This is a genomic window from Streptomyces sp. NPDC057939, assembly GCF_042887545.1.
Taxonomy (GTDB): domain Bacteria; phylum Actinomycetota; class Actinomycetes; order Streptomycetales; family Streptomycetaceae; genus Streptomyces.
On record NZ_JBHVPG010000008.1, the window covers coordinates 1 to 54480 of the forward strand.

Annotated in this window: 61 protein-coding genes (1 of these 61 only partly in view); 26 read left to right on the forward strand and 35 right to left on the reverse strand. The window is 71.5% G+C overall.

The genetic code is table 11. The features are described 5' to 3' along the window. Positions 1–260, forward strand: a 260-nt coding sequence (locus ACFVS6_RS11780) for a hypothetical protein (RefSeq protein ID WP_389702950.1), incomplete at its 5' end; no start/stop codon positions are given. A gap of 221 nt (positions 261–481) precedes the next feature. Here ACFVS6_RS11780 and ACFVS6_RS11785 read toward each other — a convergent pair. Further along, positions 482–1123, reverse strand: coding sequence for a DNA-3-methyladenine glycosylase (locus ACFVS6_RS11785; RefSeq protein WP_389702952.1), 642 nt, complete (start codon positions 1121–1123; stop codon positions 482–484). 119 nt (positions 1124–1242) lie between these two features. Between ACFVS6_RS11785 and ACFVS6_RS11790 the strand changes: the two genes are divergently transcribed. The 3 genes from ACFVS6_RS11790 (at position 1243) to ACFVS6_RS11800 (ending at position 3250) form a co-directional block, all read left to right on the forward strand. Continuing rightward, on the forward strand, positions 1243–2025 hold the full coding sequence (locus ACFVS6_RS11790; protein WP_389702954.1) for a sporulation protein: 783 nt from the start codon (positions 1243–1245) through the stop codon (positions 2023–2025). Positions 2026–2063: 38 nt separating this feature from the next. Then, positions 2064–2597 (forward strand): YbhB/YbcL family Raf kinase inhibitor-like protein, encoded by a 534-nt coding sequence (locus ACFVS6_RS11795; RefSeq protein ID WP_389702956.1) that lies wholly within the window; start codon positions 2064–2066, stop codon positions 2595–2597. Between the two features lie 149 nt (positions 2598–2746). Next, positions 2747–3250 (forward strand): HNH endonuclease, encoded by a 504-nt coding sequence (locus ACFVS6_RS11800; protein WP_389702958.1) that lies wholly within the window; start codon positions 2747–2749, stop codon positions 3248–3250. Between the two features lie 60 nt (positions 3251–3310). On the opposite strand, the gene ACFVS6_RS11805 is transcribed toward ACFVS6_RS11800, so the two are convergent. From ACFVS6_RS11805 to ACFVS6_RS11820, 4 genes are all read right to left on the reverse strand, one after another. Beyond that, entirely contained in the window at positions 3311–4081 is a 771-nt protein-coding gene (locus tag ACFVS6_RS11805; protein ID WP_389703244.1) for a sulfite exporter TauE/SafE family protein, read from the reverse strand. Positions 4082–4177: 96 nt separating this feature from the next. Beyond that, positions 4178–5155, reverse strand: coding sequence for an SPFH domain-containing protein (locus tag ACFVS6_RS11810; RefSeq protein ID WP_389702960.1), 978 nt, complete (start codon positions 5153–5155; stop codon positions 4178–4180). Positions 5156–5240: 85 nt separating this feature from the next. Further along, positions 5241–5669: an NfeD family protein gene (locus ACFVS6_RS11815; protein ID WP_389702961.1), complete on the reverse strand. Its 429-nt coding sequence runs from the start codon at positions 5667–5669 to the stop codon at positions 5241–5243. Positions 5670–5726: 57 nt separating this feature from the next. Then, entirely contained in the window at positions 5727–6527 is an 801-nt protein-coding gene (locus ACFVS6_RS11820; RefSeq protein ID WP_281208304.1) for an ABC transporter ATP-binding protein, read from the reverse strand. A gap of 134 nt (positions 6528–6661) precedes the next feature. On the opposite strand from ACFVS6_RS11820, the gene ACFVS6_RS11825 reads away from it, so the two are divergent. Further along, the gene (locus tag ACFVS6_RS11825) at positions 6662–7444 is read left to right on the forward strand and encodes a hypothetical protein (protein WP_389702962.1); all 783 of its coding nucleotides are present in this window, start codon (positions 6662–6664) and stop codon (positions 7442–7444) included. A 143-nt stretch (positions 7445–7587) separates the two neighbouring features. Here the strand turns inward: ACFVS6_RS11825 and ACFVS6_RS11830 are convergent, their stop codons facing one another. The 3 genes from ACFVS6_RS11830 to ACFVS6_RS11840 all read right to left on the reverse strand — a co-directional run bounded on the left by ACFVS6_RS11830 (position 7588) and on the right by ACFVS6_RS11840 (position 9793). Beyond that, the gene (locus ACFVS6_RS11830) at positions 7588–7833 is read right to left on the reverse strand and encodes a chaplin (RefSeq protein ID WP_388899878.1); all 246 of its coding nucleotides are present in this window, start codon (positions 7831–7833) and stop codon (positions 7588–7590) included. Between the two features lie 150 nt (positions 7834–7983). Then, a complete protein-coding gene (locus tag ACFVS6_RS11835) occupies positions 7984–8634 on the reverse strand; it encodes a response regulator (RefSeq protein ID WP_389702963.1) in 651 nt (216 codons plus the stop codon). Then, on the reverse strand, positions 8627–9793 hold the full coding sequence (locus ACFVS6_RS11840; RefSeq protein WP_389702965.1) for a GAF domain-containing sensor histidine kinase: 1167 nt from the start codon (positions 9791–9793) through the stop codon (positions 8627–8629). The genes ACFVS6_RS11835 and ACFVS6_RS11840 overlap by 8 nt, the downstream gene beginning before the upstream one ends. Before the next feature lie 483 nt (positions 9794–10276). Here ACFVS6_RS11840 and ACFVS6_RS11845 point away from each other — a divergent pair, with 483 nt between their 5' ends. Further along, positions 10277–10924, forward strand: a complete 648-nt coding sequence (locus ACFVS6_RS11845) for a transglycosylase SLT domain-containing protein (RefSeq protein ID WP_389702967.1) — start codon at positions 10277–10279, stop codon at positions 10922–10924. A 116-nt stretch (positions 10925–11040) separates the two neighbouring features. On the opposite strand, the gene ACFVS6_RS11850 is transcribed toward ACFVS6_RS11845, so the two are convergent. Further along, on the reverse strand, positions 11041–13569 hold the full coding sequence (locus ACFVS6_RS11850) for an FHA domain-containing protein (protein ID WP_389702968.1): 2529 nt from the start codon (positions 13567–13569) through the stop codon (positions 11041–11043). A gap of 316 nt (positions 13570–13885) precedes the next feature. On the opposite strand from ACFVS6_RS11850, the gene serB reads away from it, so the two are divergent. From serB to ACFVS6_RS11875, 5 genes are all read left to right on the forward strand, one after another. After that, positions 13886–15085 carry a phosphoserine phosphatase SerB gene (gene serB, locus ACFVS6_RS11855; protein WP_389702969.1) on the forward strand — a complete coding sequence of 400 codons (1200 nt, stop codon included), beginning with the start codon at positions 13886–13888 and terminating at the stop codon, positions 15083–15085. A 301-nt stretch (positions 15086–15386) separates the two neighbouring features. Further along, positions 15387–16199 (forward strand): SDR family NAD(P)-dependent oxidoreductase, encoded by an 813-nt coding sequence (locus ACFVS6_RS11860; RefSeq protein WP_389702971.1) that lies wholly within the window; start codon positions 15387–15389, stop codon positions 16197–16199. Continuing rightward, positions 16196–17494 (forward strand): aminotransferase class I/II-fold pyridoxal phosphate-dependent enzyme, encoded by a 1299-nt coding sequence (locus ACFVS6_RS11865; RefSeq protein ID WP_389702973.1) that lies wholly within the window; start codon positions 16196–16198, stop codon positions 17492–17494. Before ACFVS6_RS11860 ends, ACFVS6_RS11865 begins: the two co-directional genes overlap by 4 nt. Next, complete coding sequence (locus ACFVS6_RS11870) at positions 17491–18438, forward strand: diiron oxygenase (protein WP_389702975.1); 948 nt, start codon at positions 17491–17493, stop codon at positions 18436–18438. The genes ACFVS6_RS11865 and ACFVS6_RS11870 overlap by 4 nt, the downstream gene beginning before the upstream one ends. After that, positions 18431–19234 (forward strand): tryptophan 2,3-dioxygenase family protein, encoded by an 804-nt coding sequence (locus ACFVS6_RS11875; RefSeq protein WP_389702976.1) that lies wholly within the window; start codon positions 18431–18433, stop codon positions 19232–19234. The genes ACFVS6_RS11870 and ACFVS6_RS11875 overlap by 8 nt, the downstream gene beginning before the upstream one ends. Before the next feature lie 117 nt (positions 19235–19351). Here the strand turns inward: ACFVS6_RS11875 and ACFVS6_RS11880 are convergent, their stop codons facing one another. The 4 genes from ACFVS6_RS11880 to ACFVS6_RS11895 all read right to left on the reverse strand — a co-directional run bounded on the left by ACFVS6_RS11880 (position 19352) and on the right by ACFVS6_RS11895 (position 21756). Next, positions 19352–19873, reverse strand: a complete 522-nt coding sequence (locus tag ACFVS6_RS11880; RefSeq protein WP_389702978.1) for a SixA phosphatase family protein — start codon at positions 19871–19873, stop codon at positions 19352–19354. Positions 19874–19961: 88 nt separating this feature from the next. Beyond that, positions 19962–20192, reverse strand: coding sequence for a hypothetical protein (locus ACFVS6_RS11885; protein ID WP_389702980.1), 231 nt, complete (start codon positions 20190–20192; stop codon positions 19962–19964). A gap of 155 nt (positions 20193–20347) precedes the next feature. Then, a complete protein-coding gene (locus ACFVS6_RS11890) occupies positions 20348–20467 on the reverse strand; it encodes an SGM_5486 family transporter-associated protein (protein WP_281208317.1) in 120 nt (39 codons plus the stop codon). A gap of 5 nt (positions 20468–20472) precedes the next feature. Continuing rightward, a complete protein-coding gene (locus ACFVS6_RS11895; RefSeq protein ID WP_389702982.1) occupies positions 20473–21756 on the reverse strand; it encodes a CynX/NimT family MFS transporter in 1284 nt (427 codons plus the stop codon). A 102-nt stretch (positions 21757–21858) separates the two neighbouring features. Here ACFVS6_RS11895 and ACFVS6_RS11900 point away from each other — a divergent pair, with 102 nt between their 5' ends. Continuing rightward, on the forward strand, positions 21859–22527 hold the full coding sequence (locus ACFVS6_RS11900; protein WP_389702984.1) for a FadR/GntR family transcriptional regulator: 669 nt from the start codon (positions 21859–21861) through the stop codon (positions 22525–22527). An 84-nt stretch (positions 22528–22611) separates the two neighbouring features. On the opposite strand, the gene ACFVS6_RS11905 is transcribed toward ACFVS6_RS11900, so the two are convergent. The 3 genes from ACFVS6_RS11905 to fabG all read right to left on the reverse strand — a co-directional run bounded on the left by ACFVS6_RS11905 (position 22612) and on the right by fabG (position 24768). Further along, positions 22612–23052, reverse strand: a complete 441-nt coding sequence (locus tag ACFVS6_RS11905) for a hypothetical protein (RefSeq protein ID WP_389702985.1) — start codon at positions 23050–23052, stop codon at positions 22612–22614. Positions 23053–23273: 221 nt separating this feature from the next. Beyond that, complete coding sequence (gene fabI, locus ACFVS6_RS11910) at positions 23274–24044, reverse strand: enoyl-ACP reductase FabI (protein WP_281208321.1); 771 nt, start codon at positions 24042–24044, stop codon at positions 23274–23276. A gap of 4 nt (positions 24045–24048) precedes the next feature. Further along, the gene (gene fabG, locus ACFVS6_RS11915; RefSeq protein ID WP_281208322.1) at positions 24049–24768 is read right to left on the reverse strand and encodes a 3-oxoacyl-[acyl-carrier-protein] reductase; all 720 of its coding nucleotides are present in this window, start codon (positions 24766–24768) and stop codon (positions 24049–24051) included. A gap of 146 nt (positions 24769–24914) precedes the next feature. Between fabG and ACFVS6_RS11920 the strand changes: the two genes are divergently transcribed. The 3 genes from ACFVS6_RS11920 to tyrS all read left to right on the forward strand — a co-directional run bounded on the left by ACFVS6_RS11920 (position 24915) and on the right by tyrS (position 29277). Beyond that, positions 24915–26477 carry a TldD/PmbA family protein gene (locus ACFVS6_RS11920; protein ID WP_389702987.1) on the forward strand — a complete coding sequence of 521 codons (1563 nt, stop codon included), beginning with the start codon at positions 24915–24917 and terminating at the stop codon, positions 26475–26477. 91 nt (positions 26478–26568) lie between these two features. Further along, entirely contained in the window at positions 26569–27960 is a 1392-nt protein-coding gene (locus tag ACFVS6_RS11925; protein ID WP_389702989.1) for a metallopeptidase TldD-related protein, read from the forward strand. 51 nt (positions 27961–28011) lie between these two features. Beyond that, the gene (tyrS, locus tag ACFVS6_RS11930) at positions 28012–29277 is read left to right on the forward strand and encodes a tyrosine--tRNA ligase (protein ID WP_389702990.1); all 1266 of its coding nucleotides are present in this window, start codon (positions 28012–28014) and stop codon (positions 29275–29277) included. Positions 29278–29364: 87 nt separating this feature from the next. On the opposite strand, the gene ACFVS6_RS11935 is transcribed toward tyrS, so the two are convergent. After that, positions 29365–29640 carry a GlsB/YeaQ/YmgE family stress response membrane protein gene (locus ACFVS6_RS11935; RefSeq protein WP_389702992.1) on the reverse strand — a complete coding sequence of 92 codons (276 nt, stop codon included), beginning with the start codon at positions 29638–29640 and terminating at the stop codon, positions 29365–29367. A 183-nt stretch (positions 29641–29823) separates the two neighbouring features. On the opposite strand from ACFVS6_RS11935, the gene ACFVS6_RS11940 reads away from it, so the two are divergent. Together ACFVS6_RS11940 and ACFVS6_RS11945 are read left to right on the forward strand one after the other, a co-directional pair. Further along, positions 29824–30150, forward strand: coding sequence for a DUF3099 domain-containing protein (locus tag ACFVS6_RS11940; RefSeq protein WP_389702993.1), 327 nt, complete (start codon positions 29824–29826; stop codon positions 30148–30150). A gap of 157 nt (positions 30151–30307) precedes the next feature. Continuing rightward, a complete protein-coding gene (locus tag ACFVS6_RS11945) occupies positions 30308–30562 on the forward strand; it encodes a hypothetical protein (protein ID WP_389702995.1) in 255 nt (84 codons plus the stop codon). 73 nt (positions 30563–30635) lie between these two features. Here ACFVS6_RS11945 and moaA read toward each other — a convergent pair whose 3' ends face one another. From moaA to ACFVS6_RS11960, 3 genes are all read right to left on the reverse strand, one after another. After that, complete coding sequence (moaA, locus tag ACFVS6_RS11950; RefSeq protein WP_389702997.1) at positions 30636–31625, reverse strand: GTP 3',8-cyclase MoaA; 990 nt, start codon at positions 31623–31625, stop codon at positions 30636–30638. A gap of 177 nt (positions 31626–31802) precedes the next feature. Continuing rightward, complete coding sequence (locus tag ACFVS6_RS11955; RefSeq protein WP_389702999.1) at positions 31803–33428, reverse strand: cation acetate symporter; 1626 nt, start codon at positions 33426–33428, stop codon at positions 31803–31805. Continuing rightward, the gene (locus tag ACFVS6_RS11960) at positions 33425–33790 is read right to left on the reverse strand and encodes a DUF485 domain-containing protein (protein ID WP_389703001.1); all 366 of its coding nucleotides are present in this window, start codon (positions 33788–33790) and stop codon (positions 33425–33427) included. The genes ACFVS6_RS11955 and ACFVS6_RS11960 overlap by 4 nt, the downstream gene beginning before the upstream one ends. Before the next feature lie 258 nt (positions 33791–34048). On the opposite strand from ACFVS6_RS11960, the gene ACFVS6_RS11965 reads away from it, so the two are divergent. Then, positions 34049–35602: a S8 family serine peptidase gene (locus ACFVS6_RS11965; RefSeq protein ID WP_389703002.1), complete on the forward strand. Its 1554-nt coding sequence runs from the start codon at positions 34049–34051 to the stop codon at positions 35600–35602. 88 nt (positions 35603–35690) lie between these two features. Here the strand turns inward: ACFVS6_RS11965 and ACFVS6_RS11970 are convergent, their stop codons facing one another. From ACFVS6_RS11970 to ACFVS6_RS12000, 7 genes are all read right to left on the reverse strand, one after another. Then, positions 35691–36734 carry a zinc-dependent alcohol dehydrogenase family protein gene (locus ACFVS6_RS11970; protein WP_389703004.1) on the reverse strand — a complete coding sequence of 348 codons (1044 nt, stop codon included), beginning with the start codon at positions 36732–36734 and terminating at the stop codon, positions 35691–35693. 40 nt (positions 36735–36774) lie between these two features. After that, complete coding sequence (locus ACFVS6_RS11975; protein WP_389703006.1) at positions 36775–37476, reverse strand: lysoplasmalogenase; 702 nt, start codon at positions 37474–37476, stop codon at positions 36775–36777. Continuing rightward, positions 37473–38420 (reverse strand): sterol desaturase family protein, encoded by a 948-nt coding sequence (locus tag ACFVS6_RS11980; protein ID WP_389703007.1) that lies wholly within the window; start codon positions 38418–38420, stop codon positions 37473–37475. Before ACFVS6_RS11980 ends, ACFVS6_RS11975 begins: the two co-directional genes overlap by 4 nt. Before the next feature lie 161 nt (positions 38421–38581). Continuing rightward, the gene (locus tag ACFVS6_RS11985) at positions 38582–39808 is read right to left on the reverse strand and encodes an amidohydrolase family protein (protein ID WP_389703008.1); all 1227 of its coding nucleotides are present in this window, start codon (positions 39806–39808) and stop codon (positions 38582–38584) included. Beyond that, entirely contained in the window at positions 39805–41145 is a 1341-nt protein-coding gene (locus ACFVS6_RS11990; RefSeq protein ID WP_389703010.1) for an amidohydrolase family protein, read from the reverse strand. The genes ACFVS6_RS11985 and ACFVS6_RS11990 overlap by 4 nt, the downstream gene beginning before the upstream one ends. A gap of 10 nt (positions 41146–41155) precedes the next feature. Further along, positions 41156–42040, reverse strand: coding sequence for an SDR family NAD(P)-dependent oxidoreductase (locus ACFVS6_RS11995; protein ID WP_389703012.1), 885 nt, complete (start codon positions 42038–42040; stop codon positions 41156–41158). A gap of 1 nt (position 42041) precedes the next feature. Continuing rightward, positions 42042–42839, reverse strand: coding sequence for an acetoacetate decarboxylase family protein (locus tag ACFVS6_RS12000; protein ID WP_389703014.1), 798 nt, complete (start codon positions 42837–42839; stop codon positions 42042–42044). A 111-nt stretch (positions 42840–42950) separates the two neighbouring features. Here ACFVS6_RS12000 and ACFVS6_RS12005 point away from each other — a divergent pair, with 111 nt between their 5' ends. From ACFVS6_RS12005 to ACFVS6_RS12030, 6 genes are all read left to right on the forward strand, one after another. Next, complete coding sequence (locus tag ACFVS6_RS12005; RefSeq protein WP_389703016.1) at positions 42951–43610, forward strand: TetR/AcrR family transcriptional regulator; 660 nt, start codon at positions 42951–42953, stop codon at positions 43608–43610. Positions 43611–44055: 445 nt separating this feature from the next. Continuing rightward, a complete protein-coding gene (locus ACFVS6_RS12010) occupies positions 44056–44328 on the forward strand; it encodes a hypothetical protein (RefSeq protein ID WP_389703018.1) in 273 nt (90 codons plus the stop codon). A gap of 49 nt (positions 44329–44377) precedes the next feature. Continuing rightward, on the forward strand, positions 44378–45346 hold the full coding sequence (locus ACFVS6_RS12015; protein ID WP_389703019.1) for a DEDDh family exonuclease: 969 nt from the start codon (positions 44378–44380) through the stop codon (positions 45344–45346). Between the two features lie 119 nt (positions 45347–45465). Continuing rightward, on the forward strand, positions 45466–45726 hold the full coding sequence (locus ACFVS6_RS12020) for a hypothetical protein (protein WP_281210320.1): 261 nt from the start codon (positions 45466–45468) through the stop codon (positions 45724–45726). A gap of 115 nt (positions 45727–45841) precedes the next feature. Continuing rightward, positions 45842–46645 carry an SURF1 family protein gene (locus ACFVS6_RS12025; protein WP_389703021.1) on the forward strand — a complete coding sequence of 268 codons (804 nt, stop codon included), beginning with the start codon at positions 45842–45844 and terminating at the stop codon, positions 46643–46645. Positions 46646–46655: 10 nt separating this feature from the next. Further along, positions 46656–47411, forward strand: coding sequence for an SDR family oxidoreductase (locus tag ACFVS6_RS12030; RefSeq protein ID WP_389703022.1), 756 nt, complete (start codon positions 46656–46658; stop codon positions 47409–47411). 43 nt (positions 47412–47454) lie between these two features. Here ACFVS6_RS12030 and amaP read toward each other — a convergent pair whose 3' ends face one another. The 8 genes from amaP to ACFVS6_RS12070 all read right to left on the reverse strand — a co-directional run bounded on the left by amaP (position 47455) and on the right by ACFVS6_RS12070 (position 53090). Beyond that, complete coding sequence (gene amaP / locus ACFVS6_RS12035; protein WP_389703023.1) at positions 47455–48012, reverse strand: alkaline shock response membrane anchor protein AmaP; 558 nt, start codon at positions 48010–48012, stop codon at positions 47455–47457. 5 nt (positions 48013–48017) lie between these two features. Next, positions 48018–48605, reverse strand: a complete 588-nt coding sequence (locus tag ACFVS6_RS12040) for a DUF6286 domain-containing protein (RefSeq protein ID WP_389703025.1) — start codon at positions 48603–48605, stop codon at positions 48018–48020. Beyond that, the gene (locus ACFVS6_RS12045) at positions 48602–48946 is read right to left on the reverse strand and encodes a hypothetical protein (RefSeq protein WP_389703246.1); all 345 of its coding nucleotides are present in this window, start codon (positions 48944–48946) and stop codon (positions 48602–48604) included. Before ACFVS6_RS12045 ends, ACFVS6_RS12040 begins: the two co-directional genes overlap by 4 nt. A gap of 94 nt (positions 48947–49040) precedes the next feature. Continuing rightward, on the reverse strand, positions 49041–49244 hold the full coding sequence (locus ACFVS6_RS12050) for a hypothetical protein (RefSeq protein ID WP_281210326.1): 204 nt from the start codon (positions 49242–49244) through the stop codon (positions 49041–49043). Between the two features lie 18 nt (positions 49245–49262). Continuing rightward, positions 49263–49694 (reverse strand): Asp23/Gls24 family envelope stress response protein, encoded by a 432-nt coding sequence (locus ACFVS6_RS12055; protein WP_389703027.1) that lies wholly within the window; start codon positions 49692–49694, stop codon positions 49263–49265. A 260-nt stretch (positions 49695–49954) separates the two neighbouring features. Then, entirely contained in the window at positions 49955–50734 is a 780-nt protein-coding gene (locus ACFVS6_RS12060) for an enoyl-CoA hydratase/isomerase family protein (protein WP_389703029.1), read from the reverse strand. Between the two features lie 183 nt (positions 50735–50917). After that, positions 50918–51139 (reverse strand): helix-turn-helix domain-containing protein, encoded by a 222-nt coding sequence (locus tag ACFVS6_RS12065; RefSeq protein WP_007263382.1) that lies wholly within the window; start codon positions 51137–51139, stop codon positions 50918–50920. 352 nt (positions 51140–51491) lie between these two features. Beyond that, positions 51492–53090: an ABC-F family ATP-binding cassette domain-containing protein gene (locus ACFVS6_RS12070; protein ID WP_385580514.1), complete on the reverse strand. Its 1599-nt coding sequence runs from the start codon at positions 53088–53090 to the stop codon at positions 51492–51494. Between the two features lie 291 nt (positions 53091–53381). Between ACFVS6_RS12070 and ACFVS6_RS12075 the strand changes: the two genes are divergently transcribed. Together ACFVS6_RS12075 and ACFVS6_RS12080 are read left to right on the forward strand one after the other, a co-directional pair. Then, positions 53382–54272: a neutral zinc metallopeptidase gene (locus tag ACFVS6_RS12075; protein ID WP_389703031.1), complete on the forward strand. Its 891-nt coding sequence runs from the start codon at positions 53382–53384 to the stop codon at positions 54270–54272. Between the two features lie 76 nt (positions 54273–54348). Beyond that, positions 54349–54480, forward strand: partial view of a VOC family protein gene (locus ACFVS6_RS12080; RefSeq protein WP_389703033.1) — the 5' portion only. 264 nt of this gene lie beyond the right edge of the window; the window shows 132 of its 396 coding nt (coding positions 1–132); the start codon lies at positions 54349–54351; its stop codon lies beyond the right edge, outside the window.

Consider the following 54480-nt stretch of genomic DNA (forward strand, 5'->3'; position numbering starts at 1 on the left):
TATCAACTTTTGGCGTTGATTTTTGGCACGCTGTTGAGTTCTCAAGGAACGGACGCTTCCTTTGTACTCACCCTCTCGGGCTTTCCTCCGGGCTTCTGTTCTGTGTTCTTGCGTTTCCGACTCTATCAGACTCTCTCGGGCCCGATTTCCTCGGTGCTTTCCAGGTCCTGCGCTTTCGCGCTTTTCCTTTCCGGCGATTCCAACTCTACCAGATCATTTCCGCGCTCTGCTTCTCGGAAGTCGCAGTTGCTCGAATTTGAATTCGGTGACCGTTGGGGGTTTTTGGCCTTTCGGCGCTCCGCTACGTTAGCGCTTTCCCCTTGCGACTCATAATCGAGCCAGCCGGCGAGTAATTCGGGCATGCCGAAAGGGACCCCGCCAGGGGTAAGTCGTAGGTAGTGGTTTGGCCGTTCTGGGGGTCTGCTGAGGCAGTGCCCCGTTCAAGCGGCTCGGGCTACGTTAGGCGTCCGGAAGGGCTGAGTCAAGTTGCGCGGCGGCGTGGTGCGTGTGCCCGGTAGGGGCTGACCGTGGGGTCGTTCGTGATCCAGAAGCGGTACGGGTGGGCCGCGCCGGCGCCGCCCACTCCCGTGCGCGGCCCGTTGCTCACCAGGTCGGCCGGGGTGGCCGTGCCTGTGAGGAGGGACAGGGGGGATTCGGGGTCGTCGCAGAGGTCGGTCCCGTCGAGCGAGCGGTCCACGTCCAGGGCCGTGGCCAGGCGGGCCGGACCCTTGGCGAGTTCACGCGGGTTTCTGGCCGAGAGTCGACGTTTGGCTGCCAGGTCCGCTCCGACGATGACCTCGCCGGCCCGCAGCAGTACGCCGCTCGCCCGGCCGGGCGGGCCGCAGACCAGGTTGAGGCTGAACCACATGCCGTAGATGAAGTAGACGTATGCGTGTCCGGGCGGTCCGAACATCGATGCGTTGCGGGGAGTGCGGCCGCGGTAGGCGTGGGAGCCGGGGTCGGCCCCGCCCTCGTACGCCTCCACCTCCGTGATCCGCAGTTCGAGGGAGCCTTCCGTCGTGCGGCGGACCAGGGTGCGGCCCAGCAGGTCGGGGGCCACCGTGAGGACCGGGCGGTCGAAGAAGGACCGCGGCAGGGGCGTACGGTCGGGACGCGCGCTCATCCGGTCGAGCGTAACGGAACGCGTCGTCCTGCAACCGGGGCCTAAGGTTCCGCGTTGGTAAAAGGGGTAGGCGCGTGAGTCGCCACATCCTTCGTACAGGCCTTAAGGGGAGTTTGAGCATGGGGTTCAGGAAGCTGTTCGCGAGCCTGGGTGCCGGCGGTGCCTCGGTGGACACGATCATCACCGAGCCGAACGTCGTGCCGGGCGGGATCGTCCAGGGCGAGGTCCGGATCCAGGGCGGGTCCGTGGAGCAGCAGATCGAGGGGCTGTCCGTCGGGCTGCAGGCTCGGGTCGAGGTGGAGGGCGGCGACCAGGAGTACAAGCAGGACGTCGTCTTCACGAAGCAGCGCCTCGGGGGTGCCTTCCAGGTGCAGGCCGGCGCGCTGCACGTGGTGCCGTTCGGGTTGGAGATCCCGGCGGAGACGCCGATCACCCACTTCGGGGGTCAGCACCTGCACGGGATGAACATCGGCGTCAGCACGGAGCTGGAGATCGCGCGCGCGGTCGACGCGGGTGACCTGGACCCGATCAACGTGCACCCGGTGCCCGCGCAGCAGGCGATCCTGGACGCGTTCCGACAGCTCGGCTTCTCGTTCCGCAGCGCGGACATGGAGCGGGGTCACATCCGCGGGACGCGGCAGACGCTGCCGTTCTACCAGGAGATCGAGTTCCTGCCGCCGTCGCAGTACCGGGGGCTGAACCAGGTCGAGCTGACCTTCGTCTCCGACGGGCGCGAGATGGACGTCGTGCTGGAGATGGACAAGAAGCCGGGGCTGTTCAGCGAGGGCAGCGACACCTACCGCTGCTTCCAGGTGGGGCTGCAGTCCTACCAGGACACCGACTGGGCCGCGTACCTGAACCAGTGGATCGCGTCCGTCGGTTCGCAGCGCAACTGGTTCTAGGCTCGGGCCGTACGCGCATCCGATCAGGAGGTTCAGCAGTGGTTCAGCAGCACAGGGCGCCCCTCCCCCACGACTTCCACCCGGAGGTCCCCTCCTTCACCGTGACGAGCGCCGATCTGGCGCCCGGCGCGGAGTTGGGAGGGGATCAGGTGTTGTCGGGCGGGAACCTCTCGCCCGCGTTGCGGTGGGAGGGCTTCCCCGAGGGGACGAAGAGCTTCGCCGTGACGTGCTTCGACCCGGACGCGCCCACGGGCAGCGGGTTCTGGCACTGGGTGCTGTTCGACCTGCCGGTCTCGGTGACCGGGCTGCCGGCCGGGGCGGGCGGCGGAAAGTTCGAGGGGCTGCCCGCCGAGGCCGTGCACGTGCGCAACGACTACGGCACGAAGGACTTCGGCGGGGCCGCTCCGCCGGCCGGGGAGCGGCACCGTTACGTGTTCACGGTGTACGCGGTGGACCAGGAGAAGCTCGGGCCGGACGGGGACGTGTCCCCCGCCGTGGTCGGGTTCAATCTGCGCTTCCACACCCTCGGGCGCGCCCAGCTCATCGGTGAGTACGAGGCACCCGCGGGCTGATCGTTCGCCGAGCGTTTGCCCGGTCCTGGTCTAAAGACGGCCAGGACCGGGCATTTTTATTGCGTTGTCCCGCGTGGCGCGCGCGGCCAGAGTGGTTCCGGGCCGCGCAGCCGGTGTGGTCGCGGGCCTGCACACGGGAGGTGGGCGAGATGCGGGACACGCTGGTGCTGAATGCGAGCTTCGAGCCGCTGTCGACGGTGACCTTGAACCGGGCGGTGGTGCTCGTGCTCCAGGACAAGGCCGTGGTCGAACAGTCGCATCCCGAGCTGCGTGTGCGGGCGGCCACCATGGAGCTTCCGATGCCGCGGGTGATCAGGCTCTGCCGCTACGTGCGGGTGCCCTTCCGAAGACATGCTCCCTGGTCACGGAGGGGGGTGTTGGTTCGGGACCAACACCGTTGCGCGTACTGCGGGAAGCGCGCGACGACCGTGGACCACGTGCTGCCGCGGGCCCAGGGCGGTGGGGACACCTGGCTGAACACGGTGGCCTCCTGCGCCGAGGACAACCACCGCAAGGCGGCGCGGACTCCGGAGGAGGCGGGGATGCCGCTGCTCCGCAAGCCGTTCGTACCGTCGCCCGCCGACGCGATGTTGCTCGCGCTGGGTGTGGGCGGGCGGGATCCGCTGCCGGAGTGGTTGTCGCGGTCCGCGTAGTCGTCCGCCCCGTGCGCCCCGTTGTCGGGTGCACGGGGCGACGTATTTCCCCTACGTCGTTCAGCGGAGCAGGATCTGGACGATGGCGAGGATTCCGACCGTCACGATGACTCCGCGCAGGACGGTCGGCGGGAGCCGGCGGCCGACCTTCGCGCCGATCTGTCCGCCGAGGGTGGAGCCGACGGCGATGAGGAGGACCGCCGTCCAGTCGAACTCGGCGACGAAGAGGAAGAAGACGGCGGCGATGCCGTTGACGAGGGCGGCGATGACGTTCTTGACGGCGTTGACGCGTTGCAGGTCCTCGTTGAGCAGCAGTCCCATGAGTCCGAGGTAGAGCACGCCCTGTGCGGCCCCGAAGTAGCCTCCGTAGGCGCTGGAGAACAGCATGCCGGTGAGGAGGGCGGGGCCGCCCTCGCGTTCCTCCGCGGCGGTGCCGGCGGCTTCCCGGCGGCGGCGGAGGGACGCGGCGAGGCGGGGCTGGAGGACGACGAGGACGAGGGCCAGTCCGATGAGGACGGGCACGATCGTGTCGAAGGACTTCGGGGGCAGGACGAGGAGCAGGACCGCGCCCGCGAGGCCGCCGACGAGGGAGACGGCGCCGAGGCGCAGGATGCGGGCGCGCTGCCCCTTGAGTTCGTTGCGGTAGCCGATGGCTCCGCTGATGGAACCGGGTACCAGGCCGAGGGTGTTGGAGACGTTGGCCGTGACCGGGGGCAGGCCGGTGGCGAGGAGCACCGGGAAGGTGATCAGGGTGCCGGAACCGACGATGGTGTTGATCGTGCCGGCGCCGATTCCGGCGGCGAGGACCGCGAGCGATTCCCAGATGGACATGGACATGGACGGAGCCATCCCCTTTGCGTGAGTGAGTCGCCTCCCCGCCATGAAGGTCGAGGGGCCTCACCGATCATGCACGAGGGGAGGGCGGGCTCAGTCGATGGGGGGCTGCTCGCGCCGGTCGTTGGCGCCCGTCGTGTCGTTGCCGCCCTTGCCGCTGTTCTGCGGGTTGAAGCCGCTCGGGCTGCCGCCGCCCATGGGGCCGAAGTTGCCCATGGCGCCCGAGAGGCCCTTGAGCGCGTCCCCGATCTCGCTGGGCACGATCCAGAGCTTGTTGGCGTCGCCCTCGGCGATCTTCGGGAGCATCTGGAGGTACTGGTAGGCGAGGAGCTTCTGGTCGGCGTCGCCGGCGTGGATGGACTCGAAGACCGTGCGGATGGCCTGGGCCTCGCCCTCGGCGCGCAGGGCGGCGGCCTTGGCGTCACCTTCGGCGCGGAGGATGGAGGACTGCTTCTCGCCCTCGGCGCGCAGGATCTCGGACTGTCGGACACCTTCGGCCTGGAGGATCGCGGCGCGCTTGTCGCGGTCGGCGCGCATCTGCTTCTCCATCGAGTCCTGGATGGAGGTCGGCGGCTCGATGGCCTTGAGCTCGACGCGGTTGACGCGGATGCCCCACTTGCCGGTGGCCTCGTCGAGCACTCCGCGGAGGGCCGCGTTGATCTCCTCGCGGGAGGTGAGGGTCCGCTCCAGGTCCATGCCGCCGATGATGTTGCGGAGGGTGGTGACGGTGAGCTGCTCGATGGCCTGGATGTAGCTGGCCACCTCGTACGTCGCGGCGCGGGCGTCGGTCACCTGGTAGTAGATGACGGTGTCGATGTTGACGACCAGGTTGTCCTGGGTGATCACCGGCTGCGGCGGGAACGGGACGACCTGTTCGCGCAGGTCGATGCGGTTGCGGATCGAGTCGATGAACGGGACGACGATGTTGAGGCCCGCGTTGAGGGTGCGGGTGTAGCGGCCGAAGCGTTCGACGATGGCGGCGCTGGCCTGCGGGATCACCTGGATCGTCTTGACCAGGGCGATGAAGACCAGAACCACCAGGATGATCAGGACGATGATGATCGGTTGCATGCGGTTCCCCGTGCCCTTCCGGCTGTCTGTGCTGCCCCGTTGAGCGGAGTCTCGCAGACCCCGGGGCCGCGGGTCGGCTGCTTTCTCACATCACGACGGCGGTCGCTCCGTCGATGTCGACGACGTCGACGGACTGGCCGGGTTCGAAACTGGTGTCCGCGTCGAGGGTGCGGGCGGACCAGACCTCGCCGGCCAGTTTGATCCGGCCCCCGCTGCCGTCGACGCGTTCGAGGACGACGGCGGACCTGCCCTTCAACGCGTCGATGCCGCTGCGGTGTTGGGGGCGTTGGTTGCGGTGCCGGTTGGCGATCGGACGGACCACGGCGATGAGCGCCACGGACACGATCACGAAGACCAGGACCTGGGCGACCACTCCCCCGCCGAGGGCCGCCGTGACGGCGGCCGCCACCGCGCCGATGGCGAACATGCCGAATTCGGGAAGGGCGGTGAGGACCAGGGGGATGCCCAGTCCGACCGCGCCGATGAGCCACCACACCCATGCGTCGATGTCCACATGGTCATGGTAGGTCGGGTGGGCGCGGTCGGGACAGTGCGCGACCGGTACGGACCGCTAGCGCAGCGGCAGGCCCTGGGCGGTCCAGCGGTCGTGGTCGTTGCGCTCGACGACCAGCGGGAGGCCGAAGCAGAGCGAGAGGTTGCGCGAGGTGAGTTCGAGGTCGATGGGACCGGCGGTGACGACCTTGCCCTGACGGATCATCAGGACGTGGGTGAAGCCGGGGGCGATCTCCTCGACGTGGTGCGTGACCATGACCATGGAGGGGGCCAGCGGGTCCCGGGCGAGGCGGCCGAGGCGGCGTACGAGGTCCTCGCGGCCGCCGAGGTCGAGGCCGGCGGCGGGCTCGTCGAGGAGGAGGAGCTCGGGGTCGGTCATCAGGGCGCGGGCGATCAGGGTGCGCTTGCGCTCGCCCTCGGAGAGGGTGCCGAACCTGCGCTCCAGGTAGTCGGTCATGCCGAGGCGGTCGAGGAAGGCGCGGGCGCGCTGCTCGTCGATGTCCTCGTACTCCTCCTGCCAGGTCGCGGTCATGCCGTAGGCGGCGGTGAGCACGGTCTGCAGGACGGTCTGCCGCTTGGGCAGCTTGTCGGCCATGGCGATGCCGGCCACGCCGATGCGGGGGCGCAGCTCGAACACGTCGGTACCCGGCTTGCCGAGGGTGCCGCCGAGGATGGTGGCGGTGCCCTTGGTGGGGAAGAGGTAGCTGGAGGCGAGGTTCAGCAGTGTGGTCTTGCCGGCGCCGTTGGGGCCGAGGATCACCCAGCGCTCCCCCTCCTTCACCGACCAGGAGACCTGGTCCACCAGAGCCCGGCCCTCGCGGACCACGGATACGTCCACCAGCTCCAGAACATCGCTCATGAGCGTGTTGTCACCCCTTGCAGTCACGGTTCTCTGTGCGCCGGCAGGCGCAGCCCCTGGGGGAAAACCTACGCCACTCGGGGCGGGCTCCGGTTCCGGGGCCGGGTGCGGGGCGCGATCCGTAAAGTGGGGGGATGCTTTTCGAACCACGTTCAGGGCGGCTGGCCGCCTGGGGGAACGCGCTGCTGGCCGGTTTGGTGTCGCCCGACGAGGCCGCGTCGTCGATCGTCGGTGAGGACGCCGTGCACCGGGTGACCGGGCTGCCGGGGGAACCGGGTCCGGTGGGGCTCACGCTGGCGCTCGGTCGGTTGCGGGTGCTGGGGGTGAGCGGGCTGCGGGTGGCACTGCCCGCGCCGGGTCATCCGTTGGGGCTGAGCGGGCCGGCGGAGTTCAACGCGCGGGCGTTGGAGGCCGAGGAGGCGGTGGTCGCGGTGGGCGCGGCGCTGGGTCTGGTGCCGGAGGTGGTGGAGGCCGGTCCGGCCGGTGACCTGCACGTCTCGGTGACCTGGCACTGCCTGCCGGTACGGGAGGCCCCGCCGGCGGACGTGCCGTCGCTCGGTGAGGCGGAGCGGGAGCTGGCGGAGGCGCTGCGCGAGGCGACGGTGGTGCTGACGCGGCTGGACGTGGCGGGGTCGGGGCCGGTCGCGGAGGCGGCGCTGTCGGCGTACCGGGCGCGGGCGGAGGCGGGTCGTGAGGTGCTGGCTCCGGGGTATCCGCCGCGGGCGGTGCGGGTGCTGGCGCTGGCGCAGCGGGTGGACCTGCTGGTGTCGCTGGCGTACGAGAACGGGCCCGGGGGTGCGGTGGCCGCCTCGGAGATGGCGGCGCGGTCCGAGGCGCTGCGGCCGGTGGAGCGGGTGGCGCGGCGGGCCCTGGTGGCGGCGTACAACGCGGCGGTGGAGGAGCGCGAGCGGGGCTGAGGCGCAGCCCGAGCAGGGGTTCGGGCCGGGGTGCGGGGCTGCGGGTGGGTCGGGGCCGGCGCCGGGGTGGGTGGTGACGATGGAGGGAAACGCCGCGGCCCCGCTTCCCGGGGAGAGGTGGGGAAGCGGGGCCGCGGGGTGGGTCAGTGGTTGACGCCGAAGTTGCCGAAGGCGGGGTTGAGCAGGCCGATCACGTTGACGGTGTTGCCGACGACGTTCACGGGGACGTGGACGGGGACCTGGAGCAGGTTCCCGGAGGCCACGCCGGGCGAGTGCTGGGCCACGCCCTCCGCGGACGCACCGCCGTGCGCCGACGAGACACCCGCGCCGGCGGCGACGAGGCCGCCCGCGATCATGGTGACGGCTGCGGCCTTCTTGAAGTTCTTCACGTTCTCGTCCTCCAGTACGTCTGCCGCGACCAGCCGTCGCGACACGCCATGGAGAACGCCCGGCCCGGTGGGCGGGATACGCCATGTGGGCTACATACACCCGACCGTATGAATCTCTGCTGAATCACAGTGCGCACGCAGATGGTCTGATTACTCCGCCATTCCGTGCCTGACCGCCCACAATGCGGCCTGCGTCCGGTCGGAGAGGTCCAGTTTCATCAGGATGTTCGAGACGTGCGTCTTGACCGTCTTCTCCGACAGCACCAGCGCGCGGGCGATCTCCCGGTTGGAACGGCCGTCCGCGATCAGGCGGAGGACCTCGCGTTCGCGGTCGGTCAGGGAGCCGGGGCGGCCCGCGGAGGAGGGCTGGTCCTCCTGGGCGAGGAGCGCCTGAGCCACCTCCGGCTGGAGCAGGACGTGGCCCGCGTGCACGGATCGGATGGCGCCGGCCAGGGCGTCGGGGTCGATGTCCTTGTAGACGTAGCCGGCCGCGCCGGCCCGCAGGGCGGGGACGACCGTGCGCTGCTCGGTGAAGCTGGTGACGATCAGGACCCGTGCCGGGTTCCCCAGGGCGCGCAGCCGCCGTAGGGCCTCGATGCCGTCGGTGCCCGGCATCTTGACGTCCATGAGGATGACGTCGGGCCGCAGTTCCTCGGCGCGTTCGATGCCCTCCTCGCCGTCGCCGCCCTCGCCGACCACCTCTATGTCGTCCTGGACCTCCAGGAACGTGCGCAGGCCGCGCCGGACGACCTGGTGGTCGTCGACCAGCAGGACGCGGATGCGGGCCGGGGTGTCAGCCACCGGGAACCTCCATCTCGATCGTGGTGCCCTTGCCGGGCTCGGAGTGGACCTCCAGCCTGCCGCCGGAGCCGCTCGCGCGGTCCCGCATGGAGACCAGTCCGAGGTGGCGGCCCGCCTTGCGGACCGTGGAAGGGGAGAAGCCGCGGCCCCAGTCGCGTACGCGCAGGACCGCGCCGCCCGCCGGGGTCCGGGTGAGGGCGACCTCGACGCGGTCCGCGCCGGAGTGCCGCAGGGCGTTGTGGAGGGCCTCCTGGGCGACGCGCAGGAGCGCCTCCTCCTGGGACGCGGGCAGGGCCCGTACGCCTTCGCAGGTGAAGGAGACGTGCGCGGCGTGGGCCCGGTCGAGGACGCGGACGTGGTCGCGCAGGGTCGCGACGAGCCCGTCGTCGTCCAGTGCGGCCGGGCGGAGCTCGGTCACGGCGGCGCGCAGTTCGTCGGCAGCCTCCGCGGCCAGGGCGGCGACCTGGTGGAGCTCGTCCTTGGCGCGGACGGGGTCGCGGTCGACGAGGGCGGCGGCCGCCTGGGCGGTGAGGCGCAGGGAGAACAGTTTCTGGCTGACGGCGTCGTGCAGCTCGTGGGCGAGGCGGGAGCGCTCCTCGGCGATGGTGAGCTCGCGGCTGCGCTCGTAGAGGCGGGCGTTGGTGAGGGCGATGGCCGCGTGCTGGGCGAGGAGGGAGAGGAGCTCCTCGTCCCCGTCGGTGAAGCCGGGGCGGTCCTCCGCCCCGTCGCACGGGCCGGCGGGGTCGTGGCGCTTGTTGGCGAGGAAGAGGGCGCCGAGGGTCTCCTCGCCGTCCCTGATGGGCATGCCGAGGAAGTCGGACATGTCGGGGTGGGCGGCGGGCCAGCCCCCGAAGCGCGGGTCCTCGCGCACGTCGGCCAGCCGCTCGGGGGCGTCCTGGTGGAGCATCGCGGCGAGGACCCCGTGCTGGCGGGGCAGGGGGCCGATGCGGCGCCACTGTTCCTCGCTGATGCCGTCCACGACGAACTGGGCGAAGCCCCCGTGGTCGTCCGGGACGCCGAGGGCGGCGTACTCGGCGTCGAGGAGTTCGCGGGCCGAGGCGACGATCGTGCGCAGTACGTCGTGGACCTCCATGCGGCGGCTCATGGCGAGCAGCGCGGTACTGACGGCAGCGAGTCCCGTACAGGGTCCGTAGTGCATGGGATCACCGTACCGGCGGCCCTGACCTGCGGGATCGGGCATCGGGCCTAGGTCGGTGGGCCCGGGGCGTACGGCGGAGGGATGGGGCGGCGGGGCCGCCGGCTCTGCCCTGGGGAGTAGGCGGGTCGGGTCCGGGTCCTCCTCCAGGAGGAGTCGGACGGGCCGGCGGTCACCTTGCGCGTTGCTGTCGCAACTGTTGGTGAGAACGTTACGTGCCCGATGTGAGCCCCGGCATAGGACCCACATCACTTACGAAGCTGCGTAGTGGACAGGTAAAGGTCCTGTCAGGTCGGTTGCGCCTAGTGCGGTGCCCGTCATTCCGGATTCGTCCCGGGGCCCTGATCCACTAAGCGGGATCGTACGTCACACCTTTGCCAGGCGTTTTTGCCACCGCTAAGAATGTCGACGTCGCACAGCGCCGCGGGTCCCGGATCCGAGCGGCGCCTTCCTGCGACTCCCGCTATTCGAAGAGGTTGCCCCGCCATGTCTGCTTCCAGCACTCCCGGTCACAGTCGTCTGACGAAGGCACACAAGCTGTCCGTTGCCGGTGTCGCCACGCTCGGTGCCGCCGCGCTCGCCTTCTCCCTCGTCCCGGCAGGTGCCGCGGAGACCCAGCAGGCGGTGACGATCAACGCCGCCCCCGTGGCGTGGACCCCGACGGTTCAGCAGCACCTCGGCGCGCAGCAGGCCGTCGCGAACAAGCTGGCGAAGGACTCGGCGGCCGCCAAGGCCAAGGCCGCTGCCGCCGCCAAGGCCGAGCGCGACAAGACGGCGGCCGCGAGCCGGTCCGCCGTCCGCACCCCGGTCTTCGCGAACAACCTCGACGGTTGGATCAAGGAAGCGCTCTTCATCATGAAGCGCGAGGGGATTCCGGGCACGTACGCCGGCATCCACAAGAACGTCATGCGCGAGTCCAGCGGCAACCCGCTGGCGATCAACAAGTGGGACATCAACGCCCAGAACGGCATCCCCAGCAAGGGTCTGCTCCAGGTCATCTACCCGACCTTCAAGGCGTACCACGTCAAGGGCACCAAGTTCGACCAGTACGACCCGGTCGCGAACATCGTCGCCGCCTGCAACTACGCGGCCGACCGCTACGGCTCGATGGACAACGTCAACAGCGCCTACTAGGCCGCCGACGCCCCCAGACCCCCCATGCGCCTCAGGGCGGCACCCCGGATCCCCGGGGTGCCGCCCTGAGGCGTTTGCCGTGCCGGCGCGGGGCGCCGGGCCGGGTGCGCGGGCCGTTACTTGCCGGCGCGCATCACCTCGGGCTCGTGGCGGCGCAGCAGGCGCTGGACCAGGAAGCCACAGGCGACGCCGATGAGCAGCAGGACGATGATGTTCAGGCTCCACTGTCCGACGGTGGCGTCCCAGAGCGGGTCGGTGTTCGTCGGGTTGTCGCGGTCCCACGGCGGCATGAGCTTGCCGAGGTTCAGCGTGGTGCCGGCGGCGGCGACGGCCCAGCGGGACGGCATCAGCCAGGCGAACTGTTCCAGGCCCGGGGAGTCGTAGACCTGGAAGAGGATGCCGGTGAAGACGACCTGGACGATCGCGAACATGACCAGCAGCGGCATCGTCTTCTCGGCGGTCTTGACCAGCGAGGAGATGACGAGGCCGAACATCATCGAGGTGAAGCCGAGGGCGATGACCGACAGGCACAGCTCTACGGCCGGCGGCATCAGCAGGCCCTCGGTGGGCAGGTCGCGCGGGAAGAAGCCGATCGCGCAGATGACCACGCCCTGGACGGCCGTGATGACGCCGAGGACGATCACCTTCGACATGAGGTACGCGGACCGGGACAGGCCGGTCGCGCGCTCACGCTCGTAGATGACGCGTTCCTTGATCAGTTCTCGGACCGAGTTCGCGGCGCCCGAGAAGCACATGCCGACCGCGAGGATCAGCATGATCGTGCCGGCGTCGCCGTTGAACTGGGACGGCGGTCGCGGCGGCGCGAGGCCGAAGGTCGCGGGGATGACCGTGGAGACCACGCCCAGCACCGCGGGCAGGATCAGCATCAGGCCGATGAAGCCCTTGTCGGAGGCGATCACCGAGACGTAGCGGCGGATCAGCGTCCAGAGCTGCGAACCCCAGCCCTGCGGCTTGGGCGGGCGCATCTGCTGCGGCGAGGGGAACGCGACGGACTGCGGGGCGACCGCGTCGATGTCGGCGGCGTACAGCTGGTAGTGCTGCGAGCCCTTCCAGCGCCCGGCCCAGTCGTAGTCCCGGAACTCCTCGAAGGCGGAGAACACGTCGGCCCAGGTGCTGTAGCCGAAGAAGTTCAGCGCGTCGTCCGGCGGGCCGAAGTAGGCGACCGAACCGCCGGGGGCCATGACCAGCAGCTTGTCGCAGATGGCGAGCTCGGCGACGGAGTGGGTGACGACGAGGACCGTGCGGCCGTCGTCGGCGAGACCGCGCAGCAGCTGCATGACGTCGCGGTCCATGCCCGGGTCGAGGCCGGAGGTCGGCTCGTCCAGGAAGATCAGCGACGGCTTGGTGAGCAGCTCCAGGGCCACGGACACGCGCTTGCGCTGACCACCGGAGAGCGAGGTGATCTTCTTGTCCTTGTGGACGTCGAGCTTGAGCTCGCGCAACACCTCGTTGATGCGGGCGACGCGCTCGGACTCGGCGGTGTCGCCGGGGAAGCGGAGCTTGGCCGCGTACTTGAGGGCGGTGCTGACCTTCAGTTCCTTGTGCAGGATGTCGTCCTGCGGGACCAGGCCGATGCGCTGGCGGAGCTCCGCGAACTGCTTGTACAGGTTGCGGTTGTCGTAGAGGACGTCGCCCTGGTCGGCGGGCCGGTAGCCGGTCAGCGCCTTCAGGAGGGTCGACTTTCCGGAGCCGGAGGGGCCGATGACGCCGATGAGCGACTTCTCCGGGACGCCGAAGGTGACGTCCTTGAGGATCTGCTTGCCGCCGTCGACGGTGACGGTGAGGTGGCGGGCCGAGAAGGAGACCTCGCCGGTGTCGACGAACTCCTCCAGCCGGTCACCGACGATGCGGAACGTCGAGTGGCCGACGCCGACGATGTCGTTCGGGCCGAGGAGCGCCGTGCCGGACTTGGCGAGCGGCTGGCCGTTGACGTAGGTGCCGTTGTGGCTGCCGAGGTCGTGGATCTCGAAACGGCCGCCGGGCATCGAGCGGAACTCGGCGTGGTGGCGGGAGACCTGGAGGTCGGAGACGACCAGCTCGTTCTCCAGCGCGCGGCCGATGCGCATGACGTGGCCCAGCGAGAGCTGGTGGAACGTCGTCGGGCTGCGGTGGTCGTTGTAGCCGGGGTTCGGCGCGGTCTGCGCCGGGCCGCCCTGCTGCTGCGGCACGTGAGGCTGCTGGGCCTGGTGCTGCGGCTGGTGCTGCTGGTGCTGCGGCTGCTGCTCCCAGGGCTGCTGCTGGGCCGGGGCCTGGTAGGCCGGGGCCTGCTGGTGCGCCTGTCCCTGCGCGGCCGGGACCTGGTAGGCCGGGGCCGACTGGGCGGCGGCCTGGGCCGCGGCGGTCAGATCGAGCCGCGGGCCGTCGGTCGCGTTGCCCAGGTGGACCGGCGTGCCGGGCACGAGCTCGGTCTGCTGGACCCGCGCTCCGCGCACGTAGGTGCCGTTGGTGCTGCCGTGGTCCTCGATGCCCCAATTCCGGCCGTTCCAGGTGATGGTGGCGTGCCGCCACGACACCCGGGCGTCATCGATCACCACGTCGCCCTGGGGATCACGCCCCAACGAGTACGACCGGGACGGATCCAGCGTCCAGGTCCTGCCATTCAATTCCAGTACGAGTTCCGGCACTCCAGCCCCACTTAAGTCCCCCGAGAATCCCCCTGACGTCAGGGAGTCTAGGGATGGCGAACATCCGGGGGAACTATTTCAGGCCTGCGGCCACATGTGGAATCGGGGCCTTGCCGGGATGTCCCCGTCGGCCGGTCGGCGGGTGCAGAAGTCGCCCGGAGAGTGAAATACGGGGACTTCTCGCCCGGGTTCCACGAGGCCGCGACCCCGGCCCGCGGCCGCCGGGACGCCCCGGGCGGGGCCGTGCGAGGGGGGCGGTTCAGGGAGTGGGACGGATGTCCGTCCGCCGGAGCCGGGAAGATACGGTGGGCGCACCATGAGCGCTTCGCAGACCTCCGACGTCCCCACCCTCCTCGTCAAGATCTTCGGCAAGGACCGTCCCGGGATCACCGCCGGGCTGTTCGACACCCTCGCCGCCTATTCCGTCGATGTCGTCGACATCGAGCAGGTCGTCACCCGTGGCCGCATCGTCCTGTGCGCCCTCGTCACGAAACCGGCCGGCGCCGGCGAGGGCGAGTTGCGGGCCACCGTCCACAGCTGGGCAGAGTCGCTCAAGCTCCAGGCCGAGATCCTCTCCGGGACCGGCGACAACCGTCCGCGCGGCAGCGGACGCTCCCACGTCACCGTCCTCGGGCATCCGCTCACCGCCGAGTCCACGGCCGCCATAGCGGCACGGATCACCGGGACCGGCGGCAACATCGACCGCATCTTCCGGCTCGCCAAGTATCCGGTCACGGCGGTCGAGTTCGCCGTGTCCGGCGTGGAGACCGAGCCGCTGCGCACCGCCCTGGCCACCGCTTCCGCCCAGATCGGCGTCGACGTGGCCGTGGTCTCGGCCGGGCTGCACCGCCGGGCGCAGCGGTTGGTCGTCATGGACGTCGACTCGACCCTGATCCAGGACGAGGTCATCGAGCTCTTCGCCGCGCACGCGGGCTGTGAGGCCGAGGTCGCCGAGGTGACCGAGCGGGCGATGCGCGGGGAGCTGGACTTCGAGCAGTCCCTGCACGCCCGGGTCGCGCTGCTGGCGGGGCTGGACGCGTCGGTGGTGGACAAGGTCCGCTCCGAGGTCCGGCTGACCCCGGGCGCGCGGACGCTGATCCGCACGCTGAAGACCCTCGGTTATCAGGTGGGCGTGGTCTCCGGCGGCTTCACCCAGGTGACGGACGACCTGAGGGAGCGGCTCGGACTGGACTTCGCCTCGGCGAACACTTTGGAGATCCTGGAGGGCAAGCTGACCGGGCGGGTCACGGGCGAGATCGTGGACCGCGCCGGCAAAGCCCGCCTGCTGCGGCGCTTCGCCTCCGAGGCGGGTGTTCCGCTGGCCCAGACCGTGGCGATCGGGGACGGCGCCAACGACCTCGACATGCTGAACGCGGCGGGTCTGGGCGTGGCCTTCAACGCCAAGCCGGTGGTGCGCGAGGCCGCGCACACGGCGGTGAACGTGCCCTTCCTGGACGCGGTCCTGTACCTGCTCGGCATCACCCGCGAGGAAGTCGAGGCCGCTGACCTGGCCTGACGGCCGGAAGCACCACATCGGACTTTCCATACCGCCCGGTCGGGTTATCCCGGCCGGGCGGTCTTTCATATCCAGCCACCCGAGGCCCGCCCGCGAGGCGCCCGAACCGGACACGGGCGCCGACCGGCGAGCGGAACGCGTCACGGCGGATCAACGCAACGTGTCCGAACGCAAGAGCCATTTCGGACAACGGGTGCCCGAAGTCGCCCTATTCTCACTCCACTTACGACAAATACTGTGACCGCTCTGTCGTGAACGCGACAGCGACCATCGGTCAGTCTTGATCGTTCAAGGGGAAACAATGGTGACTCGAAGTGTCCTCGTCACCGGGGGTTCTGGCGGCATCGGCCGGGCCTGCGTGGAGAGGTTCGCTCTGGAAGAGGACTGGACGGTCTGGTTCACCTACCGCAACGGCCGGGCCCGGGCCGAGGAGCTGGTGCACGAACTGGCCCTCACCGGCCACGCCAAGGTGGAGGCCTTCCCCTTCGACCAAGGGGACTGGGAGGACCACCAACGACTCCTGGAGAGGCTTCCCGGCCCGGTCGAAGTCCTGGTGAACAACGCCGCCGTCGGCTCCAAGACCATCGACGGGTACACCGACGGCGCCGTGCATGAGAAGGCCTCGGAGTTCTTCCGGATCAACGCGGTGGGCCCGCTGTGGCTCACCGAACAACTGCTGCCCGGCATGCTGGAGAACGGCTACGGCAAGATCATCAACATCTCCAGCGTGGGCGGCGGAATCTTCCAGTTCCCCGGCTTCCACCCCGCCGACGGCATGAGCAAGGCCGCGCTCACCTACCTGACCCGGCACCTCGCCGCCGACCTGGTGCACAGCCCGGTGGACGTCTTCGCCGTGTGCCCCGGCGCGGTCGACACCGCGATGTTCCAGGCCAGCACCCTCGACAAGCTCGACCCCGAGGAACTCGCGGCCCTGACCGCCCGGCTGCCCAAGAGCCGCCTGATCCGCTCCGAGGAGATCGCGGAACTGGTCTGGTGGCTGGCGGGCGACCACTCCACCTCGCTCCACGGCTCCGTCATCGACGCCTCCATGGGCCTCGGGGTCAACCCGGGACTGCTCACCGCCGCCGGCGTCGACAGCGGGAGGGCCCGATGATCTCCCGCCAGGCCGCCCGGCTCCTCGCCGACACCCCGGCCATCGCCGAGGCCCACTTCCGCGCGGAGGCCGAGCCGTACGACGCGCGGCTGCGCCCCGACGGCTACCTCAACCTGGGCACCGCCGAGAACCGTCTGCTCTGGGACCTGCTCCGCGACCGGCTGGCCGCCCTTCCCCCCATGTCCGAGGCGACCGCCCGCTACGCGCCGCTGCACGGCACCGACGTCCTGCGCGAGCGGATCGCCGCCCTGCTCTCCACGACCTGCCGGACCCCGCTGGACGCCGAGGACCTCGTGGTGATCAGCGGTGCGACCGGGGCGCTCGACGCCATCGCCTCCGTACTGTGCGATCCGGGCGAGGCCATCGTGGTCCCGTCCCCCTACTACGGAGCCTTCGACACCGACCTCGGCGGTCGCTCCGGCGCCCGGATCCTGCCCGCGCCGCTGTCCCCCGACGACGGCTTCCGGCTGACCGCCGACGCCGTCGACCGGGCCCTGAAGGAGGCCCGGTCCCGGGGCACGACGGTGCGGGCCGTGGCCCTCTCCTCCCCCTCCAACCCCATCGGCGAGGTCCACCCGCCCGAGGTGCTCGCCGAGCTGCTGCGCGTCGTCCGCGAGCACGACGTCGACCTGGTCTCCGACGAGATCTACGCCCACGCCGTCTTCGGCGACCGCGCCTTCACCAGCGCCGCCGACCCGGCCGTCAACCCGCACTGGGCCGACCGCACCCACGTGGTGTGGGGCTTCGCGAAGGACTTCGGACTGCCCGGTCTGAAGACGGGCGTGCTGCACACCCGCGATCCGCGCGTCCGGGACGCGGCGCGGGCGATGGCCTACTTCGCCCCCGTCTCCACCGCCACCCAGGGCACCCTCGCCGGGCTCCTGGCGGACACCGCGTGGGTGACGTCCTTCCTCGCGGCCGGCCGCGACCGGCTGGCCTCCTCGTACGGGCACCTCGTCGCGCTGCTGGACGCGCACGACATTCCGTACGCCCCGGCGGAGGCGGGCTTCTCCGTCTGGCTGGACCTGCGCCGGTGGCTGCCCGGCGCCGACTTCGAGGCCGAACACCGGCTGTGGCGCGGCCTGTTCGAGACCGCGAAGGTCAGCATCCTGCCCGGCGGGGCGTTCCGCTCCCCGCAGCCGGGCTGGTTCCGGCTGTGCCACACCGTCGACGCGCCGCTGGTGGCCGAGGCGGTCCGGCGGATCGCCGCCCACCTGGGGACGGCCGGCGCCCCGCCCGCCGGCGACGCCCCCGCGCTCCCCCTCCCCTCCTCACCGAACGGAAGACGCCCATGAGCACGGCCCCAGGCCCCCTCGACCGCTGGTACGAGAACGCGGGCGTCCGCGGCGGAGTCCGGCGGATCTTCCACGCCGAGGCCGAGCAGGGCCGGGTGTTCTTCCCCGACGCCCTGGTACCGCACCTGTCCCACCCCGAGGTGAAGGCCCTGACGCCGGAGCTGATCCGCGAGGTCTCCGTACGGCACCTCTACCAGTTCCTGCACTCGACCACCCACCTGGAGACCCGGGTGGTCAACGGGGCCGCCGAGCCCGTCGCCAACGGCAACTCCGGCCTGCACTTCCCCACCGCGCTGCGCATGGACGCCTTCAAGGTGTACTGCGACGAGGGCTACCACGCCCTCTACAGCCTGGACCTCGCCGACCAGGTGGCGGCGGTCACCGGCATCGCCGTGCCCGACGTCGACTACGGCGGGTTCGTCACGGCCCTGCAGGACACCGGACGGCGACTGCTGCCCGACGACCCCGTCCTCGCCGGGCAGTTGCAGGCGGTCGTCTTCGAGACGCTGATCACCGCGGTCCTCAACGAGGTGCCGCAGGACCCGACCGTGGTGAGCACGGTGCGCGAGCTGATGCGCGACCACGCCAAGGACGAGGGGCGCCACCACCGCTTCTTCTCCGCCTTCTTCCTCGAACTGTGGGCCCGCCTCGACCAACGGCGCCGGATCCTGGCCGCCCGGGCCCTGCCCGCGATGATCCGCGCGGCCCTCGACTGGGACCTGGAGCCGGTGTACGACTCGCTGCGCCGCGCCGGCCTGGACGAGGACCGCACCGAGGCCGTCCTGACGGACACCTACGGCGGGGACGCGGGCATCGACCGCATCCAGACGATCTCCCGCTCCACTCTGCGGCTGTGCGCCCAGGTCGACGCCTTCGACCTCCCCGGCGTCACCGACGCCTTCGCCCTGTACGGACTGCACGCACCGGAGGACTCCGATGTCTGACACCGTCACCTACTCCGACTACCTGCGGCTCCCCGAGCTGCTGACGCTCCAGGTGCCGCTGGCCGACGGGGTGCGCGACGAACGGCTGTTCATCACCGTGCACCAGGTGCAGGAACTGTGGTTCGGGCAGCTGCTCGAAGACCTCACCGACGCCCGCGACCGGATCCTGGACGGCGACCCGCGCACCGCCCGCGCCCGGCTAGCCCGCGGCGCCGTGATCACCCGGGCCCTGATCACCGGCATCCATCCGCTGCGCGCGATGCCGCCGAGGGAGTTCCACGCCTTCCGCGGGGCGCTGGGCACCAGCAGCGGCGCGCAGTCCGCGCAGTACGTGGAGATCTCGGCGCTGTCCGGGGCGGACTGGGTGCACGGTGAGTACGGCGCCCGTGTCGCGGCCGGGCTGAGCCCCGCCGAGCGCACGCGGCTGCGGGTGCGGCTCGAAGAGCCCTCGCTGTGGGAGGCCTTCGTCGGACTGCTGGGCAAGGCCGGCTTCGAGGTGGCGACCGAGGACGGCCGGCGGGCCGCGTACGAGCGGCTCTCGGACCTCCCGAGGGACGGCGACCCGGCGGAGCTCGCCGAACTGGCCGAGCTGGCCGAGGCGCTGGTCGACCACGACGAGGTCTGGACGGAGTGGCGGGCCTGCCACGCCCTGCTCGTGGAGCGGCAGATCGGCGGGCGTCCGGGCACCGGGGGCAGCACGGGCGTCGCCCACCTGCGGGCGGCGGTGCACCGGCGGTTCTACCCGGAGCTGTGGGAGGCGCGGGGCGCGGGAACGGCGGCCCTGCCGGGCCGGTGACGACCGTCGGACGTGCCGGAGCCCGGACCGCTCACGAGGGCGGCCCGGGCTCCGTGGCGCTCGGCGTTCCGACTGTGCGCCCTGGCGGTTCCCGCCGTTGCCGGCGGGAGTTCGCGCTCAGTGGTCCTTCGGGGTCCAGAAGTCGAGCAGCGTTCCCACCCCGTGCTCCAGCGACTTCCACGAGCCGGTGAAGGAGACGACGGCGAGGGCGGCGGTCGGGAAGCCGGTACGGCTCATCCGGGCGAGCGCGTCGCCCTCGGCCCGCCCGGAGAGGGCGTCGGCGAGGGCGTGCATGCCGGGGTTGTGACCGATGACCAGCAGGTCGCGGACCTCGTCGGAGGTCTCGTTCAGCAGGGCGATGAGCTCGCCCAACGAGGCGTCGTAGATGCGTTCCTCGTACGCCGTCCTCGGCCGGTGCGGGAGTTCCTGGACGGCGAGCTTCCACGTCTCCCGGGTGCGGGCGGCGGTGGAGCAGAGGGCCAGGTCGAAATCGATGCCGGTCTCCGCCAGCTTCAGTCCGACGGCCGGCGAGTCCTTCCGGCCGCGTTCCGCCAGCGGGCGTTCGTGGTCGGCCACCTGCGGCCAGTCGGCCTTGGCGTGCCGGAGGAGGGCGATCCTGCGGGGTGTATCGGCGCTCATGACTCCCAGCTTCGCATGAAATGAGCCACGGGGCGCAGGGTGTTGGGAGGCCGCTTCCCGCTGGTGGAGCGCGGCCCGGCGCAAGGGGTCAGCCGACGGCGCGCAGCAGCTGTCGGCCGACCTCGATCAGCCCCGAGGGCTCCGCGGGGGCGGCGTGGGCCTGGCCGGATCCGGCGAGGAGCAGCAGGAGCAGGCCGAAGGCGAGGGCGGGCAGGGCCAGCGCCCACCAGTGCAGCCGGGCGTTCGCCCCGGTGTGGGCGGGGGTGCGGCGGCGGGCGGGGCGCGCGGTGCGGGACGGGGTGTGTACGGGGGCCGACATGGCCGCCTCCGGGGGTGCTGGGCCGGGACTGGATCGCTGCTTCGAATCTATTGATCCGAGGCGGCGGTTCCCATCCGGGGCGCACCCCAGTCGACCCTGAACCTGGCCCCCTAGGGGATGGTGGGGTTAGCCCCACCCCCGCGGGCCGCCGCGGTTCAGGGGGAGGCGATGGTCGCGATGACGGCGATGATCACGGTCACGGCGAGCATGGCGCCGAGCACCAGGCCCAGCTTCTTGCGGCCGTTCTGGGGGTTCGGTTCGAGTACGGGCGACATGTCGTTCAGTTTCGCATGCCGCATTCGTCCTCGATCGTGCGGTCCCGCCCGGCGAGGATGCCGAGGGCGATCTGCGGGACGAGGAGGCCCGCCATCAGGGCGAGGGGCAGGTCCCAGCCGCCGCTGTGCTGGTAGAGGGTGCCGATGACGAGCGGGCCGGGGATGGAGATGAGGTAGCCGGTGCTCTGGGCGAAGGCGGAGAGCTTGACGACGCCGGCCGGGGACTTGGCGCGCAGGCCGATCATCGTGATGACGAGCGGGAAGGCGCAGTTGGAGATGCCGAGCAGCAGCGCCCAGGCCCAGGCGCCGGCGGCCGGGGCGAGGTAGAGCCCGAGGTAGCCGGCGAGGCCGAACAGGCCGAGGGCGACGGCGATGGGGCCCTGGTGGCGCATCCGTCCGGCGAGGCCGGGGATGACGAAGGCGAGCGGGACGCCCATGACCATGGTGACGGCGAGCAGGACCCCGGCGGTGGAGGCGGAGACTCCGGCGTCGCGGAAGATCTGCGGGAGCCAGCCCATGGTGACGTAGGCGCCGGTGGCCTGGAGGCCGAAGTAGCAGGCCAGGGCCCAGGCGGTGCGGCTGCGGATGACGGAGGGGCCGTTGTCCTCGCGCGGGGCGGCGGGCGCGGCGGCCTTCTCGCGGCGGCTCGCGGCGGCGATGGGGAGCCAGGGCAGCACGGCGGCGGCGGCGAGGACGGCCCAGATCAGCAGGCCGGTGCGCCAGCTGCCCCCGAGGGCGGAGGTCAGCGGGACGGTCGCGGCGGCGGCGAGGGAGGTGCCGGCGGCCAGGGCCATGGAGTACAGGCCGGTCATGGTGCCGACGCGGTCGGGGAACCAGCGCTTGACGATCACCGGTAGCAGGACGTTGGTCAGGGCTATGCCGGCCAGCGACAGGGCGCTGGCGGCGAGGAAGCCCGCGGCGTTGGTCGCGAAGGGGCGGATGAGCAGGCCCGCGGCGACGGCGGCCATGCCCGCGCAGACGACCGCGGCCGGCCCGAAGCGGCGGGAGAGCCGGGGCGCGGTGACGCCGAAGACGGCGAAGCAGAGGGCGGGGACCGAGGTGATGAGGCCGGCGACGGCGCCGCTCATGTGGAGGCCGGTACGGGTTTCCTCGAAGAGGGCGCCGAGGCTGGTGATGGCGGGTCGCAGGTTCAGGGCGGCCAGCACGATTCCGACGATGAGCACCGGACCCAGCCACTGGGGGGTGGTGTGGGCGGCGGGGAGCGTCCGGTCGGCGGGGCCGCCGACGGTCCGGGGGCGGTCGAGGGTCTGGATTTCTTCGTCGGGCATTCAACCATCATAGAATCATGGGATGATTAGTTGTCCAGTCGCGCTCGCGTCACGCCGGCGCCCACGGCGCACCGGAGCCCGCGTCACCCCCGAGAGGAACCCATGCCCCTGACCTCGCCCCGGCGGTCCGCGCTCGTCGACCAGGTGATCACCCAGCTGAGGAACCAGATCACCTCCGGCGAGTGGCCGGTCGGCTCCCGCATCCCCACCGAGCCGGAGCTGGTGGAGCTGCTGGGCGTCGCCCGCAACACCGTGCGCGAGGCCGTCCGCGCGCTGGCGCACAACGGGCTGCTGGACATCCGACAGGGTTCGGGGACGTACGTGATCGCCACCAGCGAGCTCGCCGGGGTGATGCACCGGCGCTTCGCCGGCGCCGACCCGCGGCACATCGCGGAGCTGCGTTCGACGCTGGAGTCCTCGGCGGCCCGTCTGGCGGCGGAGCGGCGGACCGCGCGGGACCTCGTACAACTGGACGCGCTGCTGGCCCGGCGCGAGGAGGCGTGGGAGAGCGGGGACGCCGAGCTGTTCGTCGCGGCGGACGTCAGCCTGCACATGGCGGTGGTGACGGCGTCGCACAACGACGTGCTGATCGAGCTGTACGCGGACCTCGGGGATCTGGTGGCGGACTGGCTGCGCACGGACGTGGGCACCGAGCTGACGCCGGCCTCCCACTTGGACCACGCCCGACTGATCGAGGCGATCCGTCGCGGGGACGCGGACACGGCCGCCTCGGAGGCGGCGGGCTACCCGTTCGTCTGCCTGGGCCGGTAGCGGCGGCCGACGTCGGGGGCGACGTCGGGGACGGGAGCGGCGGCGCGGCGGGCCGGCGTCACGGCCCGGGGCGCCGCGCGCGGTTCAGGTCCCCGGCCTGTGGTGGGTCACCCAGGCCGAGCGGACCTCCTTCCAGCAGCGGCCGGTGAGCCGGACGCGGCCCGCGGGGTCCAGGGGCACGGCCGCGGCGTCCCCGTCCACGTCCCACCAGCGGTCGCATTCCACGTGCAGCCGGATCAGGTCGGTCTCGGGGTAGGCGTTGTGGCAGTACGCCGTCACCTGCGAGCCGGCGATCTCGGTGTCGCAGTCGGCCCCGAAGAGGTCCCGGCCGGTGGACGGCGCGGGCTGCGCGGGGGGCTCCGCCGGGTACTCGGCGAGGTCCGCGCCCGCGGGGGCCGCCGCCGCGCCGGGGGCGGGAGCGGGGTCGCGGTCGGCGGTCTGCGCGACGGCTCCCGGCATCAGGAGTCCGGTCAGCACCACCGAGGTGAGCAGCAGGGATACCGATCGGTTCGGCCTCGCACGCACGCCGTACCTCCGCCCCGACCACGCCGGGAAGATCCCGACGAGGTCAGTTTGCAGTCATCTGTCCGGGTTTTCGAGTCGGAAAGATCCGGTCAGACGACGAACATCCGATCGAACCGGGCCCCGCATCCCGTGCCCCGTACGCGAGACGGCGGTAGCCGCGCCTCCCCCGAGGGGGACGCGCGGCCACCGCCGTACGGACGCAGGACGCCGTGATCCGAGGATCAGGCACCCATCGCGTGCAGGCCGCCGTCCACGTGGACGATCTCGCCCGTGGTCTTCGGGAACCAGTCCGACAGCAGGGCGACGACGCCCTTGCCGGTCGGCTCCGGGTCGCTCATGTCCCACTCCAGCATCGAGCGGGAGTTCCAGACCTCGGCCAGCTCGCCGAAGCCCGGGATGGACTTCGCGGCCATGGAGCCGATCGGTCCCGCCGAGACGAGGTTGCAGCGGATGTTCTCCTTGCCCAGGTCGCGGGCGAGGTAACGGCTGGTGGCCTCCAGGGCCGCCTTGGCCGGGCCCATCCAGTCGTACTGCGGCCAGGCGAACTGCGCGTCGAAGGTGAGGCCGACGATGGCGGCGCCCTCCGCCGGGAACAGCGGCTTGCAGGCCATGGCGAGGGACTTCAGCGAGAACGCCGAGACGTGCATGGCCGTGGCGACCGACTCGAACGGAGTGTTCAGGAAGTTCCCGCCGAGGGCGTCCTGCGGGGCGAAACCGATGGAGTGCACGACACCGTCGAGACCGCCGAGCTCGTCGCGGACGAGACCCTCCAGACGGTCCAGGTGCTCCTGGTTGGTGACGTCGAGCTCGATCACCTTGACCGGCTTCGGCAGCTTCTTGGCGATGCGCTCGGTCAGCGACGGGCGCGGCCACGCGGTCAGGATGACCTCGGCGCCCTGCTCCTGGGCCAGCTTGGCGGTGTGGAAGGCGATGGACGATTCCATCAGCACCCCGGTGATGAGGATGCGCTTGCCGTCGAGAATTCCGCTCATGTGATCAGTGACCCATGCCCAATCCGCCGTCAACGGGAATGACGGCTCCTGTGATGTACGCGGCGTCGTCGGACGCCAGGAAGCTCACGGCCGCCGCGATCTCCTCGGGCCGCGCGTACCGGGCCAGCGGCACCTGGGCCACGATGCCCGCACGCTGCTCGTCGGTGAGCACCTTCGTCATGTCGGTGTCCACGAAGCCGGGGGCGACCACGTTGAAGGTGATGTTGCGGGAGCCGAGCTCTCGGGCGAGCGAGCGGGCGAAGCCCACCAGCGCTGCCTTCGAGGCAGCGTAGTTGGCCTGGCCCGCGGATCCCAGCAGCCCGACGACCGAGGAGATCAGGACCACACGGCCCTTCTTCGCGCGGAGCATGCCTCGGTTGGCGCGCTTGACGACGCGGAAGGTGCCGGTGAGGTTGGTGTCGACGACGGACGCGAAGTCCTCCTCCGACATCCGCATCAACAGCGTGTCCTTGGTGATTCCGGCATTGGCCACGAGCACCTCGACGGCGCCCTGCTTGTCCTCGATCTCCTTGTAGGCCTGCTCCACCTGCTCGGAGTCGGTGATGTCGCAACGCACCGCCAGAACACCCAGCGAAGTGAGTTCCTCCGGCGGCTCGCCCGACCGGTACGTGATCGCGACCTTGTCGCCGGCCTGCGCGAACGCTCGGGCGATGGCGAGGCCGATGCCCCGGTTTCCTCCGGTGACGAGAACCGAGCGGCTCAACGGATCACCCTTTCGCTAGCTGTCTTGATTACCGAAAACCTATAGGCCGCCCGAGGGATCCGGAGAATCCGGCTCCGACAGGGCCTGGAGGCGGGCTCTGTCGAGTCCCTACAGAAAGATGTAGTCACAACAGCCTTGAGCGCGACATGATCGGGGCTATCGGCCCCGACCCCGGGAGGACTTCCGTGGCCCATTCCATCGACGCGGCTTTCACCGCGCTGCCCTTGCGGGCGCTCGCCGACGCGGCGCTCGCAAGGGCCCGCGCGCTGGGCGCCGACCACGCCGACTTCCGGCTGGAGCGGATCCGCAGCGCCTCGTGGCGACTGCGCGACGCCAAGCCGTCCGGCGGCTCCGACACCACCGACCTCGGCTACGCGGTCCGGGTCGTGCACGGGGGCAGCTGGGGCTTCGCCTCCGGTGTCGACCTGACCATGGACGGCGCCGCCAAGGTCGCCTCGCAGGCCGTGGCCATGGCGAAGCTGTCCGCCCAGGTGATCAAGGCCGCGGGCTCCGACGAGCGCGTCGAGCTCGCCGCCGAGCCGGTGCACGCCGACCGGACCTGGATCTCCGCGTACGACGTGAACCCGTTCGAGGTGCCGGACGCCGAGAAGGCGGCCCTGCTCGCCGACTGGAGCGCACGGCTGCTGGCCGCCGACGGGGTCGCGCACGTCGACGCCTCGCTGCTGGCCGTCCACGAGAACAAGTTCTACGCCGACTCCGCCGGCACCTCCACCACCCAGCAGCGCGTACGGATCCACCCGCAGCTCACCGCCGTCGCCGTGAACGGCGTGACGGGCGAGTTCGACTCCATGCGCACCATCGCCCCGCCCGCCGGGCGCGGCTGGGAATACCTGACCGGCACCGGCTGGGACTGGAACGCCGAGCTGGAGGAGATCCCCGGCCTGCTCGCCGAGAAGATGCGGGCCCCGAGCGTCGAGGCGGGACGCTACGACCTCGTCGTGCACCCGTCCAACCTGTGGCTCACCATCCACGAGTCCATCGGCCACGCCACCGAGCTGGACCGGGCACTGGGCTACGAGGCGGCGTACGCGGGAACCTCCTTCGCCACCTTCGACCAGCTGGGCAAGCTCAAGTACGGCTCCTCGATCATGAACGTGACCGGTGACCGCACGGCCGAGCACGGCCTGGCCACGATCGGCTACGACGACGAGGGCGTCGAGGCGCAGAGCTGGGACCTGGTCAAGGACGGGACCCTGGCCGGCTACCAGACCGACCGGCGGATCGCGAAGCTGACCGGGCTGGGGCGCTCCAACGGCTGCGCCTACGCCGACTCCCCCGGGCACGTGCCCGTCCAGCGGATGGCGAACGTCTCGCTCCGACCGGATCCGGGCGGGCTGTCCACCGAGGACCTCATCGGCGGCGTGGAGCGCGGGATCTACGTGGTCGGCGACCGCTCGTGGTCGATCGACATGCAGCGCTACAACTTCCAGTTCACCGGTCAGCGGTTCTTCCGGATCGAGAACGGCCGACTGGCCGGGCAGCTGCGCGACGTCGCGTACCAGGCCACGACCACCGAATTCTGGGGCTCGATGGAGAAGGTCGGCGGACCGCAGACCTACGTCCTGGGCGGTGCCTTCAACTGCGGCAAGGCCCAGCCCGGCCAGGTCGCGGCGGTCTCGCACGGCTGCCCGTCCGCCCTGTTCCGCGACGTGAACATCCTCAACACCACGCAGGAGGCCGGCCGATGAGGGCAGACGGTCACTCCCCCGCCCCCCGGGGGTCCGGGGGTCGCCCCCCGGGACGGCACAGTCTCAACACCACGCAGGAGGCCGGACGCTGATGTCGACCCGAACCAAGCCGCACGAGATCGTCGAGCGGGCCCTGGAGCTGTCCACGGCCGACGGCTGCGTCGTCATCGCCGACGAGGAGTCGAGCGCCAACCTGCGCTGGGCCGGCAACGCGCTCACCACGAACGGCGTGACCCGCGGCCGGACCCTGACGGTCATCGCCACCGTCGACGGCAAGGAGGGGACGGCCTCGGGGGTCGTGTCGCGCTCCGCCGTCACCGCCGCCGACCTGGAGCCGCTCGTCCGGGCCGCCGAGGCGGCCGCGCGCGGGGCGGGTCCGGCGGAGGACGCCCAGCCCCTGGTCACCGGCACGCCCGCCTCACCGGACTTCACCGACGGCCCGGCGGAGACCTCCTCGGCGGTGTTCGCGGACTTCGCGCCGGCCCTCGGCGAAGCCTTCGCCCGGGCCCGCGCGGGCGGCCGGGAACTGTACGGCTTCGCCAACCACGAGCTGGTCTCCACGTACGTCGGCACCTCCACGGGCCTGCGGCTGCGCCACGACCAGCCGAACGGGACCCTGGAGGTCAACGCCAAGTCCCCGGACCGGCTGCGTTCGGCCTGGGCGGGCCGCTCGACCCGGGACTTCAAGGACGTCGACCCCACGGCCCTCGACGCGGAGCTCGCGGTGCGCCTGGGCTGGGCGGAGCGGAGGATCGAGCTGCCCGCCGGGCGGTACGAGACCCTGCTGCCGCCGACGGCCGTGGCCGACCTGTTGATCTACCAGATGTGGTCGGCTGCCGCCCGGGACGCGGTGGAGGGCCGCACGGTCTTCTCCAAGCCCGGCGGCGGCACCCGCGTCGGCGAGCGGCTCTCCCCGCTGCCGCTGACCCTGCGCAGCGACCCGAACGCGCCGGGCCTGGAGTCCGCGCCGTTCGTGATCGCGCACAGCTCCGGCGACGACGCGTCCGTCTTCGACAACGGCCTGCCGGTCCCGCCGACGGAGTGGATCGGTGACGGCGAGCTGAGGCGGCTGACGACGACCCGGCACAGCGCCGCCCTGACCGGCCTGGACCTCTCCCCCGGCTTCGGGAACCTGATCCTCGACGGGGGCGGGGAGAAGTCCCTGGAGGAGATGGTGGCCGGCACCGCGCGCGGGCTGCTGCTGACCTGCCTCTGGTACATCCGCGAGGTCGACCCGGCCACGCTGCTGCTCACGGGCCTCACCCGGGACGGCGTCTACCTGGTGGAGGACGGGCAGGTCGTGGGCGAGGTGAACAACTTCCGGTTCAACGAGTCCCCCGTCGACCTGCTGTCGCGGGCCACGGAGGCCGGCCGGACCGAGAAGACCCTCCCGCGCGAGTGGGGCGACTGGTTCACCAGGGCCGCGATGCCGGCGCTGCGCATCCCGGACTTCAACATGAGCTCGGTCAGCAAGGGCGTCTGACACACCTAGACTGACCATGGCAATTTCAGACATCGAAGGAGTCGAGAGACCGTGACGGACATCGTCGACGAACTGAAGTGGCGTGGGCTCTTCGCCCAGTCCACCGACGAAGAAGCGCTGCGCAAGGCGTTCGCGGACGGTCCGGTCACGTTCTATTGCGGCTACGACCCGACGGCGGCCTCGCTGCACGTGGGTCACCTGGTGCAGGTCCTGACCATGCGCCGGCTCCAGCTGGCGGGCAACCGCCCGCTGGCGCTGGTCGGCGGGGCCACCGGTCAGATCGGCGACCCGCGCCCGACGGCCGAGCGCACGCTGAACGACCCCGCGGTCATCGCCGAGTGGGTGAACCGGCTGCGTTCGCAGATCGAGCCGTTCCTGTCCTTCGAGGGCGAGAACGCGGCGGTCCTGGTGAACAACCTGGACTGGACGGCGGGCATGTCCGCCATCGAGTTCCTGCGGGACATCGGCAAGCACTTCCGCGTCAACAAGATGCTGACGAAGGACTCGGTCGCCAAGCGGCTGGAGTCGGACCAGGGCATCAGCTACACCGAGTTCAGCTACCAGCTGCTCCAGGGCATGGACTTCCTGGAGCTGTACCGGCGCCACGGCTGCGTGCTCCAGCAGGGCGGCTCCGACCAGTGGGGCAACCTGACGGCCGGCCTCGACCTGATCCACCGGGTCGAGTCGGGCGCGCAGGTGCACGCCATGGCGACGCCGCTGATGGTCAAGGCGGACGGCACCAAGTTCGGCAAGACCGAGGGCGGGGCCGTCTGGCTGGACCCGGGGATGACCACCCCGTACGCGTTCTACCAGTTCTGGCTGAACGTGGACGACCGGGACATCTCCACCTACATGCGGATCCTGTCGTTCCAGTCCCGTGAGGAACTGGAGGCGCTGGAGGCGCAGACCGCCGAGCGGCCGCAGGCGCGCGCCGCTCAGCGGGCGCTGGCCGAGGAGCTGACCACGCTGGTGCACGGCGCGGACCAGTGCGCCGCCGTGATCGCGGCGTCGAAGGCCCTGTTCGGGCAGGGCGAGCTGGCGGAGCTGGACGAGGCCACGCTGGCCGCGGCCCTGTCGGAGCTGCCGCACGCGAAGGTCGCCGAGCTCGGCCCGGTCGTCGACCTGTTCGTGGAGACCGGCCTGGTCGCCAGCAAGTCGGCGGGACGCCGGACCGTGAAGGAGGGCGGTGCCTACGTGAACAACGTGAAGGTCACCGCCGAGGACGCGGTCCCCGCTCCGGAGGACCTGCTGCACGGCCGTTGGCTGGTGCTGCGGCGCGGCAAGAAGAACCTGGCCGCCGTCGAGGTCACCGGCTGACGCGGCCCGCACGCGACGGAGGGGCCGGTACGGACAGCGCGTCCGTACCGGCCCCTCCGTCGTCCCGCCCCGGATGCGCGGGGCGGCTCAGGCGGTGCGTTTGTTGCCCTTCAGCGCCATGTACGCCATGTCGCCGAGTCCGACGATCAGGACCGCTCCGACCAGTTGCAGCAGGTGCCTGATCCAGTCGATGCCCTTGGTGTCGGCGACACCGATCCAGGTGGCGACGGCGTTGCCGAGGACGCTGCCGATGATGCCGAAGATCACGGTCAGCCAGAGGGGCTGGTGCTGCTTGCCGGGCAGGATCGCCCGGGCAATCAGGCCCAGCACCAAACCGACGATGATCGCCCACAACCAATGCATGTCGCCTCCTCCGGCGCGGTGTGCGCATGTCGAACCAGTCTCGATCCGCGTAGCGAACGGCGCATTTCGGACAGAGCCGTTCGGGGGACACCCCCTCACCACTCCGACGCGCGGGCCGCGTACGGTGGAAGGGTTCCGGACCGGGGTGCGTCCGGCAGGCGGATCGGGTGGTGCGACGTGCGGATGACGAAGCGGAACGAGGCCGAGGTCTTCCGGATCACCGGGGCCCGGATGAGCCTCGCCGAGGACGTGCGGGGACGACAGCGCCGGTACGTCATCTCGATGACGATCAGGACGCTTTCGGTCATCGCGACGGTGGTCCTGTGGAACGTGGAGCGCCATGTGGCGATCGTGACGTTGGTCGCGGGAGCCCTGTTGCCGTACGTCGCGGTGGTCATCGCCAACGCGGGACGCGAGTCGACGCCCTCCCTGCCCTCGCACTTCGTGCCGACGCCTGTGCGCCCCGCACTGGAGGCCGAAAACCTCAATAGAAGCTCAGATCAATCCTGAAGTTCCGGTGCACCCGACCGGGTCCTGCGTGACATACTGCCTACGCGCTCCGCATCCCCCGTCGGAGCGACGGACCGACGCCGGGCAGCTCCCCCCGTGGCTGCCCGGCGTCGCCCATCCGAAGCTGTCCCGAGTGCGTGTTTGTAGGGTTGAGGCCGTGAACTCCCCTGATCTGAACGCACCCGACCCCGAGCCCGCCCCCACCTGCTCCGCCAAGGGCTGTCGCGACGCGGCCGTCTGGGTCCTCGCGTGGAACAACCCGACACTGCACACCCCGCAGCGGCGCAAGACCTGGCTGGCGTGCGAGGAACACCGCGAGCACCTCTCCCAGTTCCTCGGCGTCCGGGGCTTCCTCAAGGACGTCGTGAGGCTCGACGAGTGGGTGCAGCCGGAGGGCTCGGAACGCGCCTGAGCCCCGGCGGGCCGGGGCCGGGGCAGGGCCCGTCGCGGTGGGCGCGGCGGGCCGGACGCGGGTCCGGGCCCGGTCAGCCGCCGATCGCGGACATGGGGCGGTCGGGCTGGAGGAACGACGGGTCGTCGAGGCCGGAGCCGGCCTTCTTGCCCCACATCGCCACCTTCCACAGGCGGGCGATCTCCTCGTCCGGGGCGCCGGAGCGGAGGGCCGCCCGCAGGTCGGACTCCTCGGTGGCGAACAGGCACGTACGGACCTGGCCGTCGGCGGTGAGCCGGGTGCGGTCGCAGGCTCCGCAGAACGGGCGGGTGACGGAGGCGATGACGCCGACCGTGGCCGGGCCGCCGTCGACCACCCAGCGCTCGGCCGGGGCGGAGCCGCGCTCGTCGGCGCCCTCCTCGGTGAGGGTGAAGCGGGTGCGCAGGGACTGGAGGATGTCCCCGGCGGTGATCATCCCGTCGCGCTTCCAGCCGTGCTGGGCGTCGAGGGGCATCTGCTCGATGAAGCGCAGCTCGTACTCGTTCTCCACGGCCCAGGCGAGCAGGTCGGGTGCCTCGTCGGCGTTGAGTCCGGGCATCAGGACGGCGTTGACCTTGACGGGGGTCAGACCGGCGTCCCGGGCGGCCGCCATGCCGTCGATGACGTCCTTGTGGCGGTCGCGACGGGTCAGGGTCTTGAAGACGTCGGGGCGCAGGGTGTCGAGCGAGACGTTCACCCGGTCCAGGCCGGCCGCCTTGAGGGCCTGCGCGGTGCGCTTGAGGCCGATGCCGTTGGTGGTGAGCGACATCCTGGGGCGGGGTTCCAGGGCGGCGCACTGCTCGACGATCCCGACCAGGCCGGGCCGGAGCAGCGGTTCGCCGCCGGTGAAGCGGACCTCGGTGATGCCGAGCAGCGTGACGGCGATGCGAATCAGCCGGACGATCTCCTCGTCGCTCAGCAGGTCCGACTTGCCGAGCCACTGCAGGCCCTCCTCGGGCATGCAGTAGGTACAGCGCAGGTTGCACCGGTCGGTGAGTGAGACGCGCAGGTCAGTGGCCACGCGGCCGTACGTGTCGAGAAGCACTGTGGGCCCCCTCTCCTGTCCGGTTCTGCGGAGGTCGACGCCGTCGCGGGTACGCGGTGGCGCTGTGTTCGAGCCTACGCGACGGGCCTGGCCCGTAGGGGTGCCCGATTGAACGAGACGCGACGTGGCCGAGTCGTACGGAAGTACGACTCGGCCACGCTGTGTGTTCGGTGGATCTCAGTGAGCCCCTGTTCCGGTGAGGGAGCGCACCTCCAGCTCGGCGAACTTGCGGGGATCGGCCTCTTCCTTGGTGAGGACGGTTCCCAGCCATCCGAGGAGGAAGCCGAGCGGGATGGAGATGATGCCGGGGTTCTCCAGCGGGAACCAGTAGAAGTCGGCGTCCTTGAACATCGAGGTGGGCTTGCCGGAGACCACGGGTGAGAAGAGGACGAGGCCGACCGCCGAGATCAGGCCGCCGTAGATCGACCAGAGGGCGCCCTGGGTGGTGAAGCGCTTCCAGAAGAGGCTGTAGAGGATCGTCGGCAGGTTGGCGGAGGCGGCGACCGCGAAGGCGAGGGCGACGAGACCGGCCACGTTCATGTCACGGGCCAGGGCCCCGAGGCCGATCGCGACGGCGCCGATGACCACGGTCGACCAGCGGGCCGCGCGGACCTCCTCCTTCTCGGTCGCCTTGCCCTTGCGGATGACGTTCACGTACAGGTCGTGCGCGAAGGACGACGAGGACGCGAGGGTGAGGCCCGCGACGACCGCGAGGATGGTCGCGAAGGCGACCGCGGAGATCACCGCGAGGAGGATCGCGCCCCCGGTGGATCCCGCGCCGCCGCCGATCTCCTGGGCGAGCAGGGGGGCCGCGGTGTTGCCCGCCTTGTTCGAGGCCAGGATGTCGGCCCGGTTGAGCAGGGCCGCGGCGCCGAAGCCGAGGGCGATGGTCATCAGGTAGAACGCGCCGATGATGCCGATGGCCCAGTTCACGGACTTGCGGGCGGCCTTGGCGGTGGGGACCGTGTAGAAGCGGATCAGGATGTGCGGCAGGCCCGCGGTGCCGAGGACCAGGGCGAGGCCCAGCGAGATGAAGTCCAGCTTGGTGATCGAGTCCTTGCCGTACTTGAGTCCGGGCTCCAGGAACTTGGTGCCCTGGCCGCTGTTCTCGGCGGCCTGGCCCAGCAGGCTGGAGATGTTGAAGTTGAACTCCAGCAGCACCAGGAAGGTGATCAGCAGGGCGCCCGCGATCAGCAGCACCGCCTTGATCATCTGGACCCAGGTGGTGCCCTTCATCCCGCCGATGGTCACGTAGAGGATCATCAGGAGGCCGACCAGCGCGACCACGGCCACCTTGCCGCCGTCGCTGGTGATGCCGAGGAGCAGCGAGACCAGTACGCCGGCGCCGGCCATCTGGGCGAGCAGGTAGAAGATCGAGACCACGATGGTGGAGGTGCCGGCCGCGGTCCGCACGGGCCGCTGGCGCATCCGGTACGCGAGGACGTCGCCCATCGTGTAGCGGCCGGAGTTGCGCAGCGGCTCGGCGACGAGCAGCAGGGCCACCAGCCAGGCCACGAGGAAGCCGATGGAGTAGAGGAAGCCGTCGTAGCCGAAGAGGGCGATGGCTCCGGCGATGCCGAGGAAGGACGCGGCGGACATGTAGTCGCCGGAGATGGCCAGGCCGTTCTGGAAGCCGGTGAACTGGCGGCCGCCCGCGTAGAAGTCGGCTGCGTCCTTGGTCTGGCGGCCGGCCCAGATCGTGATGATGAGCGTGGCGACGACGAACAGGCCGAACAGGGTGATGATCAGCGGGCGGTGCTCGGTCGCGCCGGCCGCGAGGGTCAGCTGTGGGATCGCGCTCATTCTCCGGCCTCCATCCGGGCCTTGATGGCCTGGGCCTTGGGGTCGAGCTTGGCGGCGGCGTGCCGCGAGTACAGCCAGGCGATCAGGAACGTCGTGGCGAACTGGGCGAGGCCGAGGACGAGGGCGACGTTGATGTTCCCGAAGAGCTTGGTCCCCATGAAGCCGCCCGCGTAGCTGGACAGCAGGACGTAGAGCAGGTACCAGGCGATGAAGGCAACGGTGAGCGGGAACGCGAAGGAGCGGTACGAGCTGCGCAGCTCGGCGAACTCGGGGCTCTGCTGGACGCGGGTGAAGTCCTCGGCCGTGGGACTCGCCGGGGTCGGTCCCGTGCCGCCGTGGGGCGGCGCTGCTTCGGTGGTCACGGGGGGCTCTCCTTGTGACGCGGGTGCGGTGGGGACGACGGACAAAACAACCTCCGTGTGGGGGGACGGTGGTGCCGATCCCCCCTGTCAACGGCACGGCCGGCGCGTCGGGACGGTTCAACACCTTTGATTTCTTTGGAAACTGATTCCTCGAACTGATGGCGGAGAGGGGAACACCGGCACTAGGTTCGCGTGTCATGAACCCGTCCTGCGCAAACCGCGTGCGGACGGCTTTTTCACGGATGATGTGGAGAACCCATGGCGCATCTGGGGTCGCGTACCGCCCGGAAGAGCAATCGTCTTGCCGTACCGGTCGGACTGGCGCTCACCGCCTCACTCGCCTTCCTGCCCTCGGTCGCGGCCTCCGCCGCCCCGCTCGGCAACACGGCGGCCACGGCCACGACGGCGAAGCCCGCCGCCGACGGCCCGAAGCTCTCCTACGTGGCGAACCTGACCGCGTACGGGACGGCCAAGCAGGCGAAGAAGGCCATCGAGCGGGCCGGCGGAACGGTGGTGACGGCCTATGAGCAGATCGGCGTCGTCGTCGCACACTCCCAGAACCCCGACTTCGCCAAGCAGCTGCGGTCCCAGCGCAGCCTCTTCGTGTCGGTGGGTGCCACTCGGACGGCCCCCCTCTCCGCGGTGCAGACCACCGAGGAGGGCGCGACGCAGAAGCTGAGCGCGGCCGACGCCGCCAAGGCGGCGGCGCAGGCGGCGCCGGGACAGGAGCCGCTGGAGCCCAACCAGTGGGACCTGCGGACGATCAAGGCCGACCAGGCTCACAAGATCAACGATGGCAGCCCGAACGTCACCGTGGGCGTCATCGACACGGGTGTGGACGACACCCACCCCGATCTCGCCCCGAACTTCTCCAAGAGCCAGTCCGCCAACTGTGTCGGGGGCGTCGCGGACACCTCCGAGGGCGCCTGGCGTCCGTACCCGGACGGCAGCGACCACGGCACGCACGTGGCCGGCACCATCGCGGCCCCGCGCAACGGCGTGGGCGTCAGCGGTGTCGCCCCGGGCGTGAAGGTCGCCGGCATCAAGGTGAGCGAGCCCGCGACCAGCCTCTTCTACACCGAGGCGGTCGTCTGCGGCTTCATGTTCGCCGCCGAGAAGGGGATAGAGGTGACCAACAACAGCTACTACGTCGACCCGTGGAACTACACCTGCAAGAACGACGACGACCAGAAGGCGCTGGTGGAGGCCCTCGCCCGGGCGACGAAGTACGCGGAGCGCAAGGGCGTGCTCAGCGTGGCCTCGGCCGGCAACTCCGACCACGACCTGGCCGGCGACTCGATCGTCGACGACACCAGCCCGAACGACACCACCCCGGTGCCGCGGACCATCGACCCGAAGGTCTGCCTGGACCTGCCCACCCAGCTGCCGGGCGTGGTCACCGTCTCGGCCACGGGTGACCAGGGGCTGCGCTCCTACTACTCCAGCTACGGCCTCGGCGTCGTCGACGTCGCCGCTCCCGGTGGCGACAAGTGGCAGGTGCCGGCCACCCCGGACGCCAACGGCCGCGTCCTGTCGACCGTCCCGGGCGGCGGCTACGGCTACAAGCAGGGCACCTCGATGGCCGCCCCGCACGTCGCGGGCGTCGCGGCGCTGCTCAAGAGCGCCCACCCGTGGGCCTCGCCCTCGCAGCTCCAGGCGATGCTGAAGGGGCAGGCGACGAAGGTCGCGTGCCCGACGAAGATCTACGACGGCACCGGCAACCTGATCGACGCCACCACCTGCAAGGCCAAGTGGGGCCAGACCGGCTACTACGGCGCCGGCGTGGTCGACGCGCTCAAGGCCGTCAAGTAGGAACGCTCGACGCCGTCGGACAGACGGCGCGGCGGGCCGGCCCCGGGGTGTCCCGGGGTCGGCCCGCCGTCCTGTCGGGGCCCGGGCGTCAGGGCGTGATAAGGACCTTCAGGGCGCTGCGGTCGTCCATCGCGCGGTAGCCGTCCGGGACCTCGTCCAGGGATACCGCCCGGTCGAAGACGGGGGCCGGGTCGATCGCGCCGCTCAGCACGTCCACCAGCAGCTCCGGGATGTACGCGCGCACCGGCGCGACGCCGCCGCGCAGGGTGATGTTGCGGTCGAACATCACGCCGAGGTCCAGGCCGGTGCCACTGCCGTGCGGGACGCCGACGTAGCCGATGGCCCCGCCGTCGCGGGTGATGTTGACGGCCGTGCGCATGGACTGTTCGGTGCCGACCGCCTCGATGACGGAGTGCGCGCCCTGGCCGCCGGTCAGCTCGCGGACGGCCGCCACGGCCTCGTCCCCGCGCGCGGCGACCACGTCGGTGGCGCCGAAGAGCTTGGCGATGTCCGTACGGACGGTGTGCCGACCCAGGGCGATGATCCGCTCGGCGCCGAGCCGCTTGGCGGCCAGGACGCCGCACAGGCCGACCGCGCCGTCGCCGACGACGGCGACCGTGGAGCCCGCGCGGACGCCCGCGCCCAGGGCGGCGTGGTGGCCGGTGCCCATGACGTCGGAGAGCGCGAGCAGGCCCGTCAGCAGGTGGTCGTCGGAGACGGCCTCGGCGGGCAGCTTCACCAGGGTGCCGTCGGCGTGCGGGACCCGGACGGCCTCGCCCTGGCCGCCGTCGTGACCGACCGCGCCCCAGAAGCCGCCGTGCACGCACGAGGTGTACAGGCCCTCGGAGCAGTAGTCGCAGGTGCCGTCCGACCACATGAAGGGGGCCACGACGAGGTCCCCGGCGCGCAGGCCCGAGACGGCGGAGCCGGTCTCCTCGACGACGCCGAGGAACTCGTGCCCGATGCGCTGACCGGGCTGCCGCGCGGCCTCGCCGCGGTAGGCCCACAGGTCGCTGCCGCAGATGCAGGCGCGCAGGACGCGGACGACGGCGTCCTCGGGACGCCGGATCGCGGCGTCGGGCACCTCCTCCACGCGGATGTCGTGCGGGGCGTGGATGACGGTGGCGCGCATGGTGGTGCAGTCCTCCGGGGTGCGGTCCTGTATGACCGTCCTACCGTACGCCCGTCCCGGAATCGGGGCGGCCCGGGGACCGGCCGAGGGTCCCGGTGGCCAGCAGGTACTGGGCCGCCAGGTAGGTCGCCATGATCCAGAAGTCGGGTCGCGGCAGCTGGGGCCACTCCGCGACGCCGGTGGCGATGAGGGTGTCGGAGAGCAGGAACAGCGCTCCGCCCGCCCCCGCGACCCGGCCGAGGGCGCTCGCCCGGTAGGCCATGGCGGTGAGCAGCAGGCTGTAGCCGGCGACCGGGATCCGCAGGTCGGCCGGGAGGTCGCCCCACAGCAGGGCGACGGTCCCGATCAGGGCCGCGGCGTACGCGGCGCCGAGGAGGGGCCCGGTGCGACCCCGTCCGAACAGGACGAGGTAGCAGACGTGCCCGGCGGCGAAGGAGCCCATGCCGAGCAGGAAGGCGATCTCGGCGTCGAAGAGCAGCGCGAGGTCCCCGCCCCAGCCGAACAGCAGGGCGGCGACCAGCAGCCGGGGGGCGCGGCGGGTGATCACGTGGGCCACGAGCAGCGGCATCAGCAGCGGCTTGAACAGGACGTGACCGAGGTGCCAGTCGGCGAGGAGGGACACCAGGTCGGCGGCGGCCGCGACGGCGAAGGCGGCGAGCAGGATCCGTCCGGCGCGACCGGCTCCGGTCGCGGTTCCGGTCCGGGTGGCCCAGGAGGGCGTACGGGCCTCGGTGGCGCTCACGCGGCGCGCTCCGGCTCCGGAGCCGCGGTGGCCCGCGGGGCGGTGGGTGTCGCGGGAGCCCCGGGCGCGGCGGGCGCCTGGGTCGCGGCGGGCCCGTCGGCGGCCGGTTCGGGGCGGGCGGGCTGCCAGCCGGGGCCCGCGAAGACGCGTCCGGCGCGTTCGCGCCAGGTGTCGGCGGCCCGGACGTCGCGGGCGATGGCGGCGTACTCGTGGGTGGCCACCCGCAGCGGGTTGTGGGTGCCGATGTTCTTGGTGAGGCCGTAGACGGGGCGCTCCGTCTCCCCCACCCAGGATCCGAACATCCGGTCCCAGACGATCAGGATCCCGCCGAAGTTGCGGTCCAGGTAGCCGCCCTGGGAGGCGTGGTGGACGCGGTGGTGGGACGGGGTGTTGAAGACGTACTCGTAGGCGCGGGGCAGCTTCCCGATGCGTTCGGTGTGCACCCAGAACTGGTAGAGGAGGTTGAGTCCGTAGCAGAACGGGATCGCCGCCGGGTGCACGCCGAGGGCGACCATCGGGAGGTAGAACCACCAGGTGGTGGCGCTGGTCCAGGGCTGGCGCAGGGCGGTGGTGAGGTTGAACCGGCGGCTGCTGTGGTGGACGACGTGGCAGGCCCACAGGATGCGGATGACGTGGTGGAGCCGGTGCTGCCAGTAGTAGAGGAAGTCCTGGACGAACAGCATCAGCAGCGCCGTCCACCACAGGAACGGCACCCGCAGCGGGGTGAGTTCGTAGACCGCCGTGAAGACCGCGACGACCGGGATCTTCCACAGCAGGTCGAAGCCGATGCTGCCGAGCCCCATCGTGACGCTCGTGACGGCGTCCTTGGTGTCGTACCCGGTCGCGTCCTCGTCGGGATGCAGGCGATAGCTCACCACCTCGATGACGGTGAGCAGCACGAAGGCAGGTATGGACCACAGCACGACATCGGGCAGGTTCGGCATGCCCGCACCATAGAGGCGCCTCCGGGGGCGACGCTAGGGGTTGTTACCGATCGGTATCCGACGGTGTTACCGGAGGTACCCGAAGCACCCTCCGGCGCCCCCGACCGGTCCCCGCCGGGGCGGCTCATCCGCTCGGGCGGAGCCGCCCCGGCGGGACCGGGTCACCAGACGCGGACCGAGGCGCCGCGGGCGAAGGCCGGGCTGGTGGCGCTGGCGGGGATCTCGCCGAGGGGCTCGGCGATCTCCTGGACGAGGGGGCCGTGCTTGGCCGCCAGGGCGTCCAGGAGGGGGAGGTCGAAGCCGTAGACGCGGGCCGCGTTGCCTCCCACCATGGCGGCGACCTCCTCGCGGGGCAGGCCCGCGTAGGCGATGCGCAGGCCCTCGCGGGAGAAGGGCGTGGTGCCCTCGTCGTGGGGGAAGTCGCTGCCCCACATGATCTTGTCGAGGCCGATCCGTTCCCGCAGCGGGACCTCGTGGGGGCGCATGAAGCTCGCCCCGACGAAGCAGTTGTCGCGCCAGACCTCGCTCGGCCCCCTGCCCATCGAATCGGCCAGTCCCGCGCCGAACTTGGCCTCGGCGGTGGACGAGGCCGCGACCAGGCGGCCGTGGTAGTAGTCCAACATCTCCAGCACGCCCGGGATCCAGCCGGAGCCCTGCTCGGTCAGGACCAGCTTCAGCCCCGGGTGGCGCCGGAAGGCACCGCCGAAGATCAGGTGCCACAGGGCGCGGTGCGAGAACCAGGTCGTCTCGACCATGAACACGGCGCGGGCCGCCGGTTCGTCGCCCAGCGGCGGCGAGGCCGATCCGCCGTGGTGGTTGACCGGAACGTCCAGTTCGGCGCAGACGGCCCAGAGCGGGTCGTACGCCGAGGAGTACAGCTCGGGGACGGGCGAACCGGGCGGGACGCCCGGCAGGAGGATCCCGCCGGTCAGGCCGGCCGTCCTGGTGCGGCGGATCTCCGCGACCGCCGCGTCCACGTCGTTGAGGAGGATCTGGACGACCCCGGCCCGCCGGCCCGGCGCGTCGGCGCAGAAGTCCGCCAGCCAGCGGTTGTGGGCCTGGAGACCGGCCCAGCGCAGCTCGTACTCGTCGCGGGTGGGTGGTTGGGCCATCAGCGAGGCCTTGGGGAAGAACGGCGGGATCGTGTTGGGGAACAGGACCTCGGCGACGATCCCGTCCGCTTCGAGTTCCGCCAGGCGCCGGGCCGAGTTCCAGTTCAGGTCGGCGGTGTCGGCGAGGAGGTCCTCGTACGGGTTGACGTACGTGGCGGCCCAGGCGTCGAAGGCCTCGTGGTGGCGCTTGGCCAGGTACGGCCGGTAGTCCAACAGGTCGGCGCCCGCGTGGCAGTCGGCCGATATGACGGTGTACCGGTCCTCGGCGGGGTTCACCGGTCCACCCCCAGTACGGGGAAGTCGCCGCCGGTCAGCCAGTGCCGTCCCGTCTCGCGGGAGCGGGCCCAGGAGGCCTCGACCGACGCCTGGTCCGGGGACTGGCCGAGCTCGGCCGGGGTGGGGCCGATGCGGCGGGCGATCGGGGCGAGCGCCTCGGTGTCGAAGCCGAACACCTCGGCCGCCGCCAGCCCGAGCATGCGGCGGGTCTCGTCGACCGGGATGTCGTGGAAGGTGTTCCGCAGCCAGTTGCGGGTGTCGGGCCAGGTCCCCTCGGGGTGCGGGAAGTCGGAGCCCCAGAGGATGTTGTCCACGCCGATCTCGTACCGCTGGGCCAGTTCGCGGCGCTTGGTGTTGGTCGCGCAGACGAACACCTGACGGTCCAGGTACTCGCTCGGCGGGCGTTTCAGCTCCTCGAAGGGGGACAACTTCTTCCCGCCGTGCGCACCGAGGTAGAGGCGGTCCATGAACCAGAGCTGGTTGGGCAGCCACCAGCAGCCCGACTCGGCGACGCCGAACCTCAGCCCGGGATGCCGTTCGAAGACCCCGGACCAGAGCAGGAACCACAGGGGGCGAGCGGGCCACCAGGTGACCTCGGAGACGAAGATCCCCAGGTGGTCGCCGTACTCGTGGCGGGGCGAGGAGCCGGAGTGGGTGACGATCGGCATCCGCGTCTCGGCCGCGGCCGCCCAGACCGGGTCGTAGCGGCGGTCGTGGTACGGCGCCTTGTCCACCCACATGGCGGGGATCATCAGCGCGCCCAGTCCGGACTCCTTGGCCCGGTGGATCTCGGCGACGACCCGCCGCGGCTCGGCCGTGATGGGGAGCAGGGCGACGCCGCAGTGGCGTGCCGCGTTCCCGGCAGGCCCGTCGGAGACGAACTCGGCCAGCCAGCGGTTGTGCGCCTGCGCGCCGGCCATGCCCAACTCGGGGTCCTGGTCGCCGGACAGGCCCAGGCCCACCCCGAAGGGGGCGGCGGTCTGGCTGTCGACGGCGTCCGCGTCGGGGAAGACGACCTCGCCGGCCACGCCGTCGCCGTCGAGTTCCTTCAGTCGCTGTCCGATGTCCCAGCCGCCGCGCAGGCCCTCCTCGTGGTCGTGGAACCACTTCTCGGCGAACGCCTCGTTGCGGACGCCGAGCCGGGTGGCCTCCTCGCGGCGGGCGTCGCGCTGACCGAGGAACTCGTCGAACGCGCGGTGGAAGCGGGAGTCGAGGTACGGGCGGTACCGCTCGGTGGGCAGGCCCGCGTGGCAGTCGGAGGAGATGATCAGGTACGGGTCCTCGAACCCGTCCCCGGACCGCGCTGCGGCCGGGTCGTTCGCATGCGTGTCAGGCACGGCGGGCCCCTCAGTCGAGGATGAAGCTTTCCAGGTAGGCGGGGTTGGCGCGGTCGAGCATCGACTGCGACCTGGCGCGGATCTGGCGGTCGCTGTGCTCGCCGGCCGGGAGCATCCAGAAACGGTCGGCGCGGATGCCGTCGACGACGTGCTCGGCGACCTCCTCGACCGGGGTGAAGCGCACCTCGTGCCCGGCCTCCTTCATCGCCGCCTCGTACTGGTCGAGGGTGCGGTACGGGGACTTGCGCGGCCGCTCCTTCGCGTAGCGGTCGGGCCGGTTGCGGTGCGACTCCCACAGGCCGGTGCGCAGCATGTGCGGTCCGGGGAAGAGGACGGAGGCGCCGACGGAGGCGCCCTCCGCCTTCAGGTGGGCGTACAGCGACTCGGTCATGGTGACGACGGCCGCCTTGGTGACGGCGTAGACGGAGGCGGTGGGGAGCGGGGCGATGCCGCCGTCGCCGGAGGACGTGTTGACGACGTGCCCGGGGACGCCGCTCGCGATCATGCGGGGGACGAAGGCCTGGATGCCGTGGAAGACGCCCCAGACGTTGACGGAGAAGGCCCACTTCCAGTCGTTGGGCTCGTGCTCCCACATCCGGCCCTCCGCACCGGAGCCGACGCCCGCGTTGTTGCACAGGACGTGGACGGAGCCGAAGGCCTCGTAGGCGGCGTCGGAGAGGGCGATCACGGAGTCGCGGTCGCTGACGTCGACGAGCCGGGCGAGCACCTCGGCGCCGTCGGCGGTGAGTTCCTCGGCGGCCTTGCGCAGGGCTCCCTCCTCGACGTCGGCGAGCACCACCTTCAGCCCCTCGGCGGCGAAGCGGCGGGCCATGGCGAGGCCGATGCCGCCGGCCGCCCCGGTGACGACGGCCACCTGTCCGGGTTCGAGCCGCATGTCACACCGCCCCTTCGGGGGGTCCGTCGAGGATCTGCAGGGGGTCGTCGTAGCGCTGGTGGATGTACGGCAGGAGGGCCTGGGCGCTGACCCGCTCGACGACCCTGCCCTTCTGGTCGGTGGTCTTCTCACCGATGGTGATCTCCACGAGGCGGCGGACGACGAGGTCGGCCACCGGGTCGAACATGGACTCGCGCAGGACGACGTCCCCGGTGACGTGCTCCAGCTTGCGGACCTTCTCGTTGCGCGTGCAGTGGACGAGGACCGGGTCGGAGTCGAAACCCGAACCGTCGACCGCGGGCAGGAACTTGAAGTAGAAGTCCGTCTTCTGCATGGGCTCGGGCAGCGGCAGCGCCCGGTCCACGGCCCCGCGGACCTCCACGAAGGCGATCCCGTGCCGGGCGAGGACCGCCCGCACGACGAGCCCGTCGCGCTCGACGGTGACCTCGCCCAGCTTCTTGGGTTCGCCGAACACCTCGCGGCCGCCGATCAGGGCGCGCTCGTGCGTCATCGGCATGACCAGCGGGTACCAGCCCTCGACCCCGCCGTGTTCCGCGGCGACGGCGACCGAGCCCGCGCCGAGGGGGTAGCCGGGCAGGTCGACCTTGCTGATGTTGGCCCGTACGAGGGGCCGCGCGGTGGGTTTGAGCGGTGGGGGCAGGACCGCCGCGACCACGTCGGGGTCGCTCTCCCAGACGGCGACCACCCCGGTGGACCAGATGTCGGGGAGCTTGGAGCTCTTCTCGCGCGACGCCGCGATCTCGGCCTCGGTTCGCGCTCCGTACCGTACGCGTGCCATGTTTCGCACCACCCTTCGGTCGGTTCTGTAACACAGTTACACTGCCGTCGGTGAAGGGTAAAGACCCCTGCACGAACAAGAACTGACGACTCGACAGACAAGGTGCCGCCGATGACGAGGAGCGCGCTGACCCGTGAGGAGGTGCTGTCGGCCGCCGCGTCCCTCGTCATGCGGGACGGCCCGGCGGCCCTCACCATGCGCGGACTCGCCGCCGCCCTGGGCACGGCGGTGACCTCCATCTACTGGCACGTCGGCAACCGGGAGTCGCTCCTCGACGCGCTCGTGGAGCGGACCGTGCGCGAGGTGGGCGCGATCACCCCGACCGGGGCCACGCCCGCCGCCCGCATCCTGTCGGTGGCCGGGATCCTGCGCCGAGAACTGCGCACCCGGCCGCACCTGGTCGCGATGGTCCACGAACGCGGCCTGACCGACCGGATGTTCCTGCCCGCCCAGCAGGCCCTGGTCCACGAGGTGCACGCCGCCGGACTGCGCGGGGCGCGGGCCGCCGACGCCGTGCGCGTCATCCAGTTCCAGATCGTCGGGTTCCTGCTCGTCGAGCGCAACCGCGAGCGCTCCCCCGCCCAGTCGCCGGCCGAGGGCGAGCTGTGGGACCCGGCGGCCGCGCCCGACGACCCGGCGCTCGCCCGCGCCCTGGCCCGCCCGGCCGACCCCGAGCGACTGTTCCTGCTGTCGGTGCGGGCCCTGACCGAGGCCCTGCTGAAACCGGGCACCGACCAACCCCCCTCCGACGGCCGACCGTCGCACGGATGATCGGTCTGCGGCCGTCCGCGGGCGCGTGACGGGATCGACGGCGCGGGGGCGCCTCCGCGGCGCGCGTCCTTCTCCTTCCTTCACGGAAAGGATCCCGCGCGCACGAAAGGATCCCGCGCGCCCGCTCCCCGCCCCCGACGGCGCCACCGAGTACGTCGACCCGGACCTGGCCGGCGGGTCGCGGGTCTGGCATGCCGATGGTGGTGGACCTGGCCGAGGGCCGCCCGCTGTGGGCGGACGTCCACCTGCCGCCGTCGGGCGGCTTCCAGAGCGTCGCCTCCCGGGGGGGGACCGGCTCGGCGAGGTGGCCCGCGACGTCAGCTAGCACTTCGGGTCGCCACCCGTACGGCCCTGTGGGACCTGGCGGTGTGGCGGGCCGCGGCCCGGACCCGCGAGGTGGCCGTCGTACGCCGGGCGTCGCTGCCCGACCTCGGCGACGAGGTGTATGTACCGGGCGCGACCGGCCGGGGAACCTGCCGCGTTCGCCGCCCGGATCTCCCGCCGGGAGGAACCGGGCGAGCGGCTGTCACGGTCCGACGCCGACGCGGCCGCCGCCGAATCGGCCGCGGGCCGAAGGGTGTTCCTGGCGATGACGCACGCGGGCGCGGCGCCGGCCGGCGCCTCCGGCGCCTCGTACCGGCCGTGCCCGGGGCCGGCCGAAGTGTCGGACTCCTTCGCCCGGGTGAGCGCGGGCGACCTGGTGGCGGAGCTGGGCTGAAAGGGCATCGGGCCACGACTGTCGGTCGGGCCCGATATCCTCTGTGACCATGCTCGCCGACCGTACGACCGCAGAGACGACCTGGCCGACCGCGTACCCACAGGGGTACGCGGTCGTCGACGTGGAGACCACCGGGCTCGCTCGCGACGACCGGATAGTGTCCGCGGCCGTCTACCGGCTCGACGCGCAGGGCAACGTGGAGGACCACTGGTACTCCCTGGTCAACCCGCGCCGGGATCCGGGACCGGTCTGGATCCACGGCCTGACGAGCGCCATGCTCAAGGACGCGCCGCTCTTCGAGGACATCGCCGAGGAGTTCGCCGGCCGGCTCGACGGCCGGGTGCTGGTCGCACACAACGCCATCTTCGACTGGCAGATGATCGCCCGGGAGTACGCGCGGGCCGCGGCGACCGCGCCGGTCCGTCAGCGGCTGTGCACCATCGCCCTGTCGAAGGAGCTGAACCTGCCGCTGCCCAACCACAAGCTGGAGTCCCTCGCCGCGCACTTCGGAGTGGTGCAGCAGCGCGCCCACCACGCGCTGGACGACGCCCGCGTGCTCGCCGAGGCCTTCCGCCCGTCCCTGCACGCGGCCGCCCGTGACGGCGTACGACTGCCGCTGCTGGAGTGCCGTCCGCTGACGGAGTGGTCGGACTCCCCCGCCGCTCCCCGGGTCGGCCACCAGGCCTCGTACGGCGGGGGCAGTTGGCGCGCCTCGCGCAAGCGGCCGCCGTGCCCGCACCCGAACCCGGGCCGGTTCGAGGACGGCAAGCCGCTGAAGCAGGGCATGCGCATCGCCTTCTCCGGCGACACCTCGGTGGACCGGGAGCTGCTGGAGGACCGGGCGGTGGAGGCGGGCCTGCACATCGCGACGAGCGTGTCGCGGCTCACCAGCATGCTCGTGACGAACGACCCCGACTCGGCGACCTCGAAGACGGTCAAGGCCCGGTCGTTCGGCACTCCCGTCGTGGACGAGGCCGCCTTCACCCAGCTCCTGCGGGACGTCGCCCCGGCCGACTGAGAGCGCGGCCGGGCCCCCGCGCCGGCCGTCCGGGGGCTGCTACGCCAGCCGGGTAGAAGTTCCCCGACGACACGAGGACGTCCGCCCGCCCGGGCGGTCCGAGCCTCCACGATGCCGCCATGGCACGTTGCGAAGTATGCGGAAATGACTACGACCTGGCGTTCTACGTGGAGACCCAGGACGGCGCGCGGCACGTCTTCGACTCGTTCTCCTGCGCGATCCACCGGATGGCACCCATCTGCGAGCACTGCCGGGTGCAGATCATCGGCCAGGGCGTCGAGGCGGACGGGCACTGGTACTGCGGAGCGCACTGCGCCCGCGCCGAGGGCAAGGCGGGGATCATCGACAGGGTGGGCAGCGCCGCCGGCGCCATGGGGTGACCCCCGGCGCCGCCCGGCGGCGAGCACGCCCGACCCACCCGCCCCCGTCCTCCTCCCGACCCCGGAAGGCCACCCGGCCGCCGGGGTCGTCGCCGCTGGGGGTACCGTCGTGGACGTGTACCGCTTTGTACTGACCCGGCAGTGGGTGTGCCTCACCCTCGTCGCCCTCGCCCTCATCCCCGCGATGATCAAGCTGGGCTTCTGGCAGTTCCACCGCCATGAGCACCGGGTCGCCCAGAACGAGCTGATCGCACGGAACCTGTACGGGAAGCCCGTGCCGATGACCGGGCTCACCTCGCCGGGCCACACCGTTCCGCGGTCCGACTTCTGGCGTGCCGTCACCGCCACCGGTACCTACGACCCCGCCCACGAGGTGGTGGTGCGGATGCGGACCTCGAACGACGACAAGGTGGGCTTCCACGTCGTGACCCCGCTGGTGCTGGCCGACGGCCGGGCCGTGCTGGTCAACCGGGGCTGGGTGGCGGGCGGCGGCGACGCCCGGGCCTACCCGCCCGTGCCGGCGGCGCCCTCGGGCGAGGTGACGGTGACCGGCAGGCTGAAGGCCGACGAGACGAGCGGTGGCAGCGGCATCAAGGACCGCAAGGGGCTGCCCGACCGCCAGGTGATGCTGATCAACAGCGAGCAGCAGGCCGCGGCCCTGGGCCGGCCCGTACTCGGCGGGTACCTGGAACTCACCGCCCCGGCGCCCGCGGACGGGAGCCCGGAGCCGGTGGGAGAGCCCGACCACGACTCGATCGGCGCGCACATGGCGTACGCCGTCCAGTGGTGGCTGTTCGCGGCGGCCGTGCCGGTCGGCTGGATGGTCCTGGTCCGCCGGGAGCGGCGGGACCGGGAGCAGGCGCAGGCGCAGGCCGCCGCCGCGACGGGGGCCGTGTCCCCGGAGCCCGCTTCGGCGTAGCGTGGCCCGCATGGATCTTGGACTGAAGGACCGTGTCTACATCGTCACCGGAGCCACCCGCGGCCTCGGCTTCGCCTCCGCGAGGGAACTGACCGCCGACGGGGCGAAGGTGGTGGTGACCGGCCGCGACGCGAAGCGGGCGGCGGACGCCGCCGCCGCGCTCGGCCCGAACGCGGTGGGCGTCGTGGCGGACAACGCCGACCCCGCGGTGGCCGCGGAGCTGGTCGCCACCGCGAAGGAACGCTTCGGCCGGTTGGACGGCATCCTCATCAGCGTGGGCGGCCCGGCCCCGGGCCTCGCGGCGGACAACACCGACGAGCAGTGGGCGGCGGCCTTCGAATCGGTTTTCCTGGGCGCGGTGCGGCTGGCGCGGGCCGCCGCGGCCGAGCTGGGCGAGGGCGGGGTCATCGGCTTCGTGCTGTCGGGCTCGGTGCACGAGCCGATCCGCGGCCTGACCATCTCCAACGGCCTGCGGCCGGGCCTGGCCGGCTTCGCCAAGTCCCTGTCGGTCGACCTCGGTCCGCGCGCAATCCGCGTCGTCGGTCTGCTGCCGGCGCGGATCGACACGGACCGGGTGCGCGAACTCGACGCCCTGTCCGGTGACGCGGAGGCCTCTCGGGCGGCCAACGAGTCCCGCATCCCGCTGGGGCGGTACGGCACCCCGGAGGAGTTCGGCCGCACCGCGGCGTTCCTGCTCTCCCCCGCCGCGTCCTACCTGACCGGGGTGATGGTCCCGGTCGACGGCGGCTCCCGGCACGGTTTCTGACCCGACCCGCCCGACGGCCGGCGGGGACGCCCCCGCCGGCCGCTCAGGTCACGCGTTGCGCGTGGTGCGACGACACCCGCAGGCGGGCCTCCGCGGGGAGTTCCGGCAGGCCCGCCGACGCCCGGGCGTGGGTGAGGACCGGCCCCCGCAGCGCCGCCAGCGCGTCGGCCGGCACGGCGTACGGCTCCAGTTCCAGCGCGATCCGCAGGCCCGGGGCGTCCCGCCGGCCGCGCAGGGCGACCCGGCAGCGCGCGACCCCGTCCAGGGCCTCCGCCTCGGCGGCCACCGCCGATTCCAACGCGCGGCCCCGCAGCAGGGCGAAGCCCCCGTCCCCGGTGTCCACTTCCAGGGCCGCGAGGCGGGGGCGTCGCAGTTGCGCCAGCAGCCACCACAGCGCCAGCAGCACGCACAGCCCCAGGACGGCGACCACCGCCCACCACCGCCAGTCGTCCGCGTGCCAGTACCGGTGCCTGTCGCGCTCCGTGAGCAACGGGGCGTACCGGCCGCCGAACGGCCTCGACGCCGTGAGCAGCGTGACCCCGGCCGCCAGCAGCACGAGCCCGACCGCCGCCAGCAGCGTCCGGTTCACCTTCCCGAGCACCGCGCTCACCTCCTGACCCGGACCCGCGGCCGCGGCGGTCGCGCGAGTCCCAGTTCCTCGATGCCGACGGCGAGCACCTCGTCCAGGTCGGCCCGTACGTCGTCCAGTTCGCGGAAGTGCGAGGTGGCTCGGACCCCGACGCGGGAACGGCTCACCTTCACCCGGACCGACCGGACCCCGGCGACTTCCATGGCCCGGTCCCGGAGCACCATCGCGGCCGCCTTCCTGCCGAGCCCGGCCCGCAGCCCGCTCCCGGCGCCCTCGTCGACCTCGGCGTCGGCGTCGGCCCCGGCGCGCCCCGGGTCGGTGTCCGTGCGCATCACCAGCAGTCCGCGCAGCCCCGGGGCCACCGCGAACAGGAGCAGCAGGGCCCCGAGCACCACCATGATCGCGCCGCCGACCAGCACCTCCGTGTCGGCCGGGCTGTGCTGTTCCAGCCATCGGGCGAGTTCCGGGCGCCAGCGCATGCCGGGGCGGTGGGCGCGCACCGAGACGAGGTCGTAGAGGAAGAGCCCGGCGACACCGATGACGGCCAGTGCGGTGAGCGCGGCCGGGATCCGCCGGGTGGACCGGATGCGTCCGGAGGCGCTCACAGCAACCCCCGGTCCCGGCCCGTGGGGGCCGGTCGGGTGTGGGTGGAGTGCAGGCGTTCGATGTCGACGTCCACCTCGGGGACCGTCATCGCGGCGCACTCCTCGATCCGCCGGGCGACCTGACGGCGTACGGCCGCGCACTGGGCGGCGAGGTCGGAGGGGTAGCCGAGTTCCAGACTGACCCGCACCCGTGCGATGTCGTGGTGCACGGTGACCGTCGCGTGCGGGACCGCGCCGGGCGCGGGCGGTCCGTCGGCGAGCGCCTCGCGCGCGGCCTGGGCCGCGATCTTGGCGACGACCCGGTCGGCGATGCGGGTGGCTCCGCGGTCCGCGGCCGGCACTCGGGGCGGTACGGCCCTCGCGGGGCGGGGCGCGTCGGCACCCGGTGGTGTCGGAGGCGACGGGGTCGACGGCTTCGGCGTGTTCACGGGCCGCTCACAGGGGCCGGTCGTCGCGGCCGCGGGGCCGGGAGCGGGGGCGGAACAGGTCGCCCGGGTCCAGGTCCCCGTCGAGGAACCGGCCGACGACGAAACCGACGGCGCCGAGCGCCGCCACCAGGAGGAAGGCCCCGAAGCCGCCGAAGTACCCGGCGAACCCCAGTGCCATGCCGGCCAGCAGGCCGGCGACCGCCATGCTCATGTGTATGGCTCCTCTCGGTTACTGGAGCCGGGATTCCGGTTCTTCGTCTTCCTCGTCGGGCAGTTTGACGTCGCTGACCGCGATGTTGACCTCGACGACCTCCAGGCCGGTCATCCGTTCGACAGCCGAGACGACGTTCTCGCGGACCGCCCGGGCCACGTCGCGGATGGACACGCCGTAGTCGACGACGATCTCCAGGTCGAGGGCCGTCTGGACCTCTCCGACCTCGGCCTTGACGCCACGGCTGACCGAGGCCCGCGTCCCGCCGGGGACCCGGTCGCGCACGGCGCCGAGGGTGCGGGAGATGCCGCCGCCGTTGCCCATGGCGTGGACGCCGATCACCTCGCGGGCGGCCAGTCCGGCGATCTTCTCGACCACCCCGTCGGCGATGGTGGTGCGGCCGCGGTCGGCCGGGGCCTTGGAGGTGCCCCCTGATGCGGATTCGGTCATCGCAGGTCCTTGGCTGGGGAGACGTCTCGGGAACCGGCGGCCCCCGAGGGGCGACGAGCACGTTCGCGTGCCGCCCACTCCCGTCCACGGTAAGCGTGTGCCACCGTCCGCGCGCCTGAAACCACGCCGGTCGGCCCGAACCGGCGATGCCCGCCGACATGCCTGCGGGCATCGCGGCGGGCATGTCGGCGGGCATCGCGGCGGGCTTGCCGGGACGAACCGGGTGGAGGTCGCGGCGGGGGGACGCACCGAGCGGCGGGTCAGTCCGACAGACCCGCCAGGTCGCGCAGTCGGCGGCCCTGCGCGGCGCGCTCGGCGGTGCGCTGGGCGTCGTAGGACCGGGACGTGGCGTCGCGGAGCAGCGCCTTGGTCTCGATGACCGCGTCGCGGGGCGGGGAGAGCAGTGCGGTGGTGAGGTCCTGGACGGCGGCGTCGAGCTCGTCGGCGGGGACGACCAGGTTGGCCAGGCCGACGCGCTCGGCCTCCTCGGCATGCACGAAGCGACCCGTGGCGCAGATCTCCAGCGCCCGGGCGTAGCCGACCAGCGCGGTCAGCGGTTGGGTGCCCCCGAGGTCGGGGACGAGGCCCAGGCTGGTCTCGCGCATGGCGAACTGCACGTCGTCCGCTACCACCCGCAGGTCGCACGCGAGCGCGAGCTGGAAGCCGGCGCCGATCGCATGCCCCTGCACGGCGGCGACGGAGACGATGTCATTGCGTCGCCACCAGGTGAAAGCCTCCTGGTACTTGGCGATGGTGGAGTCGAGCAGGTCATCCGCACCACGTGCCAGATCGAGGAAGGACGGCTCACCCTCGAAACCCTCGGGAGCGAACGCCTGCCGGTCGAGCCCCGCGGAGAAGGACTTGCCCTCGCCGCGCAGGACCACGACCCGGACGGTGCCCGGCAGTGACTGTCCGGCCTCCGCCAAAGCCCGCCAGAGCGCGGGGGACTGGGCGTTTCGCTTGGCCGGATTGGTCAGGGTCACCGTGGCGACCGAGTCGTCGATGGTGAGCCGTACGCCGTCCTTGTCGAGCAGAGCCATCTGGTGCCTCCGATGTGCAGTCGGCCGCATGCTCGGCCTAAGTGACTGCACAGTAACCACCCGATCGACCACAGGGCCGACCGGGGGTCACCGAAGGAACCGTGCGTGGAACAGAATCTTCAACCCATCAAGCATGGAGCCGTCGAGCTTCTCCGGCACCACCCCGGGCCTCCCGGCACGGGGTCAGGCCGCAGCCGCCTTCTTGCCACGTGTCGCGCCACCGCGACCTCGCAGCGTGACTCCGGACTCGCTGAGCATCCGGTGGACGAATCCGTAGGACCGGCCGGTCTCTTCGGCCAGCGCCCGGATACTCGCACCGGAGTCGTACTTCTTCTTCAGGTCTGCCGCGAGCTTGTCGCGCGCGGCGCCGGTTACCCGGCTGCCCTTCTTCAGAGTCTCGGCCACCCGTGCCTCCTCATGGGAAGTGCGCTCTGGACTTCTCATGATCACCCCTCTCCGGCTTCCTGGCCACCCATTCAGCAAGGTCCGTACGACGGCATTTCCCGAAGGGTGGACACCCGAGCAGAACGGAATCTTCTCTTCCGCCGCATGACCTCCGTCACACTCCCCCGTCGCCCGAAGGAATCACCAGGTCAGGGGCCGAAGGAGGAAAACGGAAGACCCCGGTCGCGCATCCTCGGGGATGCGGCCGGGGTCGTCGTACAGCACGCAACGGTACGAGACCGTCTCACTCAGATGATGGATCACGCCTGAGCCGAATGATCCATAAGGAACTGGATCAACCCTTCGGCGCCGGTCAGGCGAGGGCCACCAGGTCCCGGTAGTCCGGACCCCAGAGGTCCTCGACCCCGTCGGGGAGCAGGATGATGCGCTCCGGCTCCAGGGCCTCCACCGCGCCCTCGTCGTGGGTGACGAGGATGACGGCGCCCTTGTAGGTCCGCAGCGCGCCCAGGATCTCCTCGCGGCTGGCCGGGTCGAGGTTGTTCGTGGGCTCGTCGAGGAGCAGGACGTTCGCCGAGGAGACGACCAGGGTCGCCAGGGCCAGTCGGGTCTTCTCGCCGCCGGAGAGCACGCCCGCCGGCTTGTCCACGTCGTCGCCGGAGAACAGGAAGGAGCCGAGCGTCTTGCGCACCGCGACCAGGTCCAGGTCGGGCGCGGAGGAGCGCATGTTCTCCAGCACGGTGCGCTCGGGGTCGAGCGTCTCGTGCTCCTGCGCGTAGTAGCCGAGCTTGAGGCCGTGACCGGGCACGACGGTGCCGGTGTCCGGCTTCTCCGTGCCCGACAGCAGGCGCAGCAGCGTGGTCTTGCCGGCGCCGTTGAGGCCGAGGATGACCACGCGCGAACCCTTGTCGATGGCCAGGTCGACGTCGGTGAAGATCTCCAACGAGCCGTAGGACTTCGACAGGCCCTCGGCCGTCAGCGGGGTCTTGCCGCAGGGCGCCGGGTCCGGGAAGCGCAGCTTGGCGACCTTGTCCGAGACGCGGACGGCGTCCAGGCCGGCCAGCAGCCGGTCGGCGCGCTTGGCCATGTTCTGCGCGGCGACCGTCTTGGTCGCCTTGGCGCGCATCTTGTCGGCCTGCGAGTTCAGGGCCGCGGCCTTCTTCTCGGCGTTCTGGCGCTCGCGCTTGCGGCGCTTCTCGTCGGCCTCGCGCTGCTGCTGGTAGAGCTTCCAGCCCATGTTGTAGACGTCGATCTGGGCGCGGTTGGCGTCCAGGTAGAAGACCTTGTTGACGACGGTCTCGACGAGGTCGACGTCGTGGGAGATCACGATGAAGCCGCCGCGGTAGTTCTTCAGGTAGTCGCGCAGCCAGACGATCGAGTCGGCGTCGAGGTGGTTGGTCGGCTCGTCGAGGAGCAGGGTGTCGGCGTCCGAGAAGAGGATCCGGGCGAGCTCGACGCGGCGGCGCTGACCACCGGAGAGGGTGTGCAGCGGCTGGCCGAGGACCCGGTCGGGCAGACCGAGGGCGGCGGAGATGGTGGCGGCCTCCGCCTCGGCCGCGTAGCCGCCCTTGGTCAGGAACTCGGTCTCCTGGCGCTCGTACTGCTTCATCGCCTTGTCGCGGGTGCCCCCGGAGCCGGAGGCGATGCGCTCCTCGTTGGCGCGCATCTTCTTGATCAGCACGTCGAGTCCGCGCGCGGAGAGGATCCGGTCGCGGGCCAGCACGTCGAGGTCGCCGGTGCGCGGGTCCTGTGGCAGGTAGCCGACCTCACCGGAGCGGGCGATGGCGCCGGCGGCGGGCTGGCCCTCGCCCGCGAGGCACTTGGTGAGGGTGGTCTTGCCCGCTCCGTTGCGGCCGACGAGGCCGATGCGGTCGCCCTTGGCGACGCGGAAGGAAGCGGACTCGATGAGGATGCGGGCGCCGGCACGCAGCTCGATGCCGGTTGCGGTGATCACGGAAATACTCCAGGGCGGTGGGGACGGCGGAAGGGGGGCAGGACGCGCGATGCTTCGACGCCGCTAATCCGCAAGGAGATTTGCCATGCGGACCATTCTACCGGGGGTGCGCAACTACTTTTCGGGGCGCCCGGCGCCGCGGGCCCGCTCCCCCGCCGCGCCGCGCCGTCCCCCGTTCGGCCCACGGGCCGGGCGGGCGTGCCGGGGCGCGTACCAGGATGAACGGGTTGATACTCGCCGCAGGGGCGGATGCGTGGCCCCTTGGCTGCACGAACACAGAGGCGGTGCGGGATGCAGTTCGACGACAACGCCAATCTGGACACGTCCGAGGTGAACGACGTGCGCGGCAGCCGCATCCCCGGCGGGAGGGCCACGATCGGCGGCGGACTCGTCGGCATCATCGCCCTGATCATGGGGTTGCTGTTCGGCGTGGGGCCGGAGCAGCTCGGGCTGTCGTCGGGCAACGAGGAGCCGGCGCCGTCCTCCTCGTCCGTCAACCAGGTGCAACAGAGCTGCCGGACCGGGCAGGACGCCAACACGCGCGAGGACTGCCGGCTGGTCGCCGTGGTGAACAGCACACAGGACTTCTGGCGGCAGGAGTTCCAGCGGCGCGGCGGCCAGTACAGCCCGGCGCAGACGGTGTTCTTCACCGGTCGGGTGGGTACCGCCTGCGGGGCGGCCACCTCGGCGGTCGGGCCCTTCTACTGCCCCGCCGACCGCAAGGTCTACCTCGACCTGGGCTTCTTCGACGACCTGCGGACGAAGTTCGGGGCGAGCGGCGGCCCCTTCGCCCAGGCGTACGTGGTCGCCCACGAGTACGGGCACCACATCCAGAACCTGACCGGCACCCTCCAGCGGGCCCAGGACGGGCAGCAGGGCGCGAACAGCAACGCCGTCAAGGTCGAGCTCCAGGCCGACTGCTACGCGGGGGTCTGGGCGCACAACGCGACGAGGACCCCGGACGAGTCCACGGGACGGCCGCTGATCACCAGCCTGACCGACCAGGACATCCAGGACGGGCTGGACGCGGCGGCGGCGGTCGGCGACGACCGGATCCAGGAGAAGTTCCAGGGCCGCGTGACCCCCGAGTCCTGGACCCACGGCTCGGCCGAGCAGCGCCGGCAGTGGTTCTACCAGGGCTACCGGACGGGCGACATGGCCCAGTGCAACACCTTCCGCTGACCGCCGACGACGCCTGCCATGCTGTGGTGCGGGTCACATCGACGCACCAGCACGTCCACGAGAGGAAGTGATCGTCATGGCAGGCGTTCCGTCCATCGTCCCGACCCTGCTCTACCGCGACGCGAAGGCGGCGATCCAGCAGCTGACGGAGGCGTTCGGCTTCACCCAGGTCTCGGTCTACGAGGGTGACGGCGGCGCCGTGGTGCAC

Coding starts and splice junctions, on each gene's coding strand:
- ACFVS6_RS11785 (WP_389702952.1), bottom strand. CDS start 1,123: ATGAGCGCGCGTCCCGACCGTACGCCCCTGCCGCGGTCCTTCTTCGAC.
- ACFVS6_RS11790 (WP_389702954.1), top strand. CDS start 1,243: ATGGGGTTCAGGAAGCTGTTCGCGAGCCTGGGTGCCGGCGGTGCCTCG.
- ACFVS6_RS11800 (WP_389702958.1), top strand. CDS start 2,747: ATGCGGGACACGCTGGTGCTGAATGCGAGCTTCGAGCCGCTGTCGACG.
- ACFVS6_RS11805 (WP_389703244.1), bottom strand. CDS start 4,081: ATGTCCATCTGGGAATCGCTCGCGGTCCTCGCCGCCGGAATCGGCGCC.
- ACFVS6_RS11810 (WP_389702960.1), bottom strand. CDS start 5,155: ATGCAACCGATCATCATCGTCCTGATCATCCTGGTGGTTCTGGTCTTC.
- ACFVS6_RS11820 (WP_281208304.1), bottom strand. CDS start 6,527: ATGAGCGATGTTCTGGAGCTGGTGGACGTATCCGTGGTCCGCGAGGGC.
- ACFVS6_RS11825 (WP_389702962.1), top strand. CDS start 6,662: ATGCTTTTCGAACCACGTTCAGGGCGGCTGGCCGCCTGGGGGAACGCG.
- ACFVS6_RS11840 (WP_389702965.1), bottom strand. CDS start 9,793: ATGCACTACGGACCCTGTACGGGACTCGCTGCCGTCAGTACCGCGCTG.
- ACFVS6_RS11845 (WP_389702967.1), top strand. CDS start 10,277: ATGTCTGCTTCCAGCACTCCCGGTCACAGTCGTCTGACGAAGGCACAC.
- serB (WP_389702969.1), top strand. CDS start 13,886: ATGAGCGCTTCGCAGACCTCCGACGTCCCCACCCTCCTCGTCAAGATC.
- ACFVS6_RS11860 (WP_389702971.1), top strand. CDS start 15,387: ATGGTGACTCGAAGTGTCCTCGTCACCGGGGGTTCTGGCGGCATCGGC.
- ACFVS6_RS11865 (WP_389702973.1), top strand. CDS start 16,196: ATGATCTCCCGCCAGGCCGCCCGGCTCCTCGCCGACACCCCGGCCATC.
- ACFVS6_RS11870 (WP_389702975.1), top strand. CDS start 17,491: ATGAGCACGGCCCCAGGCCCCCTCGACCGCTGGTACGAGAACGCGGGC.
- ACFVS6_RS11875 (WP_389702976.1), top strand. CDS start 18,431: ATGTCTGACACCGTCACCTACTCCGACTACCTGCGGCTCCCCGAGCTG.
- ACFVS6_RS11880 (WP_389702978.1), bottom strand. CDS start 19,873: ATGAGCGCCGATACACCCCGCAGGATCGCCCTCCTCCGGCACGCCAAG.
- ACFVS6_RS11885 (WP_389702980.1), bottom strand. CDS start 20,192: ATGTCGGCCCCCGTACACACCCCGTCCCGCACCGCGCGCCCCGCCCGC.
- ACFVS6_RS11890 (WP_281208317.1), bottom strand. CDS start 20,467: ATGTCGCCCGTACTCGAACCGAACCCCCAGAACGGCCGCAAGAAGCTG.
- ACFVS6_RS11895 (WP_389702982.1), bottom strand. CDS start 21,756: ATGCCCGACGAAGAAATCCAGACCCTCGACCGCCCCCGGACCGTCGGC.
- ACFVS6_RS11900 (WP_389702984.1), top strand. CDS start 21,859: ATGCCCCTGACCTCGCCCCGGCGGTCCGCGCTCGTCGACCAGGTGATC.
- fabI (WP_281208321.1), bottom strand. CDS start 24,044: ATGAGCGGAATTCTCGACGGCAAGCGCATCCTCATCACCGGGGTGCTG.
- ACFVS6_RS11920 (WP_389702987.1), top strand. CDS start 24,915: ATGATCGGGGCTATCGGCCCCGACCCCGGGAGGACTTCCGTGGCCCAT.
- ACFVS6_RS11925 (WP_389702989.1), top strand. CDS start 26,569: ATGTCGACCCGAACCAAGCCGCACGAGATCGTCGAGCGGGCCCTGGAG.
- ACFVS6_RS11935 (WP_389702992.1), bottom strand. CDS start 29,640: ATGCATTGGTTGTGGGCGATCATCGTCGGTTTGGTGCTGGGCCTGATT.
- ACFVS6_RS11940 (WP_389702993.1), top strand. CDS start 29,824: ATGACGAAGCGGAACGAGGCCGAGGTCTTCCGGATCACCGGGGCCCGG.
- ACFVS6_RS11955 (WP_389702999.1), bottom strand. CDS start 33,428: ATGAGCGCGATCCCACAGCTGACCCTCGCGGCCGGCGCGACCGAGCAC.
- ACFVS6_RS11965 (WP_389703002.1), top strand. CDS start 34,049: ATGGCGCATCTGGGGTCGCGTACCGCCCGGAAGAGCAATCGTCTTGCC.
- ACFVS6_RS11970 (WP_389703004.1), bottom strand. CDS start 36,734: ATGCGCGCCACCGTCATCCACGCCCCGCACGACATCCGCGTGGAGGAG.
- ACFVS6_RS11980 (WP_389703007.1), bottom strand. CDS start 38,420: ATGCCGAACCTGCCCGATGTCGTGCTGTGGTCCATACCTGCCTTCGTG.
- ACFVS6_RS11995 (WP_389703012.1), bottom strand. CDS start 42,040: ATGCGGCTCGAACCCGGACAGGTGGCCGTCGTCACCGGGGCGGCCGGC.
- ACFVS6_RS12000 (WP_389703014.1), bottom strand. CDS start 42,839: ATGGCACGCGTACGGTACGGAGCGCGAACCGAGGCCGAGATCGCGGCG.
- ACFVS6_RS12005 (WP_389703016.1), top strand. CDS start 42,951: ATGACGAGGAGCGCGCTGACCCGTGAGGAGGTGCTGTCGGCCGCCGCG.
- ACFVS6_RS12010 (WP_389703018.1), top strand. CDS start 44,056: ATGTACCGGGCGCGACCGGCCGGGGAACCTGCCGCGTTCGCCGCCCGG.
- ACFVS6_RS12015 (WP_389703019.1), top strand. CDS start 44,378: ATGCTCGCCGACCGTACGACCGCAGAGACGACCTGGCCGACCGCGTAC.
- ACFVS6_RS12020 (WP_281210320.1), top strand. CDS start 45,466: ATGGCACGTTGCGAAGTATGCGGAAATGACTACGACCTGGCGTTCTAC.
- ACFVS6_RS12030 (WP_389703022.1), top strand. CDS start 46,656: ATGGATCTTGGACTGAAGGACCGTGTCTACATCGTCACCGGAGCCACC.
- ACFVS6_RS12050 (WP_281210326.1), bottom strand. CDS start 49,244: ATGAGCATGGCGGTCGCCGGCCTGCTGGCCGGCATGGCACTGGGGTTC.
- ACFVS6_RS12055 (WP_389703027.1), bottom strand. CDS start 49,694: ATGACCGAATCCGCATCAGGGGGCACCTCCAAGGCCCCGGCCGACCGC.
- ACFVS6_RS12060 (WP_389703029.1), bottom strand. CDS start 50,734: ATGGCTCTGCTCGACAAGGACGGCGTACGGCTCACCATCGACGACTCG.
- ACFVS6_RS12075 (WP_389703031.1), top strand. CDS start 53,382: ATGCAGTTCGACGACAACGCCAATCTGGACACGTCCGAGGTGAACGAC.